Source organism: Paracoccus binzhouensis (assembly GCF_016446475.1).
GTDB lineage: Bacteria > Pseudomonadota > Alphaproteobacteria > Rhodobacterales > Rhodobacteraceae > Paracoccus > Paracoccus binzhouensis.
In genome coordinates this window covers 1-45,390 of the sequence record NZ_JAEHFP010000019.1, presented here as the reverse complement: position 1 = coordinate 45,390, position 45,390 = coordinate 1, and the positions used below count along the sequence as shown (strand labels likewise).

The 45,390-nt window shown below is 68.7% G+C and carries 42 protein-coding genes, 1 tRNA gene and 1 pseudogene; 17 read left to right on the top strand and 27 right to left on the bottom strand.

Features of this window, described 5'->3' with window-relative positions; all coding sequences use genetic code 11:
* Positions 1 to 586, top strand: a 586-nt coding sequence (locus tag I9P22_RS07175) for a hypothetical protein (RefSeq protein ID WP_199258670.1), incomplete at its 5' end; no start/stop codon positions are given.
* Between the two features lie 146 nt (positions 587 to 732).
* Here the strand turns inward: I9P22_RS07175 and I9P22_RS07170 are convergent.
* From I9P22_RS07170 to I9P22_RS07135, 8 genes are all read right to left on the bottom strand, one after another.
* A tRNA-Ala gene (locus tag I9P22_RS07170) sits at positions 733 to 808 on the bottom strand.
* 221 nt (positions 809 to 1,029) lie between these two features.
* Positions 1,030 to 1,857 (bottom strand): iron uptake system protein EfeO, encoded by an 828-nt coding sequence (gene efeO, locus I9P22_RS07165; protein WP_199258669.1) that lies wholly within the window; start codon positions 1,855 to 1,857, stop codon positions 1,030 to 1,032.
* A 41-nt stretch (positions 1,858 to 1,898) separates the two neighbouring features.
* Positions 1,899 to 3,200, bottom strand: a complete 1,302-nt coding sequence (efeB, locus tag I9P22_RS07160) for an iron uptake transporter deferrochelatase/peroxidase subunit (RefSeq protein ID WP_199258668.1) — start codon at positions 3,198 to 3,200, stop codon at positions 1,899 to 1,901.
* A 1-nt stretch (position 3,201) separates the two neighbouring features.
* Complete coding sequence (gene efeO / locus I9P22_RS07155; protein WP_199258667.1) at positions 3,202 to 4,359, bottom strand: iron uptake system protein EfeO; 1,158 nt, start codon at positions 4,357 to 4,359, stop codon at positions 3,202 to 3,204.
* Positions 4,356 to 5,201, bottom strand: a complete 846-nt coding sequence (gene efeU / locus I9P22_RS07150; RefSeq protein ID WP_199258666.1) for an iron uptake transporter permease EfeU — start codon at positions 5,199 to 5,201, stop codon at positions 4,356 to 4,358. The genes efeO (I9P22_RS07155) and efeU overlap by 4 nt, the downstream gene beginning before the upstream one ends.
* A 176-nt stretch (positions 5,202 to 5,377) precedes the next feature.
* A complete protein-coding gene (locus I9P22_RS07145; protein WP_199258665.1) occupies positions 5,378 to 6,352 on the bottom strand; it encodes a glutathione S-transferase family protein in 975 nt (324 codons plus the stop codon).
* 205 nt (positions 6,353 to 6,557) lie between these two features.
* Positions 6,558 to 6,785, bottom strand: coding sequence for a hypothetical protein (locus I9P22_RS07140; protein ID WP_199258664.1), 228 nt, complete (start codon positions 6,783 to 6,785; stop codon positions 6,558 to 6,560).
* 59 nt (positions 6,786 to 6,844) lie between these two features.
* A complete protein-coding gene (locus I9P22_RS07135) occupies positions 6,845 to 7,054 on the bottom strand; it encodes a TOBE domain-containing protein (RefSeq protein ID WP_199258663.1) in 210 nt (69 codons plus the stop codon).
* A 288-nt stretch (positions 7,055 to 7,342) separates the two neighbouring features.
* Here I9P22_RS07135 and I9P22_RS07130 point away from each other — a divergent pair, with 288 nt between their 5' ends.
* Together I9P22_RS07130 and I9P22_RS07125 are read left to right on the top strand one after the other, a co-directional pair.
* Positions 7,343 to 9,382: a TonB-dependent receptor plug domain-containing protein gene (locus I9P22_RS07130; protein ID WP_199258662.1), complete on the top strand. Its 2,040-nt coding sequence runs from the start codon at positions 7,343 to 7,345 to the stop codon at positions 9,380 to 9,382.
* A gap of 56 nt (positions 9,383 to 9,438) precedes the next feature.
* A complete protein-coding gene (locus I9P22_RS07125; protein ID WP_199258661.1) occupies positions 9,439 to 10,020 on the top strand; it encodes a serine integrase family protein in 582 nt (193 codons plus the stop codon).
* A gap of 4 nt (positions 10,021 to 10,024) precedes the next feature.
* Here I9P22_RS07125 and I9P22_RS07120 read toward each other — a convergent pair whose 3' ends face one another.
* Entirely contained in the window at positions 10,025 to 11,233 is a 1,209-nt protein-coding gene (locus tag I9P22_RS07120; RefSeq protein WP_199258660.1) for an MFS transporter, read from the bottom strand.
* Between the two features lie 294 nt (positions 11,234 to 11,527).
* Between I9P22_RS07120 and I9P22_RS24840 the strand changes: the two are divergent.
* Positions 11,528 to 11,722 (top strand): annotated as a pseudogene (locus I9P22_RS24840) (HPP family protein); the annotation flags it as partial.
* Between the two features lie 78 nt (positions 11,723 to 11,800).
* On the opposite strand, the gene I9P22_RS07110 reads toward I9P22_RS24840, so the two are convergent.
* The 3 genes from I9P22_RS07110 to I9P22_RS07100 all read right to left on the bottom strand — a co-directional run bounded on the left by I9P22_RS07110 (position 11,801) and on the right by I9P22_RS07100 (position 15,057).
* The gene (locus I9P22_RS07110; protein WP_199258659.1) at positions 11,801 to 12,907 is read right to left on the bottom strand and encodes a transglutaminase-like domain-containing protein; all 1,107 of its coding nucleotides are present in this window, start codon (positions 12,905 to 12,907) and stop codon (positions 11,801 to 11,803) included.
* Between the two features lie 232 nt (positions 12,908 to 13,139).
* Positions 13,140 to 13,970 (bottom strand): DUF6635 family protein, encoded by an 831-nt coding sequence (locus I9P22_RS07105; RefSeq protein WP_199258658.1) that lies wholly within the window; start codon positions 13,968 to 13,970, stop codon positions 13,140 to 13,142.
* 67 nt (positions 13,971 to 14,037) lie between these two features.
* The gene (locus I9P22_RS07100; RefSeq protein WP_199258657.1) at positions 14,038 to 15,057 is read right to left on the bottom strand and encodes a YeiH family protein; all 1,020 of its coding nucleotides are present in this window, start codon (positions 15,055 to 15,057) and stop codon (positions 14,038 to 14,040) included.
* 102 nt (positions 15,058 to 15,159) lie between these two features.
* Here I9P22_RS07100 and I9P22_RS07095 point away from each other — a divergent pair, with 102 nt between their 5' ends.
* Positions 15,160 to 16,062: a LysR family transcriptional regulator gene (locus tag I9P22_RS07095; RefSeq protein ID WP_199258656.1), complete on the top strand. Its 903-nt coding sequence runs from the start codon at positions 15,160 to 15,162 to the stop codon at positions 16,060 to 16,062.
* 104 nt (positions 16,063 to 16,166) lie between these two features.
* On the opposite strand, the gene I9P22_RS07090 is transcribed toward I9P22_RS07095, so the two are convergent.
* Positions 16,167 to 17,516 (bottom strand): C4-dicarboxylate transporter DctA, encoded by a 1,350-nt coding sequence (locus I9P22_RS07090; protein WP_269846633.1) that lies wholly within the window; start codon positions 17,514 to 17,516, stop codon positions 16,167 to 16,169.
* A gap of 179 nt (positions 17,517 to 17,695) precedes the next feature.
* Between I9P22_RS07090 and I9P22_RS07085 the strand changes: the two genes are divergently transcribed.
* The 3 genes from I9P22_RS07085 (at position 17,696) to I9P22_RS07075 (ending at position 21,511) form a co-directional block, all read left to right on the top strand.
* Positions 17,696 to 18,592, top strand: coding sequence for a LysR family transcriptional regulator (locus I9P22_RS07085; protein ID WP_233253264.1), 897 nt, complete (start codon positions 17,696 to 17,698; stop codon positions 18,590 to 18,592).
* Positions 18,593 to 18,691: 99 nt separating this feature from the next.
* Positions 18,692 to 19,252: a DinB family protein gene (locus I9P22_RS07080; RefSeq protein WP_233253263.1), complete on the top strand. Its 561-nt coding sequence runs from the start codon at positions 18,692 to 18,694 to the stop codon at positions 19,250 to 19,252.
* A gap of 144 nt (positions 19,253 to 19,396) precedes the next feature.
* Positions 19,397 to 21,511: a DEAD/DEAH box helicase gene (locus I9P22_RS07075; protein ID WP_233253262.1), complete on the top strand. Its 2,115-nt coding sequence runs from the start codon at positions 19,397 to 19,399 to the stop codon at positions 21,509 to 21,511.
* Here I9P22_RS07075 and I9P22_RS07070 read toward each other — a convergent pair.
* The 4 genes from I9P22_RS07070 to I9P22_RS07055 all read right to left on the bottom strand — a co-directional run bounded on the left by I9P22_RS07070 (position 21,508) and on the right by I9P22_RS07055 (position 25,405).
* Complete coding sequence (locus I9P22_RS07070; protein WP_199258653.1) at positions 21,508 to 22,746, bottom strand: Hsp70 family protein; 1,239 nt, start codon at positions 22,744 to 22,746, stop codon at positions 21,508 to 21,510. The genes I9P22_RS07075 and I9P22_RS07070 overlap by 4 nt on opposite strands.
* Before the next feature lie 66 nt (positions 22,747 to 22,812).
* Positions 22,813 to 23,547, bottom strand: a complete 735-nt coding sequence (locus I9P22_RS07065; protein ID WP_199258652.1) for a sulfite exporter TauE/SafE family protein — start codon at positions 23,545 to 23,547, stop codon at positions 22,813 to 22,815.
* A 160-nt stretch (positions 23,548 to 23,707) separates the two neighbouring features.
* Positions 23,708 to 24,133, bottom strand: a complete 426-nt coding sequence (locus I9P22_RS07060) for a GlcG/HbpS family heme-binding protein (protein ID WP_199258651.1) — start codon at positions 24,131 to 24,133, stop codon at positions 23,708 to 23,710.
* Between the two features lie 33 nt (positions 24,134 to 24,166).
* Positions 24,167 to 25,405: an MFS transporter gene (locus I9P22_RS07055; protein WP_332909010.1), complete on the bottom strand. Its 1,239-nt coding sequence runs from the start codon at positions 25,403 to 25,405 to the stop codon at positions 24,167 to 24,169.
* 322 nt (positions 25,406 to 25,727) lie between these two features.
* Between I9P22_RS07055 and I9P22_RS07050 the strand changes: the two genes are divergently transcribed.
* Positions 25,728 to 27,116 (top strand): L-cystine transporter, encoded by a 1,389-nt coding sequence (locus I9P22_RS07050; RefSeq protein WP_199258650.1) that lies wholly within the window; start codon positions 25,728 to 25,730, stop codon positions 27,114 to 27,116.
* Between the two features lie 9 nt (positions 27,117 to 27,125).
* Here the strand turns inward: I9P22_RS07050 and I9P22_RS07045 are convergent, their stop codons facing one another.
* The 4 genes from I9P22_RS07045 to I9P22_RS07030 all read right to left on the bottom strand — a co-directional run bounded on the left by I9P22_RS07045 (position 27,126) and on the right by I9P22_RS07030 (position 31,538).
* Positions 27,126 to 28,079, bottom strand: coding sequence for a LysR family transcriptional regulator (locus I9P22_RS07045; RefSeq protein WP_199258649.1), 954 nt, complete (start codon positions 28,077 to 28,079; stop codon positions 27,126 to 27,128).
* 130 nt (positions 28,080 to 28,209) lie between these two features.
* The gene (locus I9P22_RS07040; protein ID WP_199258648.1) at positions 28,210 to 29,145 is read right to left on the bottom strand and encodes an asparaginase; all 936 of its coding nucleotides are present in this window, start codon (positions 29,143 to 29,145) and stop codon (positions 28,210 to 28,212) included.
* On the bottom strand, positions 29,142 to 30,608 hold the full coding sequence (locus I9P22_RS07035; RefSeq protein WP_199258647.1) for an amino acid permease: 1,467 nt from the start codon (positions 30,606 to 30,608) through the stop codon (positions 29,142 to 29,144). The genes I9P22_RS07040 and I9P22_RS07035 overlap by 4 nt, the downstream gene beginning before the upstream one ends.
* 225 nt (positions 30,609 to 30,833) lie before the next feature.
* A complete protein-coding gene (locus tag I9P22_RS07030; protein ID WP_199258646.1) occupies positions 30,834 to 31,538 on the bottom strand; it encodes a FadR/GntR family transcriptional regulator in 705 nt (234 codons plus the stop codon).
* A gap of 358 nt (positions 31,539 to 31,896) precedes the next feature.
* Here I9P22_RS07030 and I9P22_RS07025 point away from each other — a divergent pair, with 358 nt between their 5' ends.
* Complete coding sequence (locus I9P22_RS07025; protein ID WP_199258645.1) at positions 31,897 to 33,087, top strand: multidrug effflux MFS transporter; 1,191 nt, start codon at positions 31,897 to 31,899, stop codon at positions 33,085 to 33,087.
* A gap of 3 nt (positions 33,088 to 33,090) precedes the next feature.
* Here I9P22_RS07025 and I9P22_RS07020 read toward each other — a convergent pair whose 3' ends face one another.
* Entirely contained in the window at positions 33,091 to 34,068 is a 978-nt protein-coding gene (locus I9P22_RS07020; RefSeq protein ID WP_199258644.1) for a siderophore-interacting protein, read from the bottom strand.
* Positions 34,069 to 34,136: 68 nt separating this feature from the next.
* Positions 34,137 to 35,198, bottom strand: coding sequence for a bifunctional DNA-binding transcriptional regulator/O6-methylguanine-DNA methyltransferase Ada (gene ada / locus I9P22_RS07015; protein WP_199258643.1), 1,062 nt, complete (start codon positions 35,196 to 35,198; stop codon positions 34,137 to 34,139).
* Here ada and I9P22_RS07010 point away from each other — a divergent pair.
* The 7 genes from I9P22_RS07010 to I9P22_RS06980 all read left to right on the top strand — a co-directional run bounded on the left by I9P22_RS07010 (position 35,197) and on the right by I9P22_RS06980 (position 41,869).
* The gene (locus I9P22_RS07010; protein ID WP_199258642.1) at positions 35,197 to 35,466 is read left to right on the top strand and encodes a hypothetical protein; all 270 of its coding nucleotides are present in this window, start codon (positions 35,197 to 35,199) and stop codon (positions 35,464 to 35,466) included. The genes ada and I9P22_RS07010 overlap by 2 nt on opposite strands.
* Positions 35,467 to 35,589: 123 nt before the next feature.
* A complete protein-coding gene (ugpB, locus tag I9P22_RS07005; protein WP_199258641.1) occupies positions 35,590 to 36,885 on the top strand; it encodes a sn-glycerol-3-phosphate ABC transporter substrate-binding protein UgpB in 1,296 nt (431 codons plus the stop codon).
* Positions 36,886 to 36,934: 49 nt separating this feature from the next.
* Positions 36,935 to 37,816 carry a sn-glycerol-3-phosphate ABC transporter permease UgpA gene (gene ugpA, locus I9P22_RS07000; protein ID WP_199258640.1) on the top strand — a complete coding sequence of 294 codons (882 nt, stop codon included), beginning with the start codon at positions 36,935 to 36,937 and terminating at the stop codon, positions 37,814 to 37,816.
* The gene (gene ugpE, locus I9P22_RS06995) at positions 37,809 to 38,672 is read left to right on the top strand and encodes a sn-glycerol-3-phosphate ABC transporter permease UgpE (RefSeq protein ID WP_199258639.1); all 864 of its coding nucleotides are present in this window, start codon (positions 37,809 to 37,811) and stop codon (positions 38,670 to 38,672) included. The genes ugpA and ugpE overlap by 8 nt, the downstream gene beginning before the upstream one ends.
* The gene (locus tag I9P22_RS06990; protein WP_199258638.1) at positions 38,673 to 39,737 is read left to right on the top strand and encodes a sn-glycerol-3-phosphate import ATP-binding protein UgpC; all 1,065 of its coding nucleotides are present in this window, start codon (positions 38,673 to 38,675) and stop codon (positions 39,735 to 39,737) included.
* A 238-nt stretch (positions 39,738 to 39,975) separates the two neighbouring features.
* Positions 39,976 to 40,902 (top strand): sugar ABC transporter substrate-binding protein, encoded by a 927-nt coding sequence (locus I9P22_RS06985; RefSeq protein WP_199258637.1) that lies wholly within the window; start codon positions 39,976 to 39,978, stop codon positions 40,900 to 40,902.
* Between the two features lie 67 nt (positions 40,903 to 40,969).
* Positions 40,970 to 41,869 (top strand): sugar phosphate isomerase/epimerase family protein, encoded by a 900-nt coding sequence (locus tag I9P22_RS06980; RefSeq protein WP_199258636.1) that lies wholly within the window; start codon positions 40,970 to 40,972, stop codon positions 41,867 to 41,869.
* 6 nt (positions 41,870 to 41,875) lie between these two features.
* Here the strand turns inward: I9P22_RS06980 and I9P22_RS06975 are convergent, their stop codons facing one another.
* From I9P22_RS06975 to I9P22_RS06960, 4 genes are read right to left on the bottom strand one after another with little or no spacing between them, the layout of a single operon-like run.
* The gene (locus I9P22_RS06975; RefSeq protein ID WP_199258635.1) at positions 41,876 to 42,616 is read right to left on the bottom strand and encodes an SURF1 family protein; all 741 of its coding nucleotides are present in this window, start codon (positions 42,614 to 42,616) and stop codon (positions 41,876 to 41,878) included.
* Entirely contained in the window at positions 42,613 to 42,993 is a 381-nt protein-coding gene (gene cyoD / locus I9P22_RS06970) for a cytochrome o ubiquinol oxidase subunit IV (protein WP_199258634.1), read from the bottom strand. The genes I9P22_RS06975 and cyoD overlap by 4 nt, the downstream gene beginning before the upstream one ends.
* A complete protein-coding gene (gene cyoC / locus I9P22_RS06965) occupies positions 42,993 to 43,610 on the bottom strand; it encodes a cytochrome o ubiquinol oxidase subunit III (protein ID WP_199258633.1) in 618 nt (205 codons plus the stop codon). Before cyoC ends, cyoD begins: the two co-directional genes overlap by 1 nt.
* 3 nt (positions 43,611 to 43,613) lie before the next feature.
* Positions 43,614 to 45,311 (bottom strand): cbb3-type cytochrome c oxidase subunit I, encoded by a 1,698-nt coding sequence (locus I9P22_RS06960; protein ID WP_408635163.1) that lies wholly within the window; start codon positions 45,309 to 45,311, stop codon positions 43,614 to 43,616.
* Positions 45,312 to 45,390: the final 79 nt, after the last annotated feature.

Below are 45,390 nucleotides of genomic sequence, written 5' to 3'. Positions count from 1 at the left end.
ATTGCGTGCCAAGGTCACCTCCCACGTAGAGATGATCTTGAATCACAGCCAGACGCGCAGGGGAATCCTTTTTGTCAACACAACCTACACGAAGCAGCTTCTGGCCGGCATCCACCATCGTGACTGGGAAACCTTCTCGGCCTTCATGTCGCAAATGCTGTTCGGGGGACTGTTCTATGCCGCCCAGCAGGTGGTCAACTCGTTCGGCATGGCCGACCGGGATGAATACTTGGAGAAGCGGCTGGCCCCTGATGCCATCGCTCGGGCCTCCTTCCAGCGCGCCGGGTTCAGTTCCATCCTGCCGCCCGTCATTGATACGGCCGCACAGGTAGGCGACTATCGGCCTGTCTTTGACTTCCGCACCTCGGACATGTCAGGGGCCATCTGGGGGAACCCTACGGCTGACCTGCTGAACAATGCGCGGCATGGCCTTCGGGCATTGATCGCGCCTGCTGCCCGAGATGATTACGATTTCTCGCAGCAGGATTTATGCGCCCTGACATCCTTGTTCATGTTCCAGAACGCCTTTGTCATTCGGAATGGTCTTGCCATGGCGGGGGCGGAACTGCCTCGCTTCTCTAATTAGAGGCGTGAGCAGCGAATCTAGCGGCTACCTTCGGGCGGCCGCTTTTTTCGGCCCCGCTGCCTTGGTGAGAAACGTTGTCAGCATGGTGCTGTCAGCGTGTCAGTAATTTTCACCTAAGCACTTGAAATATAACGATACTTGTGAATTGGTGGAGCCAAGGGGAGTCGAACCCCTGACCTCTTGAATGCCATTCAAGCGCTCTACCAACTGAGCTATGGCCCCACCGGAGGTCTGGGCGGCGTCACCGGCGCCCGTGTGAGGCGTCGTATAGGAGGGCGTGCCGGGAGGTGCAAGCGGAAAAAACACCCCCATTGCCAAAAATTCGCCACATCCGCCTTGCATATTGAAAACGCTGGTTTTTCATCCCTGAACCACCGGCCCTAGCCCCCACACCGGCCCCGGATGCAGCGGGCGGCCGATTCCCCGGCCGCCGCCATGAAGCCTTAGCCCAGACCCAGCTTGCCGCGCAGCGTTGCAAGATCTTCGGCCAGCGTGTTCACCTTGGCCGAAAGCAGGTTGCGGTCCTCGTCCGACAGTTCCTCGTAGGACACATAGCCGCCATCCTTGGTCTCGTATTTCGCCAAGACCTCGTCCACCGCCTTGAAGTTGCCGTCGACCTTGGCGACGAAATCGATCTCGCTGTCGGCGATCAGCGGGCGCAGCAGTTCATAGATCTTTTGCGCGCCCTCGAAATTCGCGTCGAAATCCCATAGGTCGGTATGCGAATAGCGGTCCTCCTCGCCCGAGATCTTGGTGGCGGCGACCTCCTCCATCAGCACGGCGGCGCCGCCCACCACCACCTCGGGCGGGAAGGTCAGGCCGTTGATGCGGTCGTCGAGCTCGGTCACGTCGGCCAGAAGCCTGTCGGCATATGGCGCCAGCCCCTCGGTCGAGCCCTTCTCCCACAGCCCGTATTCGATGCGGTGGAAGCCGGTGAAGGCCGCGTCCGCCTCGGCCTTCTCGTAATCGTCGGCGCGGGCGTCGATCGAGACGTCGAGATCCGAGAACAGCTCGGCGATCGGCTCGACCTTCTCATAGCTGGTGCGGGTGGGGGCGAAGAGCGCCTTGGCCTTCTCGACATCGCCGGCCTTGACGGCATCGGTGAAGGCCTTGGTGTCCTCGACCAGCCTGGCGGTGTTCTCGGCGACGTAGATCTTGTATTCGGCCAGCGGCCCGACCAGGTCCAGCGATGGATCCGCGGCAAGCGCCAGCGTGCCCCAGCCCGCCATGGCCAGCGCCAGAGCCGTCGTTCCGAGATGTCTTCCGATCATGGTTTCAACTCCCCATTGGTGCAGGATTTCGGCTTGGCGGGTCAGTTCCGCCTGGCTGCGGTGACAAGGGACGAGCCGAGATAGTCCCCCGGCTCGATGCCGGGCAGGACGAAGAAGTAACCGCCCCCCACCGGCTTGATGTATTCCTCGAGCGGCTCGCCGTTCAGGCGGTTCTGCACGGCGATGAAGCCGGCCTCCAGGTCGGCCTGGTAGCAGATGAACAGCAGGCCCTGGTCAAGCTGGCCGTTCTTCTGCGCGCCCCGCGAATAGTTGAAGGGCCGGCGCAGGATCAGGCTGCTCGCGTCTTCCGGGCGGCGCGGATTGGCCAGCCGGATATGCGCATCCGGCGGGATCTTCCGGCCCGCGGGGTCGGCCCGGTAATCGGGGGTGTCGTGCTCGGTCCCCCCGGGCGCGTCGAGGGGGGCGCCGCTGGCCTTGACGCGGCCGAAGATGCGTTCCTGCTCGGACAGCGGCGTGCGGTCCCAGCGCTCGACGAAATTGCGGATCACCCGCACGGCCTGGTAGCTGCCGCCATGCGCCCATTCCGGCTCGTCCGGGCCGTGGGTCCAAACCATGCGCTCCATCAGAGCCGCATCGTTCGCATCCGGGTTGGCCGAGCCGTCGCGGAAGCCCAGGAAGTTGCGGGCGCTGGGGGTCGAGCCGTCGGCGGCGGGCAGGACCGGCGGCACGAAGCCTTCGATCATCCAGCGCAGCACCAGGAATTCCGACAGGTTCTTCACGATGTCGCGCAGCGCATAGATGCAGGTGTCCTGCAGGTTGGCGCAGATCTGGATGGACAGGTCGCCGTGGCAGATCTCGGGGTCCAGGGCATCGTTGGGGAATTGCGTCATGCGCTGCAGCCGGGCCGGCTTCAGCCCGGCCAGCCAGTCGTGCTTCTCGAACAGGGAAGCGCCCAGGCCGACGGTGATGGTCAGGCCGTTGGGCGAGATCACCGGGCCCAGCAGGCCGGAATCGGTCGGCGGCAGCTTGGGATCGCGCCCGGCCACCGGCCCGCCCGCGGTCAGGAATTCGGCGCGCCGGGTCAAGAGCCGCATCATCCGCTCGAAATCGTCAAGCGAGGCCACCACCACGTCGAAGGCCGCGACGAGCCCGTTGGCCGGCCGCGGGGTGGTGATGCCGGCCTGGTGCGGGCCGTGGAACGGCACCCGCTGCGCCGCGGTTTCCGCATGGGCCCTGGGCGCGTCGTCGACATTGGGGGCATTGCCGGGACTGCCGTCCTGGGCGCGCAGGCGCAGGGCGCCAAGGGCGCCGAGCGCCCCGCCGATCCCCAGCCCCTTCAGCAGGTTGCGGCGCAAGGCGGAGCGGGGGGCCTGGTCCTGCATCTCAGTTCATCCCGATGGCCGGTTGCAGCTTGCGCAACGATTCCGACAGCTGCGTCAGAGCGGCCGACAGCTTCTCGCGCTCGGGCTGGGGTACGTCGCCATAAGTCGCGTGTCCGGTCGCCGCGACGGCCTCCAGCTGCGCGCGGGTCGCCTGCAGGTCCTGTTCGATCACCTTGTCCAGCGCCGGATCGACCCCCGCCACCACCTGGCGCAGCAGCCCGGCAAGCTTGCCGATGCCGTCCAGCCCGGCGGCCAGATCCTGCAGGTCATTGCCGGCATAGAGGTTTTCGCCCTGGGGTACCTGTGCCTGGGCCAGCTGCAGGGCGCTTTCGGCCGGCATCTCGATCAGCAGGCCGGGGTCCAGCGGCGCCTGTTTCAGCCGCGCGGCCAGTTCCTTCAGATCCGCGACCAGCGCGTCGGCGGCGGGCTGCAGCCCCTCGGTGCTGTTCCGGGCGAAAAGCCCGTATTCGATGCGGTGATAGCCGGTGAAGCCCGGGTCCTGCTCGCGTTTTTCCAGGTAGGCGGCCCGGGGGTCGATGCGTTCCTCGAGGTCCGAGAAGCGATAGGCCAGCGGCTCAATGCGGCGATAGGGCAGGCGGGCCTCGCGCCAGGCGGCGCGGGCGGCGTCGAGGTCGCCCGAGGCGATGGCCTCGCGCAGCGTCTCGGCTGCCTTGACGGCGGCATTGCCCTGCATGACAAGGTAGACGCGATATTCCGACAGCGGGCCCAGGAACTTGCGCAGCGTGACCTCCGAGGCGGCGGCCGCGGCCTCTTCCGATTGCGTCACCGTCAGCGTGCCGCGCGGGTTGGACAGAAGCCCGCAGGTGATCGCATAATCGCCGGGGCGCAGCTGCACCTCCAGCGTGGCGCGGAAGCCCGGGGCGATGTTCTCGCGCTCGGCCACGACCATGACGCCATCCAGGATCTCCCATTCGATGGGGCGGTCGCTGGCGTTCACGATCTCGAAGCTGCGCCGGCCGCCGGGGACGGTGATGGCGTTCGGCTCGCAGGTGGCGGTGTTGACCGTCACCAGCTGGTCGGCGGCGCTCTGGCTGCCGGCGGTCCGCTGCGTCGCATACCAGAAGGCGACGCCGCCCGCCGCGGCCAGAACCGCCGCCGCCGCGATCGCCAGATGGATGCCTTTGGAAGGTGAGCTCATTTACGTCCCGCGGTCTGCGGCCGCGCCGGCACGGTGCCGGAATGCGGCCTTAGGAAAAGCGTCAGCGTCACGGCCAGGAAGATGCCCCAGGCCAGCGCCTCGCCCAGCGTCGGGGCTTCGCGATAGCCCAGCAGGCCCGACAGCACCGTGCCGAGCGGGCTCGATTCGGGCAGGATGCGGCTCAGGTCGTAGACCCGCTCCTGCAGCCCGTTCCACAGCCCTGCCTCGTGCAGCGCCTTGACCGAGCCCGCCAGCAGCCCGGCGGCGACCAGCAGGATGAAGATGCCGGTCCAGCGGAAGAAGCGGCGCAGGTCCAGCCGCAGCGCCCCGGCGTAAAGGCCCCAGCCGGCGCCGATGGCCACAATCACGCCCAGGGCCGCGCCGATGGGCGCCGCGCCGTCCCGGCTTTGCTGGAAGATCGCCAGCAGGAAGAACACCGATTCCAGCCCTTCGCGCGCCACGGCCAGGAAGACCATGCCGATCAGCGCCCAGGTGCCGGCGCTGCCCTTGTGCGCCAGCGCCGCGTCGATGCCGGCCTGCAGCTCGGCCCGGATCGAGCGCGCGGCGCGGCGCATCCAGAACACCATGCCGGTCAGCACGGCGACGGCGACCATGCCGATCACCGCCTCGAACAGTTCCTGCATCTTCTGCGGAAAGCCGCTGGCCAGGACCTGGATCGCCGCCCCGGCGAAAAGCGACAGCGCCACCGCCAGGAACACGCCCACCCAGATCGCCGGCAGCCAGGCGCGGCGGCCGGTCTGGCGCAGATAGCTCGCGATGATGCCGACGATCAGGGCCGCTTCCAGCCCCTCGCGCAGCATGATGAGAAACGGAGCGAGCATCGGCCTTTTCCCAGCTTGTCGTGGTGCGGGTCCGGCTGGCGTCGGGCGCAGCCAGTCGGGCGGGCATCGCGGCGGATCCTTTCGACCCCCTGGGGCCGGTTTTCCGAGTCATTAAGGCGGAAATCGACAAAGTCAATCCGAAGCGGCACTTGGCGCCATGCCCGCGACGCCGTGCCTCAGCCGCGGCGGTGCGGCTCGGTCCAGTCGATCACCGGGTTGATGGGGATGATCCGGCTGGGATTGATGGTGGCGTGGCTGTAATGGTAATGCCGCACGATATGGTCGAAATGCACCGTCGCGGCCACACCCGGCCATTGGTAAAGCTCGCGCGTCCAGCCCCAGAGATTGGGATATTCGCGCAGCCAGGCGCGGTTGCACTTGAAATGCGTATGATAGACCGGGTCGAAGCGGACCATGGTGGTGAACAGCCGCCAGTCCGCCTCGGTCACCCGGTCGCCGCACAGGTAGCGGTTCTGCGCCAGGTGCGCCTCGAGCCAGGCCAGCGTCTCGAACAGCGGGTGCACCGCCTCGTCATAGGCGGCTTGCGAGGTGGCGAAGCCGGCCTTGTAGACGCCGTTGTTCACCCGGTCGTAGAGGCGCGCGTTCAGGGCGTCGATCCGCTCCAGCAGCTCGGGCGGGCAATAGTCGTCGCGATTGCCGGTGATTCCGTCGAAGGCGCTGTTGAACATGCGGATGATCTCGGCGCTTTCGTTGCTGACGATGGTGCTGCGCGTCCTGTCCCAGAGCACCGGCACCGTCACCCGGCCCGAGGCCGCGGGATCCGCCTTCAGGTAGAGGTCGCGCAGGAAGCGCAGGCCGAACAGCCGGTCGCCGGTGGTGCCGGGGAAATCGGCGGCGAAGGTCCAGCCCTCGGACAGCATGTCGGGATGCACGACCGAGACGTCGACATGCGCGGCCAGCCCCTTCAGGGCGCGAAAGATCAGCGTGCGATGCGCCCAGGGGCAGGCATAGGAGACATAGAGATGATAGCGCCCGCTTTCGGCGGCAAAGTCGCCCTCGCCGCTGGGGCCGGGGCTGCCGTCCGGGGTGATCCAGTTGCGCCAGGCGGTGGTGCTGCGCTGGAAGCGCCCCCCGGTGCTTTCGGTGTCATACCATTCGTCATGCCAGACGCCTTCGACCAGCTGGCCCATCCCGTCCCCCTCCTGCTTGCGGCTGGGATCAGCATAGCCGACCGGGTCGGGCGGGCAACCGGGCGGTCGTCATCGTCTCGGCGACGGTCCCCGAGGCGGCCACGCCCAAGCGGTTCAGCAGCAGCGCCCGGTCGGCGATGGCGGTGCGGTGCCGATCACCAGCGCGGCGATCAGCCCCAGGGCAAGCCATGCGCCCGGGCGCCGCTCAGTCACCCAGCAGGGCCGTCAGCGCGGCATCGTCGGCGCGCCTTCCATGGAACAGCGCGTGGAACGCGGCGATCTTGCCGTGCAGATCGCCGGGCGCGGCCTGGGGATAAAGCTTGTGCGACAGCCAGATCAGCCCGGCCAGGCGGTTGACCGACGGCGGCGCGTCTATGAAGCCGAACGGGGCCGAGGGCGCCGGGCAGACGCGCGATGAACCATAGCTGCGCATCGAAACGGGGCGGCCTCGGCACGGCCAGTTCATGCGGCCGCAGGGAATCGGCCGAGAGGTCAGTCATCGACCCCGACCATGACATCCGAGGCCTTGATCACCGCCGAGGCGCGGCCGCCGACCGCCAGGCCCAGTTCCTTCACCGCCTCGTTGGTGATCGCGGCGGTCACCACGCTGCCGCCCAGGTCGATGCGGACATGGCTGGTCACCGCGCCGGTGACGATCTCGACCACCGTGCCGGGCAGGACATTTCTTGCGCTGAGTTTCATGGTCAAGCTCCTCTGTGCGATCACGGATCACGCGGCCTTGCCGGGGCTGGCAAAGGCCCGGCCGCGCTTCCCGCCGGCTCCGGTTGCCGGAGTGTTCGTTATAGATATTGAAACATATCGACGGGCGCTGGCAAGCGCCCGCTGCGGCCCCGGCCGCTTCAATTCGTCGCGTCCGGGCAGAAAGACTTTCAACGCCCTTGCCCATGTCCACCTGCCCGGCCTTCATTATGCTCATACAAACATATCGATTCTCTCCGATGACGGAGAGAGGGGTGCAGGAGGGACGGGATGCGGGTCGTGGCAAAGGCGGGATTGCTTGGCGCCGCCATTCTGGGCCGGGCGGCAGCGTCCCTGTCGGCGCAGGAGGCCGCGCCGCCGCCGGTCTTCGTGCTGGGCACCATCACCCTGACGGTGGAAGACCGGGAAAGCCGGGACGGCACCACCACCAGCGTGACCGCCGAACAGGTGCTGCGCGCCAACCGCAGCACGCTGGACGATGCGTTGCGGGTCGCGCCGGGGGTGCAGGTCGGCCATACCGGCGGCAGCCGCTACGAGCGGCTGATCCATGTCCGCGGCTTCGACCGCTTCCAGGTGCCGCTGTCGATCGACGGTATCCGCGTCACCCTGCCCGCTGACAACCGGCTGGACTACGGCCGCTTCCTGACCCCGGACCTGGCCGAGATCCAGTTGCAAGAGGGTTACGTCTCGGTCCTGAACGGGCCGGGCGGCATGGGCGGCGCCATCAACCTGGTCACCCGCCAGCCCGTCCGGGCCTTCCAGGGCGAGGCGCGGCTGGGCGTCGAAGCCGGCAACCGCGGCGACATCGCTGCCCGCAGCGGCCTGCTGTCGCTGGGTATGCGCCGGCAGGGTTACTGGCTGCAGGGCAGCTACATGCGCCGCGACAGCGACGGCTTCTACCTGTCGCGCGACCATGCGCCGCGCCCGCAGCAGGGCGCCGGCCTGCGCGACCACAGCGACAGCGACGACGGCCGCCTGAGCCTCAAGGCCGGCTGGACGCCGAACGCCACCGATGAATACGTCCTCAGCTACACCCGCACCCGCCAGACCGGCGAGAAGCAGGCCTCCTGCAATATCGACCAGCCGATCCGGGGCGCCACCCCGCCACCGGGACCGGGCCAGGGCTGGCAGCGCGACTGGACCTGGCCGGAATGGGACCTGGACAGCCTGGCCTTCTATTCCCATACCGAACTGCGCGGCGGCTACCTGAAGACACGCGCCTATTACGACCGTTTCGACAACCTGCTGCCGGCCTGGGACGATGCCAGCCACTCCACCCAGACCGAGCGGCGCGCCTTCGACAGCCGCTACAAGGACTGGGCCTGGGGCCTCAGCCTCGAGGCCGGGGCCGAGCTGGGCGCGGCCGATACCCTGCGCGCCGCGCTGCATCATCGCCGCGACAGGCATCGCTCGATCCAGGTCTCGCGCCCCGGCCTTGGCGGCGTCCCCGATCCGGCCGAGCTCAGCGAGGAGGAAACCTGGTCACTGGCGCTGGAAAACACCTGGCAGGCCCGCGACGACCTGCGCGTCATCGCCGGGATCAGCCATGATCGGGCCGAGGTGCTGCAGGCCGAGCGCAACGCCGAGGATGCCGGCCTGCCGGCCGGCTCGACCAAGGCGGTGAACTGGCAGCTGGCCGCGATCTGGCTGCCCGATGCCCGCGGCGCATCCCACGCCAGCCTGTCCTCGCGCAGCCGCTTCCCGACGCTTTTCGACCGCTACAGCACACGCTTCGGCTCGGCCGTGCCCAATCCGGAGCTGAAATCCGAGCGCGCGCTGAATGTCGAGCTGGGCTATGGCGGCGATCTTGGCCCGGCGCGGATCGAGACGGCGCTGTCCCACAGCAAGGCCCGGGACATGATCCAGTCGGTGCCGACCGGCGGCCTGAACGACGAGGGCAAGCCCCTGTCGCAAAGCCGCAATGTCGGCGACGGCACCTGCGAGGGTTTCGAGATCGCGGCCAGCTGGGACATCGGCGACCGGCTGGGGCTGGCGGCGGGCTATCCCTTCCTGCTCCGCGACCTCTCGGACCCGGTCCGCGCCGATTACCGCCCGACCGACACGTCGCGTCACAATGCCTATCTGCGGCCGGACTGGCGGACCATGGACAGGCTGACCGTCTCGCCTTCGGTCGAGATCTCTGGCGCACGCCTGTCGGAAAGCGCCGTCCAGCCCGAGGATCCGGCGCGGATCGCCTATGCCCGCATGGCCTTCGGCATTCGCAACCTCTTCGACCGGGACCATCAGCCGGCCGAGGGCTTCCCCGAGCCGGGCCGGTCCTTCTTCCTGACCACCCGCATGACCTTCTGAACCCCGCCATCCGAACCCGGGGGCCGGATTTTGGCCCCCTCCACCCGGTCTGCACCATGACCCGCTTCGTGATCTATACCCGTCTCTCCTGCCAGGACCGCGACTGCCCGGACGGGGGCCTCGCCGCCCAGCGGCGCGCCATTGCGGCTTTCCTGCGGACCTGTCCGGGCGGCCCGCACCGGATCCAGGCACGCTTTCGCGACCTGCCGGAGGACCGGGCATTCCCGGGCTTGCAGGCGGCGCTGGCGGAATGCCGCGCCAGTGCTGCCGAGCTGTTGGTGGCCCGGCTGGACCGGCTGCCCTTTGCCCGGCTGGGATATGCGCCCTTCCTTGCGGATCCCGGCGTCACCCTGCGGGTGGCAGCGCTGCCGCATGCCGGCAAGGCCGAACTGTCGATCCATGCCCGCCGCCAGGCGCCGGAACAGAAACCGCGGCCCCCCTGGCACGCGGCCGGGGCGGCAGACGGCGCCGCGTTCCCGGATCAGGCGGCGAGGATCGTCCTGCCGATGCGCCGCCGCGGAGCGACGCTGCGGGACATCGCTTCGGCGCTGAACCGGGCCGGGCTGACCACCGCCAGCGGCACCGCATGGCGGCCGGGCCAGGTCTCGCGCCTGCTGCAGGCCATTGGGCAGGGCTGATGCCCTAATGCCTGTCGTCGATCCTTGGCAGGAACCAGGCCAGCAGCCCGGCCAGCGGCAGGAAGGCGCAGAGCCGATAGACCGTCTCGACGCCACGGCTGTCGGCCAGTCCGCCCAGGATCGCCGCCGCGATGCCGCCCAGGCCGAAATTCAGCCCGTAGAACAACCCGCCGATCAGCCCGATGCGGCCCGGCATGAGCTCCATCGCGTAGATCAGGATCGAGGCGAAGGCGCTGGCCATGATCAGATTGATCGCCACCGTCAGCACTCCGGTCCAGAACAGGTCGGCATAGGGCAGGATCAGCGTCAGCGGCAGCGGCCCCAGCACCGAGATCCAGATGATGCGATAGCGCCCGATGCGGTCACCGACGATGCCGCCGATCAGCGCCCCCGCCGCCGAGGCCAGCAGGAAGACGAACAGCATCATCTGCGCCGAGGGGATCGACAGCCCGAAGCGTTCGATCAGGTAGAAGGTATAGAATGAGCGGAAGCTCTCGCCATAGGCGTTCTTGGAAAACATCAGCAGCGTCAGCACCACCAGCCCGATGCCGATGGTCAGGGGTGCATGCGGGACATGGCCGCGGCCGTCCTTGCGGGCGGCCGAGCGCATGGCCACGAATTCGGCGCTGATCTGGCGCTGCCGGCTGCCGATCCAGACCAGCATCATCATCGCCATCAGCGCCGCCACCGCGAACCAGGCCAGGCTGGGCTGGCCCCAGGGCACGATGACCAGCGCCGCGAAGACCGGGCCGAGCGCGCCGCCGGCCTGGCCGCCGACCTGGAAGATGCCCTGCGCCAGCCCCTGCCGGCCGCCGGCGGCATAGCGCGCCATCCGCGTCGCCTCGGGGTGGAAGATCGACGAACCGATGCCGATCAGCGCCACCGAGACCAGGATGATGCCGTAGCTGTGCGCGAAGGCCAGGCTGACCAGCCCCGACAGGGTGAACATCATCCCCACGACCGGCGAATAGGGCGCCGGATGGCGGTCCGTCACCAGGCCGATCACCGGCTGCAGCAGCGATCCGGCGATCTGGAAGGTCAGGGTGATCATGCCGATCTGCACGAAATCCAGCGCATAGGCATCCTTGAGGATCGGATAGGCGGCGGGGATCAGCGACTGCATCATGTCGTTCAGCAGATGCGTCAGGCCCAGCATGACCAGCACGGTCACATGGGTTCTGGCGCGGGCGGCGGGCATGGTGGCGGTGGTCATGTCGGCAAGCTTTCCGGGAAGGGCGCGGGCAGGATGTCCGGGGCCTCGGGCCATATCTGTGGCCCGAAAGCGCGGGATGGGCAAGAGCGGCCGGCTGGGCGCCGCCGAGCGGGTTTTCAGCGCCATGCGGGCAGGTAGCCCGGCCCCGCGTCGCTTGGACCTCGCGGCAGCTGGAACCAGAGGGGCGGAACGGACATCGCCATCGCGGCGTCACCTAGTCCCCGCCACCGGCAAGGCAGCCTTGGAAAACCGGGTGCCGGGCGCGGGACGCATGATTCGCTCTGCTGCGCGGGCATGGCGTTTCCCCGGGGCGAAGGGATCCCGGCCGTGTGGCCTTCCGGGCCGGCCATGGGGCTTGGCGTCGGCCTGGCCAGCGCCGTCATGCAGTTGACCGGGATCCTGCATCCGCCGACAGGCGGCGATCCGCTGCCGGTGATTCTGACCGGCTCCGGCTGGTCCGTCCTGTGCGTGCCGATCCTGGCGGGAACCGTGACGCTGGTCCCGGCGCTGCGGCAAGCGCCGGACGGGCAGGCATCCGGGACCGGAACGCCTGCCCGCTGGGGTTGCTCAGACCTCTTGCGCGGTCATCTCGTAGGAAAACGCCTTGGCGTCCAGTTCGTTCAGCCGGCCCCGGGCGTCCAGACCCTGCGGATACATCAGGAAGGGCAGGGCCGGGGCGCCGTCCGCGCCGGGCAGGGTCACGTCGCTGGCGGTGTTATAGGCGATCCAGTTGCCTTCCCAATTGCCGAACAGCGCTGCGTTGACCGGCGCGACCAGCGGATCGGCCGGGTCCTTGATCCAGCGGTCGGTTTCGGCCCGCATCACCTTCAGCACATCCGCCGGGTCCATCGCCACCCAGCCATGGCCCGTCAGCCAGACCTCGGCCCGGCAGTGCTGCGCCCCGGTCACCTCCGGGCTGTTCGCGCCCAGCTGCTTGTAGCCGAAGGCCGAGGGCGCCACCCGCACGCCGTAGATGTCGCGTGCCGGCACGCCCGAGGCGCGGGCCAGCCCCACGAACAGTCCGTTCAGATCGGCGCATTTGCCGCCCAGTCCGGCCGTGGTCAGCGTGGCCCGGATGTCGCCGGGCCCGCAGCCGGGAGTGTCCAGGTTGCGATGGCAATGGGTGACGATCCAGGCATAGATCGCCGCGACCTTCTCGCGGTCGGTGGTGGCCCCCTTGGTGATCTCGCGCGCGCGTTCCAGCACCACGCCGTCCAGCGGTTTGAGGCTGGAGCCCTTCAAGGCCGCCTCCAGCACCGCCGGATCTTCCTGCACCTCCGAGGTGCGATTCCAGTCCACCACGCGATTGCGGGTCTGGATGCGGCTGACCAGCTCGACCGTAGGTTCGGCGACCGAGGCGTCGAAACGTGCGTGCAGCATCCGTGCCCCGCTGGCCGGATCTGTGACGAAGGCTGCCTGGCTGGCATTGCCGGTGAAGCCGTGATCCAGGCTGCGCTGGTAATCCGTCTCGACCGCAGGCACCGGCAGCCAGACCTGCGTCGCGCCTTGCGGCGCCAGCCGGACCCGCGTGCGCAGCTCGAAGCTGCGCCAGTCGCCGGGCTGCGGGGTGAAGTCGCGGGGTTCGGGCGCCGCCCGCAGCAGGCCCGGCAGGGCGGGAACCGCGGCGGCGGCCAGGGCGAGTTTCAGCAGGTTGCGTCGGTTGGTGCGGGTCATGGCCGAATCCTCCGGGCTCGTTGGTTCGTGCCGCGGCGATGCGGGACCGCGGCAGGGCGCTGTCGTCTTGGCTTCCGGCGGCGGACAGGGTCGCGCCGGGCCGCGCCGCTTCTGTCGGGCGGGCGCGCCTTCACAGGATACGCGACCGGCAGCGGATCGGAAGAGATTTCGACGCGCCGCCGATCGTCGCTGGCGGCGGGCCGGGCCTTGGTGCCGGGACCGTTGCCGTGCCCTAGCCGCGGAAGCTGCGCCACAGGCTCAGCGCCGCATCCGACAGGTCGCCCAGCCGCGCCAGCACATGTTCGCGCTCCAGCGCCGGGCCGTCGCCGGCGCGATCCAGCCGCTGCAGCAGCCGCAGGATCCGGCGGCGATGGATGCCGGTCATCGTCTGCACCGGATCGGCGACCAGCCCGGCAAAGGTGGTCAGGACCGAGGCGAGCATGGCCAGCACCACGCCGGTCAGCACCACCTCGGCCGTGGAGAGCTCGCGCGGGAAGGCGCCATACCACATGCGCCCGGCCCAGCTTCCCAGCGCGAAATTCTCGACAGCCTGCGCCTGCGCCCGCAGCTGCGCGATCGGCCCGGCCAGCGAGATCACTCCGGGCGTGGCGCGGTGGACCAGCAGCAGCCCCGCAAGCAGCACCAGCAGCGAGGTGGTAATCTCGGACACCGCGTTGCGGGTCTCGGCATAGGCCGAGACGGCGCGGGCCACGGTCCCGGGCGGCGCCCTGGGGGCCAGGCCCTTTGCCGCCAGATCGTCGATGAAGCCGGCCAGGTCCGCCTCGATCCGCCGGGCCACGTCGGAGGACAGGAAGATCTGCCGGCGCGCCAGCCAGTCGCCCGCCCGGACCAGCCCGATGCGCCGCAACAGCGGCGCGACCAGCCGCACCAGCAGGAACAGCGGCGACAGCATGACATTGACCGGCGCGCGCAGCAGGTCGCGGCCAAGCGCGTGGCGATGCAGGGCCAGCGTGCCGCGCAGCCCGTAGCGGGCGCGGACGAAGCGGCGGACCTCGGTCTCGCGCCGGGTCAGCGGGCGGGTGTCGGCGGGTTGCAAGGCCATGGGCGCGGTCCCTCGAAGGATCGCGCCCAATCTAGGCATCGCGGCAGGGCCGCTCAATGCCGAAGACTCAGATCAGCGTCACCAGCCCCAGGCCCAGGGTCGAGATGAACAGCCAGGCCAGCGCCCCCAGCGCCAGCGGCCGGATGCCCTTGGCGCGCAGCTTGCGGATGTCGGTTTCCAGCCCCATCGCCGCCAGCGCCATGGTCAGCAGGAAGGCGGTCAGGCGGACGACCTCGGCCTGCAGCGCCTCAGGCAGGGGCAGGGCGCTGTTCAGCAGCACCACCGCGACGAAGCCCAGCACGAACCAGGGCGTCGGCGCCGCGCCATGCGCGGCCTTGCCGCCCCGGCGGGCCAGCGTGCCCAGCACCAGGATCAGCGGCGCCAGCATGATGACCCGGCTGAGCTTGGCGACGGTGGCGGCCTGCCCGGCCTCGGCGCCGTGCTGGAAGCCGGCGCCGACCACCTGCGCCACCTCGTGCACGGTGGCGCCGACCCAGATGCCGTAATGCGAAGCCCCCATCGCCAGCATCCCGCCCAGCACCGGCATGGCCAGCATCGACAGCGAGCCGAAGACCGTCACGCAGGCGATGGCATAGGCCACGTCCTCGTCCGAACCGCGGGTGACGGTATTGGTCGCGATCACCGCCGAGGCGCCGCAGACCGAGGTGCCGGCTGCGATCAGCTCGGCCAGCCGCGCCTCGACCCCCAGCGCCCGGCCGGCCCATCTGGTGAAGACGAAGGTCGCGGCCAGCGTCACCGAGATCACCGCCAGCCCCGGCAGGCCCACCGCGCGCAGTTGCGCCAGCGTCAGCTGGAAGCCCAGCAGCATGATGGCAAGGCGCAGCACCCGGCGCAGCGAAAAGCCGATACCCGGCCGTGCCGCCTCAGGCGTGCCTGCCAGGTTGCGCAGCGCCATGCCCAGCACCATCGCCACCACCAGCGGGCTGAGCGCCGGGATGCCCGAAAGCCGCTGCACCGCCGTCGCGGCGACCGCGATGGCAAAGGTCAGCCCCAGCCCCGGCAGGGTGGTGCCCAGCCAGCTGCTGAGGACGAGAGAATTTTGTCGGCTCTGCTCGGTCGAGGACATGGTTGCGTTCCTTTGCCTTTTTGGCGGAACATGGTCCCGGAACGATGTTCAATCCATCGCATTATATTTGCAATATCGTTCGATTTTCCTTATTAATTGCGCATGACCCTGGAACAGCTCCGCATCTTCCTGGCCGTGGCCGAGCGCCAGCACGTCACCCGCGCGGCCGAGGCGCTGAACCTGACGCAATCGGCGGTCAGCGCTGCCGTCTCGGCGCTGGAGGCGCGGCATGGCGTGCGGCTTTTCGACCGGGTGGGACGGCGCATCGTTCTGACCGAGACGGGCGAGGCCTTCATGGCCGAGGCCCGCGCCGTGCTGGACCGCGCCGAGACCGCCGAGATGGTGCTGGAGGATCTGGCGCGCGAGCCGCGCGGCCGGTTGCGGGTCCATGCCAGCCAGACCGTCTCGAGCTACTGGCTGCCGCCGCGGCTGGTGGCGTTGCGCGAGATGCATCCGGGAATCGAACTGCGCCTGACCGTCAGCAACACCACCCAGGTTGCCGATGCGGTGCAGGAGGGCGGCGCCGATCTGGGGCTGGTCGAGGGCGCGGTGGCGCATGGCGATCTGCACCGGCAGGTGGTGGCGCGCGACCGGCTGGTGCTGGTCATGGGCGCCGGGCATCCCTGGGCCGGGCGCGACGCGGTGCCGCCGGCCGAGCTGGCCGCGCAGAGCTGGGTGCTGCGCGAGCCGGGCTCGGGCACGCGCTCGGAATTCGAGACCTGGCTGGGTGGGCGGGGGCTTTCCGTCGCCGCGCTGCCGGTGGCGCTGGAACTGCCCTCGAACGAGGCGGTGCTGGGCGCGGTTGCCGCCAGCCATTGCCTGGCGGCGCTGTCGCAGCGCGCGGTGGCGCGGCCGGCCGCCTCGGGCTGGATCCGTACCCTGCCGCTGGACGGAGCCGAGCGGCCCTTCTTGCTGCTGACCAACCCGCGGCGCCACCGCACCCGGGCGGTGCAGGCATTGATCGACATCCTGACCGAAGAAGGCTTCGCGGCCGGCCTGCCCTGACACGAAAAGGCCTGCGCCATCGGGAGGAAGGCGCAGGCCGTCTTCTCGGCAGGCCGTGGCGGGACCGTCGCGCAGGTCCCGCCCGGCCCGCGAGGGAGACCTCGTTACCCGTGCTGGGCCGCCGGCTGCGGCATCGGGCTGGTCTGGGACAGGTTCTGCGGCGCGTCCCCGTCCAGCGTGTCCAGCGCCGGCATGTCCTCGCCATCGAGGATGCGGCGGGCGCGGTCGCGGTCGATATCCCCCACCCAGGCGGCGACGACCACGGTGGCGACGCAATTGCCCAGGTAGTTCCCCAGCGCCCGGGCGATGCCCATGAACCAGTCCACCGACAGCACCAGCACCAGGCCGATGGCGGGGATGGTCGGGATCGCGGCCAGGGTCGCGGCCAGGATCACGATGGCCGAGCCCGGCACCCCATGCGCGCCCTTCGAAGTCACCAGCGCCACGCCCAGAATGGCCAGCAGGTCGGTGGTGGAGAGCGGCGTGTTGGTGGCCTGGGCGATGAACACCGCCGCCAGCGTCAGGTAGATCGAGAAGGCGTCGAGGTTGAAGGAATAGCCGGTCGGCACCACCAGGCCCACGGTCGAGTCCTTGATGCCCAGATGCTCCAGCTTGCGCATGGTCTGCGGCAGCACCGAATCGCTCGAGGCGGTGCCGGCGACGATGCCGACCTCGGTGCGCAGGTAGCGCAGCAGCTTGAAGATGCTGAAGCCGGCCATCCGCATCACCAGGCCCAGCACCACGAAGACGAAGATGGCGATGGTGACGTAGAACAGCCCGACCAGCGAACCCAGCTGCGCCAGCGAGCCGATGCCGTATTGTCCGACGGTGAAGGCGATGGCGCCGAAGACGCCCAGCGGCGCCAGCCGGACGATGAAGCCCATGATCTTGAAGGTGACGTCGCCGGTCAGCTCGATCATGTGCAGCAGCGGCTTGCCGCGCTCGCCCACCAGCGACAGGGCGCAGCCGAACAGGATGGCGACCAGCAGCACCTGCAGCACGTCGCCCTGGGCGAAGCCGCTGACCATGGTGGTCGGGATCAGCTTCATCAGGAAGGCGATGGTGCCTCCGTCGCTGACCTCATGCGCCCGGTCGACATAGGCCGACAGCGCCGAGGCATCCAGCTGGCTGACGTCGATGTTCATGCCGTGTCCGGGGCCGAACAGATAGGCGATGGCGATGCCAAGCGCCAGGGCGATGGTGGTGATGACCTCGAAATAGATGATGGCGCGGACGCCGACCTTGCCGACCTTTTTCAGGTCGCCCGCGCCGGCGATGCCATGCACCACGACGCAGAACACGATGACGGGGATCAGCATTCTGATAAGCTTGATGAAGCCGTCCCCCAGCGGCTTCATCTTGGCGGCGAATTCGGGCGCGAAGAAGCCGGCGGCGACCCCCAGCACCAGCGCGACGCAAACCTGTCCAAACAAGGACCTGGACCAATTCGGCATGTGTTTCCGTTCCTCCCTGTGACGGAAGGGGCGGGCTGCGGCCCGGCATGTCCTGGATGCGTCATTTCCGCATCGGCGGCACGTGGTCGCGGCTGGCCCCTCATGCGTCAAGTGTTGGCGAATGCCGCATCCGTGTCTAATATTGATTTGCCGCTGATCTATACGGTGATGCTATGAGAATGCGCCAGCTTCGCTGTTTCGTCGTCCTGGCCGAGGAGCTGAACTTCACCCGTGCAGCCCGGCGGCTGAACATGTCGCAGCCGCCGCTGAGCACGCAAATCCAGACACTTGAGCGCGAAGTCGGTGCCGAGCTGATCGGCCGCACCAGCCGCAAGGTGGCGCTGACCCGGGCGGGCGAGCTGTTCCTGCCCCGGGCGCGCAACATGCTGGACCAGTATGAACGCAGCCTGCACGAGATCCGCGAAATCCAGCAGGGCCAGGACGGTTTGCTGGAAATCGGCGCAACCGGCTCGATCCTGCGCGGCGGCCTTTCCGAGCTTCTGGCGCATTTCGCCCGGCTGCATCCGCGAATCACCCTGCGCGTCCACGAACAGACTCCGGCCGCGCAGCTCACCGAGGTGCTGAGCCGGCGCACCGATGTCAGCTTCAACCGCTCGGTGCCGCGCGACGAGGAACTGGCGCATGAATACGGCTGGCGCGAGGAGATGCTGGCGCTGGTGCGCAGCGATCACCGGCTGGCCGGGCGCACCTGCGTCTCGATCGACGACCTGCGCGAGGACCAGCATGTGGTGCTGCGCCCGGACAGTTCCGATTTCGCCGCCTATGTCATGGCCTGCATCGTTGCCTCGGGCTATCGGCCGCGGGTCTCGCAGCAGGTGGTGGACGCACAGTCGATCCCCAGCCTGATCGTGGCGGGCTTCGGGGTCAGCATCGTGCCGGCGGGCATCGCCAAGCTGACGGCGGGGCCGCTGACCTTTCTGCCGATCCGGCCAAATCCTCCGGTTTCCGAGGTCTATATCGTCTATCACCACCGCGACCCGGCCCCGGCGCTGCAGCTGTTCCTGGCCGAGATCCGTCGCAGCCTGGGCCACGATCCGGCCGGCCCGCGACGCTAGCGGGTCCGGCCCGGACCGCGTGGCGGCCTGCTGGGAAACGGTGAAAGATGCCTCGACCCTGCGCGCGCCCGGCGGCATCATCGCCCCCGGAGGTGCCCGATGACCCTGATGCTGCGAATGCTGCGCAAGCTGGCGCAGATGAACCGCCTGGCCAATGCCCGGCTGCACCGCGCCTGCGCCGCCCTGCCCCCCGGCGCATACGAGGCGCCGCGGCCGTCCTTCTTCGGCTCGATCCGTGCGACGCTGAACCATATCCTGCTGGTCGACCGCTTCTATATCGGCGCGCTCGAAGGCCGGCCGCTGGACGAGGCGGTGCTGGCCGAGGCGCGGGACTGCCCCGACCTGGCGCGGCTGGCCGAATGGCAGGCGCGGATGGACGAGCGCCTGCTGGCATTGGTCGCGGCGCTGACCCCGGACGCCCTGGCGGAAATCGTGCCGGTGGACCGGGGCTCGCGCGTCCAGCACGACCGCCGCGACGACCTGCTGTCGCATCTGTTCCAGCACCAGACCCATCACCGCGGCCAGGTGCATGGCCTGCTGTCGCAGGCCGGGGTGCCGCCGCCGCAGCTCGACGAGTTCATCGTCGGCGACGATGCGGCGGCGCGGGCCGAGGACATGGCGCGGCTCGGCTGGACCGAGGATCAGCTGATGCGGCCCTAGTTTCGCTTTGACTTGCGGGCCGCGACAGGATAGGCGGGCGGCTTGGCTCCGCGTTCCGGGCCGGCGGGCCGTTGGGAGGGCCCGGCCGCAAAGGGGAATGGTGCCTTCACCCGGATGCCCCGCATCCCCTTTCTGGCGAAGAAGATGAACGAACATGATATTGCCGCGCCCCTGGCCGCGGCGCTGGCGGCCAAGGGCTATGCCAGCCTGACTTCCGTGCAAGAGGCCGCCCTGGCCCCCGAGGCGCGGGGCCGCGACGTGCTGGTCTCGGCCCAGACCGGCTCGGGCAAGACCGTGGCCTTCGGCCTGGCCATGGCCGGCGACATCCTGGACGGCGACAGCCTGCCCGAGGCGGGCCGGCCGCTGGCGCTGGCCATCGCGCCGACGCGCGAGCTGGCCTTGCAGGTGGCGCGCGAGCTGGGCTGGCTCTACGAGCAGGCCGGCGTGCGCATCGCCACCTGCGTCGGCGGCATGGACTATCGCACCGAGCGCCGGGCGCTGGAGCGGGGCGCCCATATCGTCGTCGGCACCCCCGGCCGGCTGCGCGACCATATCGAGCGCGGCTCGCTGGACCTGACCGGCCTGCGCGCCTGCGTGCTGGACGAGGCGGACGAGATGCTGGACCTGGGCTTCCGCGAGGACCTGGAATTCATCCTCGGATCGGCGCCGGCCGAACGCCGCACGCTGCTGTTCTCGGCCACCGTGCCGCCGGCCATCGAGGCGCTGGCCCGCGACTTCCAGCGCGACGCGCTGCGCATCCAGGCGATGGGCGAGGCGCGTCAGCACGGCGACATCGAATATCGTGCCCTGTCGGTGACCACCCGCGACCGCGAGCACGCGATCTTCAACACCCTGCGCTATTACGAGGCCAGCCGGGCGATCATCTTCTGCAAGACCCGCGCCAATGTGAACCACCTGCTGGCGCGCATGGGCAATCGCGGCTTCAAGGTCGTGGCGCTGTCGGGCGAGCTCAGCCAGCAGGAACGCAGCCATGCGCTGCAGGCGCTGCGCGACGGGCGGGCGCGGGTCTGCATCGCCACCGACGTGGCGGCGCGCGGCATCGACCTGCCGGGGCTGGAACTGGTGATCCATGCCGACCTGCCGACCAATCCCGACACGCTGCTGCACCGGTCCGGCCGCACCGGCCGGGCGGGCGCCAAGGGCACCTCGGTGCTGATCGTGCCCTCGGCGGAATACAAGCGGGCGCAGCGGCTCTTGCAGCGCGCCAAGCTGGTCGCGGACTGGGGCAAGGCGCCCTCGGCCGACGAGGTGCAGGCCCGCGACGACGCGCGCATGCTGGACCATCCGGCGCTGGCCGAAGCGCCGGGCGAGGAGGCGGGGCTGGCCGCCGCGCTGCTCGACCGCTTTGGCGCGGAACGGGTCGCATCGGCCTTCGTGCGGCTGTGGCGCGAGGGGCGCCCGGCGCCCGAGGAGCTGTCGGAAAGCGTGGGCCCTGCGCCTTCTGCGCCACGCGAACGGGGCGAGTTCGGCCCGGCGGTCTGGTTCCTGCTCTCGGTCGGCCATTCCGGCCGGGCCGAGGCGCGCTGGTTGCTGCCCAAGATCTGCGAGGCGGGCAACATCACCCGTGACGCCATCGGCGCGATACGGGTCAAGACCGAGCAGACCTTCGTGCAGATCGCCGCCGCCGCCGCGCCGAATTTCGGCGAGCGGATCGAGCTGGAGCCGGGCCTGACCATGCGCCGGATCGAGGGCGAGCCGGTCTTCGACGCACCCGCGCCGCGCGACCGGAAGCCGGCGCGCCATGGGTATTCGGACAATGGCGAAGCGACAGGGGCGGCGTCCCCCGCGCGCGAGAAGAAGCCGCATCGCGCCCAGGCGCCGCGCTCCGCGCGGCCCGAAACGCCGGAGCCCCGCTTCGAGGACAGACCCAAGGCCGAAGCGAAGCCCAAACCGGCCCGGCGTCCGGCGCTGCTGGACCCCGACGAAGTGAAGCCCCGCGCGGCCCGTTCCGCGGCGGAAGCCGAACCGGCGGAAGCGCCGCGCAAGGCCCGCTGGAGCAGCGAGAAGAAGCAGGCGCAGAAGGCCGCCGCGCCGAAACCCGGGCCGCGGGCGGGCCTGAAATCGGCCGGCTTCAAGTCGCATGGCGCGCTGCGCGACGACCGGCCGGTCCGGGGCGAAGGCGCCGAGGCGCGGCCGAAACGTGCCGTGGGCTTCAAGTCGCACAAGGCCGCGGGCGGCTGGCAGGGCAAGGGCGGCGACAAGCCGTTTCGCGCCGGGCCGAAAACCGGCAAGCGTTAACGCGCCGTCGCCAGAGCCAGCCCGTCCACCACGGCGGTGAAGGCGCCGGCGCGCAGAAGCTGCGCGCCGGGGCAAAGCCGCAGCGCCTCGTCGGCGACCAGTCCCATCAGGCTGGAGCCGCCGACCAGGATGATGCTGCCGACCTGATCCGGCGCGATGCCCGCCAGCCGCAGCGTCTCGGCGGCGGCTTCGTGGAGTTCGGCGCGATGGCCCGCCAGCGCCGCGTCGAGCGAGGCGGGCGAGATCGCCGGCGCCAGCCCCGGCGCGACGAATCCCATGGCGATCTGCGCGCCCTCGCCGGCATTGGCGGCGATCTTGCCGCGCTCGACGGCGAAGGCCAGCTCATGGCCCAGTTCCTCGTCCAGCACCGTCACCAGGCGGTCCATGGCGGCGCGGTCCACCGCCATGCGGGCCATCCCGGCGGCCATGCGCCGCGTCTGGGGCACATAGAGGAAGGGGATCTTGGCCCAGGTCGCCAGGTCGACATAGATCGCGTTCGGCACCGGCAGCAGCCCCGGCCCCATGGCGCGGCGCAGTTCGCCGCCATAACCCAGCGCCGGCATGGCATGGCTCAGCGAGACCTGCTGATCGAAATCCGTGCCGCCCAGCCGGATGCCGTGATTGGCGAGGATGTCCAGCCCGTCGCCCCGGCTGCGGAAGGCCGAGAAATCCGAGGTGCCGCCGCCGATATCGACGATCAGCCCGATCTCGTCCGGCCGGCCAAGGCCGTGGCTGGCCAGCGCCGCCGCCTCGGGTTCGGGCAGGAAGGCGACCTCGTCGAAACCTGCCGCCAGATAGCAGCCGTGCAGGTCGGCCTGGGCCTGCGCGTCGCGCGCCGGGTCGTTCGAGTGGAAATGCACCGGCCGGCCGGAAAGCGCGCGGCGGAAGCGGCGTCCGGTCGCCGCCTCGGCCCGCTCGCGCAGGGTGGCGAGGAAGGCGGCGACGATCTCGGACAGGGTGCGGCGCTTGCCGGCGATCAGTCGCGATTCGTGGAACAGCCCGGTCCCGAGCACGCTTTTCAGCGCCCGCATGTAGCGCCCCTCGTCGCCCGCGATCAGCGCCTGGGCCGCCGCCGCGCCGATGCGCATGGTCCCGTCGCGGGCCGGGAAGAACACGGCGGTGGGCAGGGTCTCGGCCCCCGGCTCGATGGCGATGCGCCGCGGCCGGCCGTCCTGCAGGATCGCCGCGGCCGAGTTCGAGGTCCCGAAGTCGATGGCGAGCATGTCGTCTGGCATTTTCCTGCGCCCCGTTCCCGCAAAGCCCGGGCGGATAGCCTGTCCGGCGGCGCGGCGCAAGCGGGCTCAGAACAGCCCGGCCAGTGCCCGCGCCCCGGCCAGTCCCGCGGACAGCGCCATGACCCCCAGAGCCAGCCCGCGATAATGCCGGGCGTCGAGACGGCGGAACAGCTGGCCCCCGACCCAGGTGCCCGCGATCAGCAGCGGCAACAGCGCCAGGCTCAGCCCCAGCGTGCGCAGATCCACCGCCCCGGCGACGGCCAGCCCCGGCAGGGTGATCAGCGCCGAAACGAAGAAGAAGATCATCATCGAGGCCCGGGCCCGCACTGCCGGGGTGCCGCTGGCGACGAAATAGGCCACGGTGGGCGGGCCGGGCATGGCGGCGAGGCTGCCGAACAGGCCCGACAGTGCCCCGGCCGCCAGGGTCACGCCGGGGCCCGGCGCCAGGCGGCGATGCGGCTGGTGCAGCATCATGCCCAGCCCGGCCAGTGAGATCGCGGCGATGGCGAGCCGCCCGGCATCGGGATCGAACAGCGCCAGCGCCGCGATGCCGAAGGGCATGCCCAGCAGCGAGCCCAGCGACAGTCGCAGCACCGCAGCGCGGTCATAGCTGCCGCGCAGGTGCATGAGGTCGCGAAAGCCGATCATCACCTGCAGCAGGATGGTGCTGGCTACCGCCACGCGCGGCTCGACGACCAGCGACATCAGCGGCACCGCCGCCAGGGCGAAGCCGAAGCCGGTCAGGCCGCGCAGGATGGCGGCGCCGAAGACGGCGGCGGCGATGGGCAGGAACCAGGGCATGATCTCTTGCAGGCAGGTGCGGCGTCCCCGCGCCGCGGCGGCAGGGGAACGCGCCCGCCTTAGCCGCCGCGCCGGCCGGCGTCCAGAGCGGGCCGGGCCGGTGGCCCACCGGGTGTGGCGTGATGGGAACGGGGAGGGATCCCCGCCCATCATCCAGGGATCAGCCGCGCTGCGCCCGCCAATGGTCGATGCCGGCCTGCGCCACCGCCTGGTCCTGCGCCGGGCTGCCGGACGAGACGCCGATGCCGCCGACGGTCTGGCCGTCATGCTCGACCGGCAACCCGCCGCCCACCACGATCAGCCGCCCGCCGATGGCCGAGGAAATCCCCCAGGCCGGTGCGCCGGGCTGGCTGGCGGCGCCGTATTCATGCGTGGCCTTGCGCGCCGCGGCGGCGGTGAAGGCCTTGTCGATGGCGATGGTCGCCGAGGTCACCTTGCCGCCATCCATGCGCGAAAAGGCCAGCAACTGCCCGCTTTCGTCGGTGACGGCGATGCACATGGGCACGCCGATCTGCCGCGCATGGGCCTCGGCGCCGGCGATCAGCAGGCGGGCGTCCGCCTGGTCCAGTCGGGTGATGGTGAGCATGGTTCCTCCTCTGAAAATCCTTGGCCTTGCGGGTCATTCCGCCGGTGCGCGGCCGGGCAGGGGCACAGGCGCGGCGGCGCGTCCCAGCGCGGGCAGGTAGCTTTGCGGCGACAGGCGCAGGGCCAGCAGGCCGACCAGCAGCACCGCGGCCAGGTGGAGCTCCCACCCCGCGGCAAAGCTGCCGGTCCGGTCATGCAGCGCCGCCAGCAGCCAGGGCGGCAGGGCCGCCAGCAGGAAGCCGCCGCCCTGCATCAGCGCGGCAAGGGCGCCGGCCTCGGCCGGGTCGGGCAGGTGGTCCAGCGCCACCACCATCATCAGCGAGAAGCAGCCGCCAAGCCCCGCGCCCAGCAGGAAGGCGGTCAGATGCGGCGCGGCCTCGGGGCGCAGCGCCAGGGCGGCGAAGCCCAGGGCCTGCATGGCGAGGCAGCCGAGCAGCCAGGGCCGCCGGTCGCTGCCGCGGCTGGCCAGCACCGGCGTCAGCAGGGCCGAGACCGCCTGGCCCACCGCCAGCAGTGCCAGCAGCCCGCCGCTGGCGCCGGCCGTCCAGCCCAGATCGCGAAAGGCCGGCGAAAGCCAGGCCACCGACGAGGAATAGCCGCCGTTGATCAAGCCGAAGCAGGCCATCAGCAGCCAGACCCGCGGCCGGCCCAGCCAGCCCCGCAAGGCCAGGCCGCCACTGCGGCCGCCCCCCGTTTCTCGGGGCAGGGCAAGGGCGACCAGCAGGGCCGTCAGCGCCGCGGGCAGGGCCAGCCAGCCAAGCGCCAGCCGCCAGCTGCCGCTCCAGCCGGCGATCAGCGGCGCGGCCTGGGCGCCGAAGGCGCCGCCGCCCATCATCATCGAGGCATATAGCCCCATCGCCAGGCTGATGCGGTGCGGGAACTGGCGCTTGATGACGGCGGGAAACACCGCCTGCACCACCGCCGCGCCAAGCCCCAGCAGCACGGCCGAACCCAGCATCTCGGCCGCCGAATGCGCGGCCAGCCGAAGGGCCGAGCCCAGGGCCAGCACCAGCAGCGCCGCGACCGTGGCGCGCTTCGCGCCCAGCCGGGCCTGCAGGCCCGGCCCGAAGAAGGCGCCCGCGCCCATCAGCAGGATCGGCAGCAGGGTCAGCAGCGACAGGCCCTGCAGGGAAAGGCCGGTATCGGCCAGGACCGGGCCCGCCACCGGGCCCAGCCCGGTCAGGAAGGGGCGCAGCGCCAGGCCGACCAGCGCCACGACAGCCAGCATCCAGGGCCGCGGATCGGCCGCGGGTTTCGCCTTGTTCGCGGTCACTGGTCCTGTCGCTCCTTCTTGCGGATCGGCGGCGCGCCATGCGAAAGCCGGGGCCGGTTGCCTGCAGGCCCTGTCCGGCGATGCGATCCTGCGGCACGATAGCCCGGTCGCCGCAGGCTGATAATCAACAATATCAAAATACAGACACAATATTTTATCAATAATCGGCCTGCATACCGGCATTGCGGCCCTTGCAGTGCGCTGCGGGGCTGCCTTTATCGGCGGAACCCCGTGATGCCGCACAGGTCTTGTCCGGTCCTTGCTATACGCCGGACGTGCATTATGGCTTAACGGAACAATCTGAAATTGCCGGAGATGCGCGATGGCATCCGTTCTCATCAACCTTGCGATATTCGCCGCCCTGATCGTCGCCCTGGTCCGCCTGCAGGGCGGCCAGCTGTCGCTGTCGGTGCGGGTCTTCATCGGCCTGATCCTGGGCACCCTGTTCGGGATCGGGCTGCAACTGGTCCATGGCCTGGAATCCGAGGCGCTGCAGACCACGATCAACTGGATCAACGTCGTCGGCAACGGCTATGTGCAGCTTCTGCAGATGGTGGTGATGCCGCTGGTCTTCGCGGCGATCCTCAGCGCGGTGGCCCGGCTGCACGACGCTTCGGCGCTGGGACGGATCTCGGTGCTGACGCTGGGCACGCTGCTGTTCACCACGCTGATCGCGGCCTTCGTGGGCGTGGTCATGTCGCTGGTCTTCGGCCTGACCGCCGAGGGCCTGGCCCAGGGCGCGGCCGAGACGGCGCGGCTGACGGCGCTGGAAAGCAACTATGCGCCCAGGGTCGCCGACCTGACCGTGCCGCAGCTGCTTCTGTCCTTCATCCCCAAGAACCCCTTCGCCGACCTGACCGGGGCCAATCCGACCTCGATCATTTCGGTGGTGATCTTCGCGGCCTTCCTGGGCGTCGCCGCGATCCGGCTGGTGCGCCGCGACGCGGAACGCGGCCGCAGCCTGCTGGCCCTGATCGACGTGCTGCAGGGCTGGATCAGCCAGCTGGTGCGGCTGATCATGGCGCTGACCCCTTACGGCGTCATGGCGCTGATGACCAAGATGGCGGCGACCTCGAACGCGGCCGACATCCTGAACCTCGGCAAGTTCGTCATCGCCTCGTATATCGGCCTGGCGATCATGTTCGTGGTCCACGCCGTGCTGCTGACCCTGACCGGGGTGAACCCGCTGCTGTTCTTCAAGAAGATCGTCCCGGCGCTGAGCTTCGCCTTCTCCAGCCGCTCCAGCGCCGCGACCATTCCGCTGAACGTCGAGATCCAGACCCGCCGCCTGGGCATCCCGCAGACCATCGCCAGCTTTTCGGCCTCGTTCGGGGCCACGATCGGGCAGAACGGCTGCGCCGGGCTCTATCCGGCGATGCTGGCGGTGATGGTGGCGCCGACCGTCGGCATCAACCCGACCGATCCGGGCTGGATCATCACGCTGCTGGCCATCGTCACCCTGTCCTCGGCCGGGGTGGCCGGGGTCGGCGGCGGCGCGACCATGGCGGCGCTGATCGTGCTGCCGGCCATGGGCCTGCCGGTGACGCTGGTGGCGCTGCTGATCTCGGTCGAGCCGCTGATCGACATGGGCCGCACGGCGCTGAACGTCTCGGGCTCGATGACCGCCGGCACCGTCACCTCGCAATTGCTGGGCCAGACGGACAAGGCGGTCCTGCAGAACAGCGAGGCGGGCGAGCTGCAAAGCGCCTGAGCCGCCGGCTCAGGCATGGGCATCCCTGACCGGGCTGCGCGAGAGGGCGATCAGCCTCTCGCGCAGCCGCATCGCCAGCGGCGACAGCGGCCGGCGCTTGAGGTCGAGCAGGTAATAGGGCGAGACGCGGATCTCGTGCGGGACCTGCAGCACCGAGAAGCCGGCCCCGACCGGCGGCCGGATCAGCAGCTCCGCCACCTCCTCGGACATCGGCGCCACGGCGTCGCATTGCGCCAGATAGGCGATGGTCAGCAGAAGCGAGGGGCTGTTGACGATGTTGCGGGGCTCGGCCAGGCCGACATCGGCGAATGCCGCCAGCGCCGCCTCGCGGATCGGGGCGCCGCGGCTTTGCATCACCCATTCCTGGCCCGCGAGTTCCGTCAGCGTGACCGAGGAAGAGCGGCTAAGCGGATGGCTTGACCGCACCAGGAACGACACCTTCTCGTCCCGCATCGGCAGGATGTTGAAGTCCTGGCTGTCGAATTCCGGCAGGATGCGGGCCAGCACGAAATCCATCTCTCCGGCGGCCAGATGGCCCAGGAGCTCGCGCGAGGGCATGACGTCGACGGTGATGTCGGCATCCGGCGCGGTCTGCTTGATCTCGCGGATGGCGGTGACCAGATAGCCCACCGCCGGGCCGGTCACCGCGCCGACCCGCAGCGAGCCGCCGAAGCCCTCGCGCAGCGCCCGCACGTCGGCGGCCATGCTGAACATCTCGCGCAGGATGACGCGGGCGCGGCGCAGGACGGCGCGGCCGATCTCGGTCGGCTCCATCCCCTTGGGCTGGCGCAGGAACAGCTGGGCGCCGACCTGGTTCTCGATCTCGGCCAGCATGCGCGAGGCGGCCGGCTGGGTCATGCCCACGGTTTCGGCCGCAAGTTGCAGCTGGCCATGCTCTGCGATCTGCTGGATCAGGCGCAGCTGGGCGGGTTTCAGCATCAGGCGGGCGGGAGGCAGGGACATGTCAGCGACGATATGCAGATTGCGGATCGCGTGACCTTATCATCATGTCGCGCAAAAGCCAGGCCCTTGCCGGCGGCAGGGGGCGGGGCCATCGGAACCGTCGATGTTCCTGCCGCAACTTCCAGGAAAACTAGGTTTCCTCGAAGATCGCGGCGATTTCCTCCTCGGGGCAGCCATTGGCGAGCATGGCGGCCAGCAGGATGCGGGCCTGTCCGGGCCGCAGCAGCCGGGCATGGATCGCGCCGGCGCGCTTCATGTCATGGCCGCCGCCGCCGCCGCCATAGATCGGCGCCAGGATGCCCTCGGGGACACGGCTGGACACCACCACGGTGATGCCCTGGGCGCGGGCGCGGGCGATGGCTGCGACCAGTTCCGGCGAGGCATTGCCCGACCCCAGCGCCGCGACCACGATGCCGCGGGCGCCGGCGGCGATGCTCGCGTCCAGGTGCACGCCGTCGCTGCCGGGGTGGGCGGCGACGATATCGACCCGCAGCCCGGCGATCGGGGCGGGCAGGGCGCGGTGCAGTCCCGTGCCCTCATGCGCCACGCAGCGAAAGGCATCCGCCGAATCCGTGGCGAACTTGTAGAGGCCCCAGACCGGGAATTGTCGGTCGCCGAAGGCCACGGTCACGTCGGCACCGCCCTGCAGCACCTTGTCGAGCGCCAGCGCCAGGTTGGCGGTTCCGTCGGATCGCGGGTGGTCCGAGGCGAATTGCGCGCCGGTGAACACCACGGGCTTCGCCGGCAGGTGCTGAAGCTGCACCAGCAGCGCGGTTTCCTCCATCGCGTCGGTGCCGTGCAGCACCACGATGCCGGCCAGCCGCGGATCCGCAAGCTGTGCGCCGACCGCATCGCTGATGCGCTGCATGTCGGCCAGCGTCAGGCTGGCGGAATCGCGTGCCAGCAACTCCTGCGGGCGCAGCTCGACCGCCACCGGGGGCAAAAGGTCCAGCAGGGCCTGGCCGCTGAGGCTGGGGCTGGCCGAGCCATCGGCCCCGCGGCTGCTGGCGATGGTGCCCCCGGTGGCCAGCACGGCCACCAGCGGCTTTTCGGCAATGACGGTCACGACGCGCCCTGCATGTTTGCGATCTCCTCCTCATGCTGCTGCGCGATGCTGTGGATGCGGTCGCGCGCAAGATGCCACCCTATCACCAGCGCGGGCACGATCACCAGCAAAGAGGCGACGGTCCAGGTGCCGATCGGATAATCGAAGGCCATCAGCACCACCACGCCCAGCAGGAAGGCCAGCGTGGCGACGCCGGTGAAGGGGGCGCCGAACATGCGGAACGCAGGGCGCGCGATCTCGCCCTTGCGCGACAGGTGCCAGAGCTTGAGCTGGCAAAGCACGATCACCCCCCAGGCGGTGATGATGCCGAGGGCGGCCACGTTCATGGCGATCTCGAAGGCTGCGGCCGGGACGATGGCGTTCAGGATCACCCCCAGCACGGTGACGAAGGCGGTGACGGCGATGCCCATATAGGGCACGCCGGCCTTGTTCATCCGCGCCAGCGCCGCCGGGGCCGAGCCCGAGACCGCCATGGAGTGCAGGATGCGCCCGGTCGAATAGAGGCCCGCATTCAGCGAGGACAGCACCGCCGTCAGCACCACCAGGTTCATGATGATGTCGGCGCCCTCGATGCCGATCGCGCCGAAGAAGGTGACGAAGGGGCTCTCGCCGGCCTTGTAGGCGGTATAGGGCAGCAGCAGCGACAAGAGCAGCACCGAGCCGACATAGAAGACCACCAGGCGGAAGACGACGGTGCGGATCGCGCGCGGCATGACCTTGCGCGGGTCCTCGGTCTCGCCCGCGGCGGTGCCGATCAGCTCGATCGAGGCATAGGCGAAGACCACGCCCTGGATGATCAGAAGCGCCGGCAGGATGCCGTTCGGAAACAGGCCGCCGCCCTCGGAGATCAGGTGCAATCCGGGCGCATGGCCGGCGATGGGCGTGCCGCTGACCACGAAATAGATGCCGATCAGCAGGAAGGCGAGCAGCGACAGGACCTTGATCAGGCTGAACCAGAATTCCAGTTCGCCGAAGACCTTGACCGACAGCATGTTCATCGCCAGCACCACCACCAGCGCCGCCAGGGCAAAGACCCATTGGTCGATGCCGGCCAGCCAGGGCACATAGGCCTTGAAGAAATTCATGTAGACGGCGACGGCGGTGACGTCGGCCACCGAGGTCATCGCCCAGTTCAGCCAGTACATCCAGCCGGCGGCGAAGGCCAGCTTCTCGCCATAGAACTCGCGCGCATAGGACACGAACGAGCCCGAGCTGGGCCGGTGCATGATCAGTTCGCCCAGGGCGCGCAGCACCAGGAAGGCGAAGAAGCCGCACAGCGCATAGACCAGCACCAGGGCCGGGCCGGCGCTGGCCAGCCGGCCGCCGGCGCCCAGGAAGAGCCCGGTGCCGATGGCGCCGCCGATGGCGATCATCTGGATCTGGCGCGGCTTGAGTTCCTTGTGATAGCCGAGCTCCTCCTCGGCGAACACCTGGCCTTCGGCCGGGGTGGTTTGATGAGACATGTCTCCTCCGCTCTGCTTCGCGCCGCGGCCACCTCCTGCCTTCGGCGCGTGAATGAATTATCTGTAATGCTGTCTGACAGATTTTGCATTTAGTAATCCGACCGCGGCGGCGTCAAGACCGTTTGCGGGTCCGGGCAGGGGTGCCGGCGGGAACGCTCCTGGAAAGCAGATGAGGGGCCGCCAGCAACATGTTGTATCAAGGGCAGGAAATGCCGCCGGCTGAAATCAGCCTTGCTGGCCGATGATCCAGGTCATCGCCAGCTCGACCTCGTTCAGGTGCTTGCGCATGGCGGTCTGGGCCTCGGCTTCCGAGCCGGCGGCGATGGCCTCGGCGATGGCGCGATGTTCGTGATTCGAGGTCACGCGCCGATCGGCCATCAGGTTTACCAGTTCAGACTGGCGCATCAGCGCCTCGCGCGAGTCGGTGACGACGCGCAGGAAGACGGTATTGTCCGCCGCCTCGGCGATCAGACAATGGAAGTCGGAATCCAGCCGCACCCATTTCAGCGCGTCCTCCTGCCGTTCCATGCTGTCGCAAAGCTGCATCAGCCGCGCCAGCTGGTCCGGGTTGCGCCGCAGCGCCGCCCAGCCGGCGGCGGGGATCTCGATGAAGGGGCGGGCCTCGATCAGCTCGCGCGCCGAATAGCTGCCATAGGCCAGCTCGGGCGTCTGCCGGTCGGAAATGACGAAGCTGCCGCTGCCGCTGCGGCTGCGGGTCAACCCCAGCGTCTGCAGCGAGCGCATGGCTTCGCGAATGATGGGGCGACTGACACCGTAGCGCTCGGCCAGCTTGGCTTCGGACGGCAAACGGATACCCACCGGCAAATTGCCGGAAAGTATCGCGCCTCGCAGATCCTCGAACACCGTCTCGGCGGCGTTTTTCCGACTGACCGGGCTCTTGTTGGACAACCAATCAGCCACTTTGTTCATGGCGCCAATGTTACATGTCAGGCGAACCTGTCAAGCGGGGCCTTGGGGAAACCGTTACCAATAGATGACGGCGGTGCCGATCAGCCCGACAAGCCCGGCGATCTGCGCCATGAAAAGAAGATGGTAGATCCTCATCGGCGTGCTCCGCGACAGAATCCTGCAATCCCGGCCATAATGCTGCGCGCGCCGGCCCCGGCAAAGCCCCGATCCGGATGGTCAAACATTTATCAACCGGCCGGCGCGAAGGCGCTTGCGCTTGTCCACGGACCGTGGCATGCAGCGCCCGGCGGCGGTGAACGGCTTTGGGTGCGATTCTGCGTCCGCTTCTTCCATATCTGACAATCTGACTGGTTTCCCGATGCGTGATCCCCTGTTCCGCATGGCCCTGTTGCTTGGCCTGCTTTCCGCCGTCGGTCCCTTCGCGATCGACATGTATCTGCCCGCGCTGCCGCAGGTGGCCAGCGACCTGGGCACCACCGAGGCCGGGGCGGCGCTGACGCTGACCTCGTATTTCATCGTCTTCGGCATCGCCCAGATGATCTATGGCCCGATGTCCGATGCGGTCGGGCGCAAGAAGCCGCTGGTGATCGGCGTCGGCATCTTCCTGGCCGCCACCGTGGCCGCCAGCCTGGCGCCGACCATCGGCTGGCTGATCGCCGCCCGCGCCGTGCAGGGGCTGGGGGCGGCCACCCTGATGGTGGTGCCGCGCGCGGTGATCCGCGACATGGCCACCGGCCCCGCGGCGGCGAAGATGATGGCGGCGATCATGATCGTGATCTCGGTCTCGCCCATGCTGGCGCCGCTGACCGGCTCGGCGGTGATGGCCTGGGGCGGCTGGCGCGAGATCTTCGCGGTGCTGGCCGGCGCGGCGCTGCTGAGCCTGGCGCTGATCCTGTTCGTGCTGCCCGAGACGCTGGAGGCCGGCAACCGCAGGCCGGTGCGGATAGGCGCGATGCTGGCGGGGGCGCGCCGGCTGCTTTCGGACCGGCGCTTCCTGGGCCTGACGATGATCGGCGGCTTCGGCATGGCCAGCTTCTTCGTCTTCCTGGCCTCGGCGAGCTTCGTCTATACCCGGCAATACGGGCTCAGCCCCACCGGCTTCTCGCTGGCCTTCGCGGTGAACGCGATCGGCTTCTTCTCGGCCTCGCAATTCGCCGGCCGGCTGGCCGAGCGCTTCGGGATGGAGCGGGTGATCTCGCTGGCCATTACCGGCTTCGCCGGGCTGGCGCTGCTTCTGTCGCTGGTGGTGGCCGCGGGCTTCGACGCGCTGCCGGTGGTGGTTGCCGGGCTGTTCCTGGCCAATGCCTGCCTGGGGCTGGTCATGCCCACGGCCATGGTCATGTCGCTGGACCCGCATCCCGATATCGCCGGGCTTGCCTCGTCGCTGGGCGGCACGATCCAGATGCTGACCGGCGGGCTGATGATCGCCGTGACCGGGCCGTTCCTCGACAACACCGCGGCCAGCATGGTGCCGGCCATCGCGCTTTGCGCGGTGCTGGCCTGGGCTGCGGCGGCCGCGTCGCTGCCGCGCCTGCGCCTGCTGGCCTGAGGCCTAGCCCCAATAGGCGGCGGCGGTGAATTCGCGCTTGCTCAGGCCGCGCGCGACCAGCCGCCGCCGCGCCTCGCGCGCTTCGGCGGCGGGGCCGGCGAACCAGACGTGACGATTCTCGGGGGTGCCGAAATCGGCGCCGTCCAGCGCCGTCAGCAGGTCGTCGCAGCGGCGCACGCGCCCGTCATCGGCCAGGTCGGCCATGTCCTCGGGGGCGCAGCGCAGGACCGCGCGGACTTCGCCCGGCGCCTCGACCAGGATGCGGGCGATGGCGGGCAGGGCGGTTTCGTCCCCGAACAGCCAGATCCGCGAGGCTCCGGGGCAACCGCCGCCGCCAGGGCCGATGATGCCGACCGTCTCGCCCGGGCGGGCGCGGTCGGCCCAGTCGCAGGTCGGGCTGCCGGCATGGCGGAAGATGTCGAATTCCAGCCAGTCGTCCTGCTGCGCGGCGGTGGTGTAGACGGCGCGATGCGGCGCATCTGCGCCTTCGGGCCAGAGGGTGCGGCCGTTCGCGGCGACGCGCGGCCATTGCGGCGCGCGGCCGGGCGGCGGCAGCAGCAGGCGGAAATGCAGCCCGCCCTGGCCGAAGCGCGCGGCCTCCTCGCCCGCCAGGCGCACGCGGATGAAGCCGGGCGTGCGCTGCCAGACCCGCACCACGCGCAGCAGCGACAGGCCGGGGGCCAGCGCGCCCGCGTCCACCCGGTCCCAGCGCACCGCGATGCCGAGGCTGTCCAGCAGCGTGGTGGCGGTGTCCTGCAGGGTCCCGATCAGCCGCTTCTCGGGGGCGCTGAGTTCCAGCCGCGCCGAATGGCCCTCGGGGATCAGGGACAATTCGCAGCCCCAGACCAGCATGGTCAGGCTCTCCGGGGTCTCGATCAGCTCGACCTCCCACTCAGCGGCGCGGGCCTTGATCGCCGCCGCCGCGGCACCCGAGGCGCTGTCGAGCGTTCCGGTGCTGCAATAGGGTCGGATCGGAAACATGGCAGGTCCTTTCGCGCGGCGCAGGTCCTTCGCCCTATATACCCAAGCGAAATGCTCGGCAATATGCGCTAGCCGGCGCGTTCCCGGTCCAGCAGCGCCTGCTTGCGGGCGATGCCCCAGCGATAGCCCGACAGCCCGCCATCGCTGCGCACCACCCGGTGGCAGGGGATGGCCACGGCGAGCGCATTGGCGGCGCAGGCCTGGGCGACGGCGCGGCTGGCGCGGGGTTCGCCGATGCGGCGGGCGATCTCGGCATAGCTGGCGGTGGAGCCGGGCGGGATCTGCCGCAGCGCCTGCCAGACCCGCTGCTGGAAGGCGGTGCCGCGGATGTCCAGCGGCAGGTCCAGCCCGATGCGCGGCGCCTCGACGAAACCGACGACGCGGGCCACCAGCGCCTCGAATTCCGGGTCGCCGCCGATCAGGGCGGCGCGGGGAAAGCGGTCCTGGAAGTCGCGCAGCAGCGCCTCGGGGTCGTCGCCAAGCGCGATGGCGCAGATGCCGCGCCGGCTTTGCGCGACCAGGATGGCGCCAAGCGCGCATTGCCCCAGCGCGAAGCGGATCTCGGCCCCCGCGCCGCCCTTGCGCCAGGCCGAGGGCGTCATGCCCAGCATGGCATCCGCGCTTTCATAGAAACGGCTGCTGGCGTTGAAGCCGGCCTCGTAGATCGCCCCGGTCACGCTGTCGCTGTCCTGCAGCCCCTCGCGCAGCCGGCCGGCGCGATGCGCGGCGACATAGGCGCGCGGCGTCAGCCCGGTTGCCGCCTTGAACTGGCGGTGGAAATGGAACGGGCTCAGCCCCGCCGCCTCGGCCAGCGCGTCGAGGCTGGGCGGGCTGTCCGAGGCCTCGATCAGCCGGCAGGCGGCGGCGACCAGCGCAGCATTGGCCTCGGCCGTCGAAAGTCCGCGCGGGTTGCAGCGCCGGCAGGGCCGGAAGCCCGCCGCCTCGGCCTCGTCCGGGGCGGGGAAAAAGCGGACATTCTCGGGCCGGGCCCGGCGCGACGGGCAGGAGGGCCGGCAATAGACGCCGGTCGAGCGCACCGCATAGACGAAGCGCCCGTCGGCGGCGGCATCGCGCGCCAGCACCTGCTGCCAGCGCGGGTCGTTCTGGGTGGGAAGGGGACGCTGATCCATGGTCGCGGCCTTTCGTTTCATTGCTTCGATAGCATGTCTGGCCGGAAAACGCATCTGCCGCACTCCGCCGCTTGCGGTCAAATTCCGGGCGCGTTTCAACAGTAAACGCACGGAAAGCGTGATTTTTCGCGCAATGTGTCGATTTGATGAAATACTTCAGAAAACCTTTGCATTTCCTTGCTGTCACAGGATTTTTACAAGAAAATGCGAAGCCGCAACGGTGATCGGCGCGGTGCCGGCGCGGCATCAGCCCCATGAAGCGAATTGACACCTCGGCCCCTGGCAGGTGACAGTTTCGTCCAGGGAGGCGGATGCTGCGCGCGGAACCCGTGGTTCCAAGGAATGCCGCCCGGGAGCGAAGAGCCGAAAAGGCACGATTCGGAGGAAGACCATGCAAAGAACCGTTTTCTGGCTTGCCGGGCTGATGGCGCTGCCCGTCGCGGCCGAGGCCAAGACCGAGATTTCCTGGTGGCACGCCATGACCGGCGCCAATGCCGAGGTGGTGACCAAGATCGCCAGCGATTTCAACGCCAGCCAGGAAGATTACGAGGTCAAGCCCGTCTTCAAGGGCACTTACCCGGAAACGCTGAACGCCGGCATCGCCGCCTTCCGCGCCGGGCAGGCCCCGGACATCATCCAGGTCTTCGACGTCGGCACCGGGGTGATGATGGGCGCGCAGGGCGCCATCAAGCCGGTGGCCGAGGTGCTGAAGGAAGGCGGCTACGACTTCGACAAGAGCCAGTATCTGCCCGGCATCGTCGGCTATTACTCGACGCCCGAGGGCGAGATGTTGTCCTTCCCCTACAATTCCTCCTCGCCGATCCTGTATTACAACAAGGACATCTTCGAGAAGGCGGGGCTGGACGTGGACAACCCGCCCAAGACCTGGGCCGAGGTCTGGGCCGCCGCCCGCAAGATCAAGGAATCGGGCGCCGCGACCTGCGGCTATACCTCGACCTGGCTGACCTGGATCCATACCGAGAACTTCGCCGCCTGGAACAATGTCAGCTGGGCCACGAACGAGAACGGCCTGGCCGGCACGCCCGAGCTGAAGATCGACGGCCCGCTGTTCGTCAAGCATTTCCAGGAACTTGCCGACCTGGCGAAAGAGGGCGTCTTCGTCTATGGCGGCCGCACCTCCGAGGCCAAGCAGAACTTCACCTCGGGCGAATGCGGCATCCTGACCGAAAGCTCCGGCGGGCTGGGCGACATCGTCAAATCAGGGATGAACTACGGCATCGGGCAATTGCCCTATGACGAGACCGCCGAGGGCGCGCCGCAGAACACCACGCCGGGCGGCGCCTCGCTCTGGGTGATGGGCGGCAAGTCGGACGAGACCTACAAGGGCGTCGCCGCCTTCTTCAACTACCTGTCGCAGACCGAGGTGCAGCAATACCTGCACGAGCAATCGGGCTATCTGCCGGTGACCATGGCGGCCTATGAGGCGACCAAGGCTTCGGATTTCTACCAGAAGAATCCGGGCCGCGAGACGCCGATCCTGCAGATGATGGGCAAGCCGCCGACCGAGAATTCCAAGGGCGTGCGCGCCCCGAACCTGCCGCAGCTGCGTGACATCCAGAACGAGGAATACGAGAAGATGCTGGCCGGCCAGCAGGACGCGGCCACGGCGCTGAAGAACGCGGTCGAGCGCGGCAACGCCGCCATCAAGGAAGCCGTCGGCGGCTGAGCTTCTGCGGCGGGCGCCCGCTGGCGCCCGCCCTTGCATCGGGGGACGGATGAGACGCACGGTCTTTCCGCACAAGCTGTTGCCCTGGCTGCTGCTGGCGCCGCAGCTGGCGATCACGCTGATCTTCTTCTACTGGCCGGCGGGGCAGGCGTTCCGGCAATCCATGCTGCGCGAGGATGCCTTCGGGCTGAAATCGACCTTCGTCGGCCTGGCGAATTTCCGCAAGGTGCTGGGCGATCCGAACTATCTGAACGCGGTGCAGGTGACGGCTGTCTTCTCGGCGCTGGTGGCGCTTTTCGCCATGGCCATCGCGCTGTTCCTGGCGGTGCAGGCGGAGAAGGTCATTCGCGGCAAGGGCTTCTATCGCACGCTGATGATCTGGCCCTATGCGGTGGCGCCGGCCATCGCCGGCATGCTGTGGCTGTTCATGTTCAACCCCAGCTTCGGGACGCTGGCCTGGCCGCTGCGGCAGATGGGCATCCACTGGAACCCGCTGCTGGACGGGGATCATGCGATGATCCTGGTGGTGGCGGCGGCGACATGGAAGCAGATCAGCTACAATTTCCTGTTCTTCGTCGCTGGCTTGCAGGCGATTCCCCGATCGCTTCTGGAAGCCGCGGCCATCGACGGCGCCTCGCGCCGGCACGCTTTCTGGACCATCGTTTTCCCGCTGCTGACGCCGACCACCTTCTTCCTGCTGGTGGTGAACACCGTCTATGCGCTGTTCGACACCTTCGGCATCATCCATGCGGTGACCGGCGGCGGCCCCGGCAAGGCCACGGAAACGCTGGTCTACAAGGTCTATAACGACGGCTTCGTGAACCTGATCATGGGCGATTCCGCCGCGCAATCGGTGATCCTGATGATCATCGTGATCGCGCTGACCGCCTTCCAGTTCCGCTTCATCGAAAGGCGGGTGCATTATGGCTGAGGCCTCCCCCCTTGCCCCGCGCGGCGCCGGCCGGCTGGTGGCGCATTTCTGGATGGTCCTGGGGGTGATCGTGGTGGCCTTCCCGGTCTATTACGTCTTCATCGCCTCGACCCACAGCACCCAGACCATCCTGCGCCCGCCGCTGCCGCTGCTGCCGGGGGCCGAGGCCGCGCAGAACTATTCCGACGCCTTCTCGGGCGGCATCAGCCGCATCGGCGGCGTCAGCCTGTGGCGGCTTCTGGCCAATACCACCATCGTCGCCATGGGCATCGCGCTGGGAAAGATCGCCATTTCCATGGCCTCGGCCTATGCCATCGTCTTTTTCCGCTTTCCGCTGCGCATGGCCTGTTTCTGGCTGATCTTCATCACCCTGATGCTGCCGGTCGAGGTGCGCATCCAGCCGACCTACAAGGTCATGGTCGATCTGGGGCTGATCGACACCTATCCGGGGCTGATCCTGCCGCTGATCGCCTCGGCCACCGCGACGCTTCTGTTCCGGCAGTTCTTCATGACCATCCCGGACGAACTGCTGGAAGCGGCGCGCGTCGATGGCGCCGGGCCCTGGCGGTTCTTTCGCGACATCCTCTGGCCCCTGTCGCTGACCAATGTCGCGGCGATCTTCGTGATCCAGTTCATCTATGGCTGGACGCAATACCTGTGGCCGTTGCTGGTCACCAATTCCAACGACATGAACACCATCGTCATCGCGCTGAAGAAGATGATCTCCTTTGCCGATGCCGATACGCCCTGGAACCTCGTGATGGTCACAAGCGTGCTGGCCATCCTGCCGCCGATCCTGGTGGTGGTGCTGATGCAGCGCTGGTTCGTCAAGGGCCTGGTCGAGACGGAGAAATAGATGGCCCGCATCCTGCTCAACGACGTCCGCAAGAGCTATGCGGGAAACCAGGTGATCCACGGCATCGGCATCGAGATCGCCGACGGCGAATTCGTGGTGATCGTCGGACCTTCGGGCTGCGGCAAGTCCACGCTTCTGCGCATGGTGGCGGGGCTGGAGGCGATCAGCGCCGGCACCATCGAGATCGGCGGCAAGGTGGTCAACGACCTGGAGCCGCGCCAGCGCGACATCGCCATGGTGTTCCAGAACTATGCGCTTTACCCGCATATGTCGGTGCGCGAGAACATGGCTTACGGCCTCAAGATCGCCCGGATGTCGAAGGCCGAGATCGCGGCCCGCGTCGCCAAGGCCGCGACCATGCTGGAGCTGGAGCCCTATCTGGACCGCAAGCCGCGCGCGCTGTCGGGCGGCCAGCGCCAGCGCGTCGCCATGGGCCGGGCGCTGGTGCGCGAGCCGGCGGCGCTGCTGCTGGACGAGCCGCTGTCGAACCTGGATGCGAAGCTCCGCGTGCAGATGCGCCTGCAGATCAAGGAGATGCACCTGCGCACCGGCCAGACCACGCTTTACGTCACCCATGACCAGGTCGAGGCGATGACGCTGGCCGACCGGCTGATCGTGATGAACAAGGGCGTGGCCGAGCAGATCGCGACGCCTTTGGAGGTCTATGAGCGCCCGGCCAGCGAATTCGTGGCGGGCTTCATCGGCTCGCCGGCGATGAACATCTTCACCGTCCGGGCCGGCGATGGCGGCGTCACCCTGCCGGGCGACGCGGTCCTGCCGCTGCCCGGCGTGCCGCGCGACGGCGAGCTGCGCCTTGGGCTGCGCCCCGAGCATCTGCGGCTGGCCCAGGAAGGCGAGGCGGCGATCCCGGTCCTGCTGCGCTCGGTCGAGCGGCTGGGCGCGGATGCCTTCGGCTATGGCATGATCGAGGGCTCGGAGGTGCCGATGGTGCTGCGCCTGCCCGGCACCAGCCGGGCCGAGCGCGGCGACCGCATCGCGGTGGTGCCGGACCCCGCGCATCTGCATTTCTTCGACCCGGAAACCGGCCGTCGCGTCGAGGGCTGATGGCCGTCACGGCGTGATGGAATCCCATCATGCCGTCAATCATTATCCCTCAGGAATGATCGATTTCGCGCATCGTCCCGCATTGACCTGAATCGGCCGGCCGGCGACAACCCTGCGCAGGCGGGGCAGAGGAGAGAGCCCGTCTTCAACATCATGCCGCATTCCCTGCCCGGCCCCGTGCAGCCGGCCGAGGCCCGCGCTTGGGCGGATGCGGCGCTGCGAGAGGGGGAGCCAACGAATGAAATCCGGATGCGTGACGGCGGTGGCGCTGCTGATGGGGCTTTCCGCCCCGATTATGGCCCAGGAAATGCGGATCGGGGTGGCGATGACCTCCTTCGACAATCCCTTCCTGACCATCCTGCTGGACGGCATCAAGGCCGAGGCGGCCAGGGACGGGGCCGCGCTGATCCTCGAGGATGCGCAGCTCGACGTGGCCCGCCAGCAGAACCAGGTGCAGAACTTCATCGCCAACGGCGTCGACGCGATCATCGTGAATGCTGTGGACGGCGCCGCCACCCCGGCGATGACGCAGATGGCGGTGCAGGCCGGGGTGCCGCTGGTCTATGTGAACCATCCGCCGATCGACCATGGGGCGCTGCCCGAGGGCAGCAGCTTCGTCGGCTCCAACGAGATCGAAAGCGGCACCATGCAGACGCAGGAGGTCTGCAGGCTTCTGGGGGGCAAGGGCGACGTATTGGTGCTGATGGGCCCGCTGGAAAACGAGGCCTCGGCCGTGCGCTCCAAGGACATCGAGGATGTGATCGCAACGCCCGAATGCCAGGGCATGAAGATCCTGGACCGGCGGGTCGGTAACTGGAACCGCACCCAGGGGCAGGACATCACCACCAACTGGCTGTCCTCGGGCCTGCAGTTCGACGCGATCATCTCGAACAATGACGAGATGGCCATCGGCGCGATCCAGTCGCTGAAGGCCGCGGGCGTGGCGATGGACGAGGTGGTGGTGGCCGGCATCGACGCGACGCCCGACGGGCTGGCGGCGATGCAGGCGGGCGAGCTGGACGTCACCGTCTACCAGAACGCCACGAAGCAGGGCGAGATCGCGGTGCAGACCGCCCTCGCCATGGCCAGGGGCGAGCCGGTCGAACGCAACATCTGGGTGCCCTTCGAGCCGGTCACGCCCGAAAACCTGTCGCAATATCGCTGATTGCCACCCTGCCGCCCCGCCGCCGCGGCGAGTCGGCGCGCGACCCATCCCATGGAAAGGACCGAACATGCGCATTGCCATCGACCCCTTCATGCACCGCCACCTGCCGCTGGAACAGATCCCGGCCAAGGTCAGGGAACTCGGCTACGACTGGATCGAGCTGAGCCCGCGCGGCGATTTCCTGGAATGGTTCAAGGCCCCGCGCGTCTTTCCCGACCGGATCAAGGTGCTGAAACGGGCGCTGAAGGATGCCGAGGTCGGCATCGCCAGCCTGCTGCCGATGTATCGCTGGGCCTCGAACGACGAAACTGAGCGCCAGGCCGCCGTCAGGCACTGGAAGCGCGCCATCGAGATCGCCGTCGAACTGGGCGTGGACACGATGAACAGCGAATTCGGCCGCGGCCCGCATCCCGACAAGGGCAGCTGCTATTGCTGCCACACCGGCAGCATGATCGAGGCCTGCGAGGATGCCTGGTGGCGCAGCATGGAGGAGCTGGTGCCGATCTTCGAGCGCGAGGGCATCAACCTGCATGTCGAGCCGCATCCCGAGGACTGGTGCGAGACGCTGCAGCCGGCGCTCGACATCATCCGCACGGTGAATTCGCCGCGGGTGAAATTCCTCTATTGCGCGCCGCATACCTTCTATTTCGGCGACGACACCCGGGCGATGCTGCGCGAGGCCGCCGACGTGCTGGCGCATGTCCATGTCGGCGACACGTTCAACCACAAGGCCAGCTCGGGCCTGCGCTACATCCTGAACCCGCCGGGCACCCAGGCCCGCGTGCACCAGCATCTCGACATCGGCCAGGGCGAGGTGCCCTGGGACGATTTCTTCGGCACGCTGGCCGAGATCGGTTTCGACGGCATCATGACCGCCTGCGTCTTCGCTTGGGAGGACCGCGCCGATCACTCCGGCCGCTTCATGCGCGCCGAGATGCAGAAGTATATCGACCAGTATTGGAAATAACGGCCCTCAGCCCGGACCGGCGCCGCGTCGCCACAGCCAGATAAGCCAGCCGGCCCAGAGCGCGGCCAGCGAGAACCAGGTGAACGCATAGCCCAGATGGCTGTTGCGGAAGCTGACCACGGTCAGCCCGCCGATGGGCAGATCGCCATCGGCGCGGGCATCGGCGTCGATGAAATAGGGCGCGGCGCCGGCCAGTCCCAGCCGGCCGGCGATGGCCGCGACGTCGCGGGAATACCAGCGCCCGGCCTGGGGATCGTTCTTGCGCAGGAAGGCGCCGCCGGGCTGGCTCGTCCGCAGAAGCCCGGTGATGGTGACGGGGCCGCCGGGCAGCACCCGGTCGGCCTCGGCCCGGTCGGTCTCGGGGACGAAGCCGCGATTGACCAGCACCGGCCAGCCCTGGTCGGTGACCAGCGGCGTCATCACCCAGAAGCCGGCGCCGCGATCCGTCACCGCCTTGACCAGCGTATCGCTGTCGGCGTGGAAACGCCCCGAGACGGCCAGGCGGCGGTATTCGTCCGTCCCGGCCGAAAGTCCCGCCCAGTCCCGCGGACCGGGGGCGGGGACGGGTTCGGCCGCCAGCCGCGTCTCGACCCGTGCGATCAGGTCGGTCTTCCAGGCCAGGCGCTGCACCTGCCAGGTGCCCAGCCCGCAAAGCAGGACGAAAACGGCCAGCGCCCCGGTCAAGAGCGCCAGCCGCGCGAAGCGGGACCGCGCCGGGCGCCCTCCCGCATCCGCCGGCCCGGTCACGAGCCGATGCCCTGCATCATCTCGTGATCCATCTGCGGCATCATGTTGGTGTTCATGTGATACATGACCCAGATCGACCCGGCGAGCAGGATCACCACCACCACCACGGTGAAGATGGTCGAGAGCATGGTCCAGCCCTCTTCCTGCTTGCCGTTCATGTGCAGGAAATAGACCATGTGGACCAGGATCTGCACGACGGCGAAGCCGATCACCGTGACGGCGGTCAGCGCCCGGCTTTCGAAGCCGCCGGCCATGACGATGCCGAAGGGCAGGGCGGTCAGGATCACCGACAGCACGAAGCCCTTGAGATAAGAGGCATGGCTGCCATGGTCGTGGCCGTGGTCGTCGTGATGCGCATGAGCGTGTTCGGCGGACATCAGATCATCCCCAGCAGATAGACGAAGGTGAAGACGCCGATCCAGATGACGTCGAGGAAGTGCCAGAACATCGACAGGCAGACCATGCGGCGCTGGTTCGCGGGAATCAGCCCGGTGCGGGTGATCTGCACCATCAGCGTTACCAGCCAGATCGAGCCGAAGGTGACGTGCAGCCCATGCGTGCCGACCAGCGTGAAGAAGGCCGACAGGAACCCGGAGCGCTGCGGGCCGGCGCCGATATGGATCAGGTGGTGGAACTCGTAAAGCTCGATACCCAGGAAGCACAGGCCAAAGAACAGCGTCACCGCCAGCCAGCGCAGCGTGCCCCGCTTGTCGCCCTTGCCCATGGCCAGCATGGCGAAACCGAAGGTGATCGACGAAAGCAGCAGCATGGCGGTGTTGACCGCCACCAGCTCCAGGTCGAACAGGTCCTTGGGGCCCGGCCCGGCGGCGAAGCTGGTGCCCAGCACGCCATAGACTGCGAAGAGCACCGCGAACATCAGGCAGTCGCTCATCAGGTAGACCCAGAAGCCCAGGCTGGTCGAGGCCCCCTCGGGATGGTGATGGGGCTCCAGCTCCCAGTAGCGGCCCATGGTGTCGGTCGTCGCGTGGCTCATGGCTCAGGCCCCCTGCGCAAGCTGGCGCGTCCGGGCATCCTCGGTCGCCTCGATTTCCGAGACCGGGATGTAATAGTCGCGGTTGTAGTTGAAGGTATGGCCGATCGACACGGCGACGATGCCCAGGAAGCTGACCGCCGCCAGCCACCAGACATACCAGATCAGCGCCATGCCGCAGACAGTCGCCAGCGCCGCCAGGATGACGCCGGTGCCGGTGTTCTTCGGCATGTGGATCGGCATGAAGCCGGCGGTCGGGCGGGCGGCGCCGTTCTGCTTCATCTCCCACCAGGTATCCAGCCCGTGCGAGATCGGGTTGAAGGCGAAGTTGTAGGCCGGCGGCGGCGACGAGGTCGCCCATTCCAGCGTCCGGCCGTTCCAGGGGTCGCCCGTCACGTCGCGATAGTCCGGCCGGTTGCGGCGCAGGATCGAGACGCCGAACTGCACGAACATGGCCGCGATGCCGCAGGCGATCAGCACCGCGCCGAAGGCGGCGATGGCGAACCAGATCCGCAGGTCCGGGTCATCGAAGACCCGCAGCCGGCGGGTCACGCCCATCAGCCCCAGGATATACAGCGGCATGAAGGCGAACCAGAAGCCGACGACCCAGAACCAGAACGACACCTTGCCCCAGAACACGTCCAGCTTGAAGCCGAAGGCCTTGGGCCACCAGTAGTTCACCGCCGCGAAGCAGCCGAACAGCACGCCGCCGATGATGACGTTATGGAAATGCGCGATCAGGAACAGCGAATTGTGCAGCACGAAATCCGCCGGCGGCACCGCCAGCAGCACGCCCGTCATGCCGCCGATCACGAAGGTCAGCATGAAGGCCACCGTCCACATCATCGGCAGCTCATAGCGGATGCGGCCACCATACATGGTGAACAGCCAGTTGAAGAGCTTGGCCCCCGTCGGGATCGAGATGATCATCGTGGTGATCCCGAAGAACGAGTTCACGGATGCGCCCGAGCCCATGGTGAAGAAATGGTGCAGCCAGACCAGATAGGACAGCACCGTGATGCAGACGGTCGCGTAGACCATAGACGAATAGCCGAACAGCCGCTTGCCCGAGAAGGTCGAGGTGACTTCCGAGAAGACCCCGAACAGCGGCAGGATCAGGATATAGACCTCGGGGTGGCCCCAGATCCAGATGAGGTTGATATACATCATCGGATTGCCGCCGAGGTCGTTGGTGAAGAAGTTGGTGCCGACATAGCGGTCCAGCGTCAGCAGGATCAGCGTCATGGTCAGCACCGGAAACGAGGCGACGATCAGGATGTTGGTGCAGAACGAGGTCCAGGTGAAGACCGGCATCCGCATCATCGTCATGCCCGGCGCCCGCATCTTCAGGATGGTGACCAGCAGGTTGATGCCCGACAGCGTGGTGCCGACGCCGGCGACCTGCAGCCCCCAGATGTAATAGTCCACCCCGACCCAGGGGCTGTAGCCGATGCCCGAAAGCGGCGGAAAGGCCAGCCAGCCGGTCTGCGCGAACTCGCCCAGGAACAGCGAGGCCATGGTGATGACCGCGCCCCCCACCGTCATCCAGAACGAGAAGTTGTTCAGGAACGGGAAGGACACGTCGCGCGCGCCGATCTGCAGCGGCACGACGTAGTTCATCAGCCCGGTGACGAAGGGCATGGCCACGAAGAAGATCATGATCACGCCATGGGCGGTGAAGATCTGGTCGTAGTGATCCGACATTCCCCAAGTGGCCCGCCGCTTGACTTCAAGATCGCCTGATTTTGCTCGCTGGGCAAGCGTTTTTCGCCCCGAGCGGTGT

Coding starts and splice junctions, on each gene's coding strand:
- efeU (WP_199258666.1), bottom strand. CDS start 5,201: ATGCTCGCTCCGTTTCTCATCATGCTGCGCGAGGGGCTGGAAGCGGCC.
- I9P22_RS07030 (WP_199258646.1), bottom strand. CDS start 31,538: ATGAACAAAGTGGCTGATTGGTTGTCCAACAAGAGCCCGGTCAGTCGG.
- I9P22_RS07025 (WP_199258645.1), top strand. CDS start 31,897: ATGCGTGATCCCCTGTTCCGCATGGCCCTGTTGCTTGGCCTGCTTTCC.
- ugpA (WP_199258640.1), top strand. CDS start 36,935: ATGAGACGCACGGTCTTTCCGCACAAGCTGTTGCCCTGGCTGCTGCTG.
- I9P22_RS07050 (WP_199258650.1), top strand. CDS start 25,728: ATGGCATCCGTTCTCATCAACCTTGCGATATTCGCCGCCCTGATCGTC.
- I9P22_RS07110 (WP_199258659.1), bottom strand. CDS start 12,907: ATGACCCGCACCAACCGACGCAACCTGCTGAAACTCGCCCTGGCCGCC.
- I9P22_RS07130 (WP_199258662.1), top strand. CDS start 7,343: ATGCGGGTCGTGGCAAAGGCGGGATTGCTTGGCGCCGCCATTCTGGGC.
- efeB (WP_199258668.1), bottom strand. CDS start 3,200: ATGCAGGACCAGGCCCCCCGCTCCGCCTTGCGCCGCAACCTGCTGAAG.
- I9P22_RS07100 (WP_199258657.1), bottom strand. CDS start 15,057: ATGTCCTCGACCGAGCAGAGCCGACAAAATTCTCTCGTCCTCAGCAGC.
- I9P22_RS07075 (WP_233253262.1), top strand. CDS start 19,397: ATGAACGAACATGATATTGCCGCGCCCCTGGCCGCGGCGCTGGCGGCC.
- I9P22_RS06960 (WP_408635163.1), bottom strand. CDS start 45,311: ATGTCGGATCACTACGACCAGATCTTCACCGCCCATGGCGTGATCATG.
- I9P22_RS07020 (WP_199258644.1), bottom strand. CDS start 34,068: ATGTTTCCGATCCGACCCTATTGCAGCACCGGAACGCTCGACAGCGCC.
- I9P22_RS07120 (WP_199258660.1), bottom strand. CDS start 11,233: ATGACCACCGCCACCATGCCCGCCGCCCGCGCCAGAACCCATGTGACC.
- I9P22_RS06985 (WP_199258637.1), top strand. CDS start 39,976: ATGAAATCCGGATGCGTGACGGCGGTGGCGCTGCTGATGGGGCTTTCC.
- ada (WP_199258643.1), bottom strand. CDS start 35,198: ATGGATCAGCGTCCCCTTCCCACCCAGAACGACCCGCGCTGGCAGCAG.
- I9P22_RS07080 (WP_233253263.1), top strand. CDS start 18,692: ATGACCCTGATGCTGCGAATGCTGCGCAAGCTGGCGCAGATGAACCGC.
- I9P22_RS07065 (WP_199258652.1), bottom strand. CDS start 23,547: ATGCCCTGGTTCCTGCCCATCGCCGCCGCCGTCTTCGGCGCCGCCATC.
- I9P22_RS07090 (WP_269846633.1), bottom strand. CDS start 17,516: ATGCCGAATTGGTCCAGGTCCTTGTTTGGACAGGTTTGCGTCGCGCTG.
- I9P22_RS07140 (WP_199258664.1), bottom strand. CDS start 6,785: ATGCGCAGCTATGGTTCATCGCGCGTCTGCCCGGCGCCCTCGGCCCCG.
- ugpB (WP_199258641.1), top strand. CDS start 35,590: ATGCAAAGAACCGTTTTCTGGCTTGCCGGGCTGATGGCGCTGCCCGTC.
- I9P22_RS07135 (WP_199258663.1), bottom strand. CDS start 7,054: ATGAAACTCAGCGCAAGAAATGTCCTGCCCGGCACGGTGGTCGAGATC.
- I9P22_RS07145 (WP_199258665.1), bottom strand. CDS start 6,352: ATGGGCCAGCTGGTCGAAGGCGTCTGGCATGACGAATGGTATGACACC.
- I9P22_RS07125 (WP_199258661.1), top strand. CDS start 9,439: ATGACCCGCTTCGTGATCTATACCCGTCTCTCCTGCCAGGACCGCGAC.
- ugpE (WP_199258639.1), top strand. CDS start 37,809: ATGGCTGAGGCCTCCCCCCTTGCCCCGCGCGGCGCCGGCCGGCTGGTG.
- I9P22_RS07085 (WP_233253264.1), top strand. CDS start 17,696: ATGCGCCAGCTTCGCTGTTTCGTCGTCCTGGCCGAGGAGCTGAACTTC.
- I9P22_RS07095 (WP_199258656.1), top strand. CDS start 15,160: ATGACCCTGGAACAGCTCCGCATCTTCCTGGCCGTGGCCGAGCGCCAG.
- I9P22_RS07070 (WP_199258653.1), bottom strand. CDS start 22,746: ATGCCAGACGACATGCTCGCCATCGACTTCGGGACCTCGAACTCGGCC.
- I9P22_RS07010 (WP_199258642.1), top strand. CDS start 35,197: ATGGTCGCGGCCTTTCGTTTCATTGCTTCGATAGCATGTCTGGCCGGA.
- I9P22_RS06990 (WP_199258638.1), top strand. CDS start 38,673: ATGGCCCGCATCCTGCTCAACGACGTCCGCAAGAGCTATGCGGGAAAC.
- I9P22_RS07045 (WP_199258649.1), bottom strand. CDS start 28,079: ATGTCCCTGCCTCCCGCCCGCCTGATGCTGAAACCCGCCCAGCTGCGC.
- efeO (WP_199258669.1), bottom strand. CDS start 1,857: ATGATCGGAAGACATCTCGGAACGACGGCTCTGGCGCTGGCCATGGCG.
- cyoC (WP_199258633.1), bottom strand. CDS start 43,610: ATGAGCCACGCGACGACCGACACCATGGGCCGCTACTGGGAGCTGGAG.
- I9P22_RS07060 (WP_199258651.1), bottom strand. CDS start 24,133: ATGCTCACCATCACCCGACTGGACCAGGCGGACGCCCGCCTGCTGATC.
- I9P22_RS07035 (WP_199258647.1), bottom strand. CDS start 30,608: ATGTCTCATCAAACCACCCCGGCCGAAGGCCAGGTGTTCGCCGAGGAG.
- efeO (WP_199258667.1), bottom strand. CDS start 4,359: ATGAGCTCACCTTCCAAAGGCATCCATCTGGCGATCGCGGCGGCGGCG.
- I9P22_RS06980 (WP_199258636.1), top strand. CDS start 40,970: ATGCGCATTGCCATCGACCCCTTCATGCACCGCCACCTGCCGCTGGAA.
- I9P22_RS07105 (WP_199258658.1), bottom strand. CDS start 13,970: ATGGCCTTGCAACCCGCCGACACCCGCCCGCTGACCCGGCGCGAGACC.
- cyoD (WP_199258634.1), bottom strand. CDS start 42,993: ATGTCCGCCGAACACGCTCATGCGCATCACGACGACCACGGCCACGAC.